Origin of the sequence: Winogradskyella undariae (assembly GCF_013285155.1) — a bacterium.
GTDB lineage: Bacteria > Bacteroidota > Bacteroidia > Flavobacteriales > Flavobacteriaceae > Winogradskyella > Winogradskyella undariae.
Map to the genome: position 1 here is coordinate 115,344 of NZ_JABTEL010000004.1, position 57,671 is coordinate 173,014.

Below are 57,671 nucleotides of genomic sequence, written 5' to 3' on the forward strand. Positions count from 1 at the left end.
TTAGCTATTTTAGACACCATGAATTTCTGGATGGATATCGCTTTAGATGATTTGCTTTCTGTGATTAAAAACGTGGATGTAATTACCATTAACGATGAAGAAGCCCGACAATTAACCGGGGAGTATTCTTTAGTGGTTGCGGCCAAAAAAATCCATGAAATGGGCCCTAAATTTGTAGTCATTAAAAAAGGAGAGCACGGCGCTTTATTATTTCATGATGATCAGGTATTCTATGCACCTGCACTTCCTTTAAAAGAAGTTTTTGACCCAACAGGAGCCGGAGATACATTTGCAGGAGGATTTGCTGGTTATTTAGCAAAAACTGATGACTTTTCTTTTGAAAACATGAAAACGGCCGTTATTTATGGCTCTACTTTAGCCTCCTTCTGTGTTGAGAAATTTGGAACGGAACGCATGCAAAACATTACAGACAAAGAAATTTACAAACGCTTAGAGCAGTTTAAAACTCTAACGCAGTTTGATATCGAATTATCATAAACTAACGCGCTCTAAAATGAGCGCGTTTTTATTTTCAAAATAATATATAACACTAATTGCGGACAAACAATTATGAGTGATGCTTTAAAACATGAGTGCGGTATTGCACTTATTAGACTTTTAAAACCATTAGAATACTATAAAGAAAAGTATGGTAGTGCTTTTTATGGTGTAAACAAAATGTATTTAATGATGGAAAAACAGCACAACCGTGGACAAGACGGTGCTGGTTTTGCAAGTATAAAATTAGATACTAAACCTGGTGAACGCTACATTAGTCGTGTAAGATCTATAGCCCAACAACCGATACAAGATATTTTTGCTCAAATCAACGAGCGTATTAACGATGACCTTAATAATAATCCGCAATATCAAGATAATGTAGATTTACAAAAAAAACACATTCCATATATCGGAGAAGTTTTATTAGGACATGTACGTTACGGAACTTATGGTAAAAACAGTGTAGAAAGTGTTCATCCGTTTTTAAGACAAAACAACTGGATGCACAGAAACCTTATTGTTGCTGGTAATTTTAACATGACTAATGTTAATGAGCTTTTTGATAACCTAATTGAAATAGGACAACACCCAAAAGAAAAAGCTGATACCGTTACTGTAATGGAAAAAATTGGCCATTTTTTAGATGATGCTGTTGCTAAAATTTACAAAGATTTAAAAAAAGAAGGTTATAATAAAAATGAGTGTTCTCCTTTAATTGCAGAACGTTTAAAAGTTGGAAAAATATTAAGACGTGCTGCTAAAAACTGGGATGGTGGTTATGCTATGGCTGGTTTATTAGGTCATGGAGATTCGTTTGTATTAAGAGATCCTTCTGGTATTAGACCTGCTTATTATTATAAAGATGATGAAGTGGTGGTGGTTGCATCAGAACGACCTGTAATTCAAACTGTTTTTAATGTTCCTTTTGAAGCTGTAAAAGAATTAGAACCAGGGCATGCTATTATTACTAAAAAGTCTGGAGTTACTCAGATTAAAAAAATATTAGAACCTTTAGAACGTAAAGCTTGTTCTTTTGAGCGTATTTACTTTTCTCGTGGAAGTGATGCTGAAATTTACCAAGAACGAAAAAAACTAGGTCGCTTATTAATGCCTAAAGTTTTAAAAGCTATTGATAACGACACTAAAAATAGTGTGTTTACTTATATACCAAACACAGCAGAAACTTCGTTTTTTGGTATGATAGAAGCTGTTGAAGATCACCTCAACGAGCAGAAAATAAAATCTATACTTGATGGTAATGGTAAACTATCTGCAGAAACGGTTACAGATATTTTATCTGAGCGTCCACGTATTGAAAAAATAGCTATTAAAGATGTAAAATTAAGAACTTTTATTACTGAAGATAGCAGTAGAGATGATCTTGTTGCACACGTTTACGATATCACATACGGTGTTATAAAGCCAACTGATAACTTAGTTATTATTGATGATAGTATTGTAAGAGGTACAACTCTTAAAAAGAGTATCATTAAAATGATGGACCGCTTAAACCCTAAGAAAATCGTAGTGGTTTCTTCTGCACCTCAAATACGCTTTATTGATTGTTATGGTATAGACATGGCTAATTTAGAAACGTTAATCGCTTTTAAAGCTGCTTTAGCATTATTAAAAGAAACCAATCAATACCATATCGTTAAAGATGTTTACGATAAATGTATTGAACAAGTTAATAGAAAGGACAAAGAGATTGTAAACTATGTAAAAGAGATATACGACAATTTTACAGATGAAGAGATTTCTGATAAAATCGCAGAGTTATTAATTGAAGAGGACACCAAAGCAGAAGTGAAAGTTATTTTTCAATCTGTTAAAAACCTACACGAGGCTTGTCCTGATAATTTAGGTGATTGGTACTTTACAGGAGATTACCCTACACCTGGCGGTAATAGAGTAGTCAACAGAGCTTTTATTAATTTCTTTGAAGGCAATAAAAGAAGAGCGTACTAAACACTCAGATATTTAATTTAAAAATCAAAAATCACTTTTAGTCGGATAAAAACGCACTTGGTCTGGTTTTTGATTTTTTTTATCAAAAAAAATATACATTGTCGTTACCATAACATAAGTAGGTTAAGTTCATGGTAGATTTGGGGCAAAAAGGATGAACAACTGTTCATCCTTTTTTTATATAAAGTGTATTATCTTATTCACACAAGCTCCCTATATGGAGCGAATTACACCGCACCCCTCTTTGTCTTCCACGCTTAGACTAATATATATGTCGTTTGTCCAAAAAATTAAAAATTAAGAAAATGTACACTTATATTTGATTTACCATAACATAAGTAGGTTAAGTTTATGGTAGATTTGGGGCAAAAAGGATGAACAACTGTTCATCCTTTTTCATTTTCTGTTGATTCCTAAATAACTTCTTTTTTGAAAAGTATTGAGCACAATACTTTCTTCTCAAAGTTTCGAATTACTTTATTCAGTAACCGTTATTCATATATAAATTTTAAAAAGCAGACCAACTGAAGTCAGTCCACTTTTCCCCTTTCTAAGGTTAAAATTATAGACCTGCAAGGTTTTAAAACCTGCTAGGTCTGTTTAATTATGAGACTTTGCAGGTTTTAAAAACCTAGCAAGTCTTTTTAATCATTTTCTATTTCGTTTTTTCTTTTCTTTACGAATTTTCCAAGGTGCATTCTTCTGAAAATCACCAGCCATAATACAGCCATAAGGCATCACCTCATCAATAACTTTACCGAGATTAAATTCATTCATTTGCTCTCTAACTGCTTTTGCGTTTTTATAAGCCGATGGTAACTCAGTAATATCAATTTCTTTTGAGAAAAACCGAACATCTAATCCACGTGTTTCTTCTTTAAAGATTTGCATCGTAGAACCCGTTTTACTTTTTCTATGTTGGGTTCTACTCACATTTCTACCTGCTCCATGTGGTGCAAAACCTAAATTAGTGGTTGTGGTATTACCTTCAACAATCAAAACAGGCTCAGACATATTTAACGGAATCAATCGTGGTCCTGTAATGTCTGGCATAAACTTAGGCTCTAAAGGTGTTGCGCCTTTAGCATGGTAAAATAAATCGCCATCTTTAAAGACAAAGTTGTGCTCGTTCCAGTAACGGTTTTCAATCTTAATTTCTAGAGTTTCAGCTACTGAATTATGCAATACTTCGTGATTGGTTTTTGTCCAATCTCTTATAATTTGAAGCGCCTCCCAATAAGCTTTACCTTCTTCAGTTTCAAATGGAATCCACGCATTTTGTTTCTTAGTATCTGGCGATAATTCTTTTCTAAAACGTTCAGCAATTTTCATCCCTTTTGTATATAATCTTGCTCCCGGACCTCTTGAACCATGATGTGTGACCATCATTGTATTTCCTGTTTTTTTAGAAGTTCCAACAAACAAGAAATGATTACCATCGCCTTGTGTTCCTAAATGTGATCTTGCGATTTGAAGCATGGCTCCATCATTTAAAAAGTAATTAGACTCAAAAGCGTCTAATAATTCTTTTGGAAAACGAAACTGTGAATCTCTATCACGTCCACCCGGTCCAAAATGTGTAATAGCATGTGCTGCATCTAAAACGTCTTTGAGTTCTGCTTTTCCGAAATCGGTTAGCATTACTGAACAGCAAATATCTGCACTATGCATCCCTGGATGAATGGCGTTTTTTGCAACAGCTACACCTCCAACCGGAATTGTTCCATCTGGACCCGTTGGACAAGCATCTGGCATAATAGCACCATTAACTAATGTTGGTGTTTTCATTAAGGTTTGCATTGAGTTAATGACTTTGTCAACGTTGTCTTTTTCCTCTTCGTTTTCGGCTTTAATATTTATTGAAAAGTTAACGGGTGTTTTATGTAATTCTATGGGATCTGGTGATTTAAATTGCTCTAAATAGGTTGTTATTGCTTCGTCTTCAAGGTTGTTTTTGTTGATGTGTGTAATGGCTTCTTTCATCCATTTTCCTTGTCTGTAACCTAATGCCTTTAAATCGTGACCTGTTATTTTTGTTTTCATATTCATTTCCCACGAAAGTGGGAATCTTTTTAATTAATAATTTACTCTGATGAGATTCTTCGCTGTGCTCTGAATGACATCTTAATTACACTACAAATATTATAGTGTGTTGCGTAGTGTTTTTGCGTACTTAATTTTTTTATCCTGTAGGGTGTTTTATGACCTTGTAGGTATTGTTTCTTGTTGTGTTCATTTTGCCTTTGCTTAAAGGCACTTTGCTTTGATTAAGCTTTTCGCTAGTTCTGCATTAGGGATTACTCATCCATTCTTATTTTATTAAATAGGAAATCGTGATTACTTCGTAGTTGGAACGGCATCCTTTTTTATTTTTCTTAAAAAAGATATAGTGAAACATTTATGTTCATGAATTCATTAATTTAAAATAGAAAAGCATGAATAAAAGCGCGACCCAAACCTTTTTCGGTTTGGGTAACACCATAACACTACTTATTCACAGAGAAAATATCCTTTAATTGTTCAATGACATTACCGTTACCAGCAACCGTGATTTCGCCAATTTTATCGGCAATTTTCTCAACATATTCCATCTCCTTTAATTTGAACAACATGCTGTTGTCTTCCATTAATTTCGCGGTATTTAACAAGCTTCGTGTAGAGGCTGTTTCTTCTCGTCTTGTCACCACATTAGCTTGCGCTTTTTTGTGAGCAATCAATACTTGATTCATAATCTCTTTCATATCACCTGGTAAAATAACGTCTCGCAAACCTGCATACAATACGCTCACACCTAACTTAGTGGCTTGTGTTTTTACATCTTCTAAAACGGCTTTGGCAATCGTTTCCTTTTGCTCTAACAATTCGTCTAAGGTGTAAGAACCAACAAAGGCACGCAACGCTAATTGCAAGGTGATGTACAATTGCTTTTCGTAATCTTTGCTTTGCATTAACGCGGTTTCTACATTAGTAACTTTGTATTGTGCATAGAAATTAATACGAACGCCTGCTTTGTCTTTGGTCAATAATTCTTGACCTGCAACTTCTAATTGCAACTGACGCATATCTGCTTTTAAGATTTTAATGGTTTGTTCATTTTTCCAAAAATGGTAGGTTCCATGTTCTAAGATTTTAACAAACTCGTCATTAACAATCATAATCGCTTTTTCGAAAGCCGCAACTTCGAAAGTTCTAATGTATTGACGCAATTGCATAGTGCTAAACAAGACTTTTTTAATGTCTTCTGTAATTTCGATTTTACTTAAATCTGCGGTTACAAATTTGTAATTTATTAAGCCTTTCCAGAACGTGTAACGACCAGCTGTTAATATGTGTTTAAAGTTGTTGTTTTCATAAACTAAAACAATTTCGCTATCCTTTACTTCTACAACGGTTAAGAGCTGAGCCAAAACATCATCTTTAAGTAAGATTTCTAATGCTTTTGGCGCAACGAATGCTTGAGACAAATCGTATATTAAGACTTGTTCTCTAAAGTTTAACCAATGTTTTCCTGCTGTAATAACGCGAGCGTAATTACCGTTTTTAAACACTAAACCTACTGTACCTGCATGAATTCTTTCTTTAAACATGATTTCTAATTTTTTGTTCTGATTTGTTTTTTTATATCAGAACGGTTAAATATTTATAATAGAATTCTCTTTTTGAGAATGGCTATTCAATTAAAAAAAAGCGAAAGAAAACCATCTTTCTAACTACGGAAATACAAGCGATTTAGAGGGGTATTAAATTCTGTTTCTTGGATGATTCATCAATTTTAAATCGACATTATCGACTTGTTAATTGAAAAATGAATCCTTAAAAGAAAACCTAAAGCGTCTTTTAATACATTAGTATTTCAAGGTGTTTTCTTGACTGCATTTTCAACAAGTTGCCTTTGCGAGTTTTAGTTCACTTTGTTTTGCCATTTATAGTGTGACGCACTTGGTGGTTAGTTTTGTGAGATAACCAAGCTCTGGGATATGGATTTTGAGTCCATTTCAATACAACATCTAAAGTGTTGCGCGTCTACCAATTTCGCCACAAACCCATTTGGGTTTGGCAGGACTCGAACCTACAAATTGATCTATTGCTTAACCGGACTTAGCTACTTCCCGTTAGAGAAGACAGGATTCGAACCTGTGTACATAGATGGAGGCTATTATTTTGGCAAATAACCGAAGCCTTCAAGTCAAGTTGAATATAAAAACCTCATACCAATTGGTAAGGATTTATACAATAGTGCTATACCGAAACACTTAACAAGACTTGCTTGATGTGGAAACAGTAGGACTCGAACCTACACGTTCATTACGAAACAAGATTTACAATCTCGCGAGCCAACCAATTGCTCAATGCTTCCGTTTTAATATTTTAAAGAACTTTTATTATGCTCTGCCAGTTTCTTTTATCTGGCAGAGCGGTACTTTTAAAGTCTGATATAAAAGACTTCTAATTAATTACAATGCAAATATTTCGTGCTATTACGCAATCTTTTTGCGTAGTTAAATTTATTTCATGATTTTTTATTTCTTTTCATTTTGTATTGATACAAACTGCGAAGCACATCACGAGTTCCATAAAATGAAAACCCACGAGTAAACGAACCAAAAAATCACGATCAAAATGTAGGAAATTGCTAAAGCATCATTCACTTTCAAGATTTCGTGCTTGAAGCTTCGCTTCGCATCTTCATCTCTTCGCTCATTATTTCTGAATTTTGATGTTTTCCGACTTTGTCGAAATTTGGGACTTGAGTTTTTACTTTATTAGGCCCAAAATCGATGGTTTCTGAATGCTTTCTTTTTACTTCTCTACGTTTTGTTAGTTAACCTGCAAAGTTGTTTGGACTTCGCAGGTTGGGTTAATTTTCTTATTTTTTCTTCTTCTTTTTTTTCTTGCACTTGGTTTTTTTAGTCTTTTTCGGTTTCTTTTTATCCTTAATTCTTTTAATTTCAGAATCGATGAAACTGATAAAACTGTTATTGTAAACGTGCTTTTTTGCGAGCTTTAAAGTCTTTAATGCCTTCTTGTATTTTTGAAGAATTTCAAAAAGTTGCCCTTGAAACAAGTAAACTTCCCCTTTGTTTAACCCTTTAACGGTTAGAGAAAAGTCAATAAGTTTTTGAGCTTCTTCGTAATCTTCGTTCCACATTAAAACCAGAATATATTTTGAATACACTTTGTGAAAATCTAGTTTGTTAGCCAAAGCCTCTGCGTAATAGTGTTTGGCTTTTTCATAATCACCAAACTGCTCTGCTTGTAAGCGTCCCATTAAGTACAAAGCATAAGCGTTGTCTGCTTCGTAGGATAAGGCGTAGTTTAGATTTTCTACTGTTTCTTCTAGTTCGTATGGATAAGCATCTATGGCTTTAAGCACGTAGTTGTTTAACAAATTCGTGTCCATTTTTTAATTTTTTAATTGATTGCGCAATTCATTTTTTAATGCGCAACGTTGTTTTTTAAAATCTTTTACAATTGTATTTCTCTTAAAATCTTTGCCTTTAAAAACTTTTATAGGATTGCCCCTTTCTATCGATAGATGATTTTTCCATTGGTTTTTAATTCCAGATTGTAAAGCTTCCAATTGTACTTCTGCAACTTTTTCTTGTAAGCGTGCTTTTGCTATTTTTTTGTTTTGATGTTGCGAGCGACTATCCATAACCAACACTTGCGTTTTTGTGGGCTGATGCGTCGCTCTAATAGCTGAGCTCACTTTGTTTACATGTTGCCCTCCTGGTCCAGAACTTCGAGTGGCTTGATACGTGATATCTTTTTCAAGAATTTGAAATTGTTCACTTTTCCGTATTTCATATAAACCAACAAACCAGTTTTTACGCTTGTGTTGTGGTCTAAAAGTTGAAGTGCCAATCCACTGAATTGTTCCTGTCCACTGACTTAAAAACCGACTTAGATTATTGCCTTTGAGTTGAACAGTTACAGAATGTAACGTCATGTTTTCAATACCTTTTTCTCTATCTAGGATTTTATATTCAATATCCTTGTCGTTAACAGATTCTAAGAAATGTTTTAGAATTTGAGCCACGACCCAACAACATTCTGCTGGTCCTCGTCCTGAGGTTATTTGTATTATTTTAGTATTTATTAATGGTTTTCCCATGATACTGTTTCGTTAATAACATCCTTAAGCGCGTATTTTTTTAGCCCTTTGAGATGTCTTTTTGTTTTTAATTTTTCTTGTTTGAAATAGGTTAAATTCCAGTCGTCTTTCCAAGGATTCATAGCTTCATAAATGTTGTAATAGCCTTTTTTATTAAATTGAGATGTGATATAATCTGCTTCTCTAATTAATTCTGGGTCAATACGTTTTCTATGGGTTATGTAAGCTCTTGCGTGTTTAATTCTATAGGCTCCTTTTGGGATTCTTATATAAAATCGAACGCTTAGTTTTTTGTTTTCGTTTCTAAACTGAAACGCAGTACACATACATTGTGCTTTAAAACTTAGTTTATTAAATTGCTTTTTGCTTATAGTCGGAAACCCTTTGTATATGAGATGTTTTGACGTTTGATTCAGCCATTTCTTTTCTGCCTCTTCTTTCGTTCTTCCCCAATAATACCTTTCGATTTTATTATAAAGTTCTAGAATTTCAGCCTTGTTTTTATAGCGTTCAATTCTTTCTGTTATAACAATTTCTTTATACCAACCGTGACGTATAGGTTCTTTTAATTTAATGTAACCTAACTCACGTTGAAGTTTCCAAATTTCCCATTGCCTATTTTGTAAACGACAGACTTCTTTTAACCGCTGTTCTTTTATGTTTATTGGTTTCATTAGACATGTTAAAAATTGTTTTTTGTCTGTTTTGGTGATTCCAATAATTACTTCGAATTAGGAATCGGTTTCTATGTGAATTGTGTGTGTTTCATTTTAAAATTGTTTTAATAATTCTTACGTAAAACTATACGAGACGTTTCGACTGCGCTCAACGTGACATATAGGATCAGTTTTAATTTTTTACTGTTTGTGGAAAGATGTTTAGCAGAATCGCTAATTGTGGAAAACAAAAAATCCGAAACAGTGTTTAACTGGCTTCGGATTTCTCATTTATAAATTTGAAAAGTTTATCTAACGATAATCACGAAGCATCACAAAAGGCAGAATTCCTTTTGGATTGTTTTGATATGTTATACATAAACTCATAGTTTCTAATTTTTAATTCTATTTCTATTTTGGTTGTGCTTAGCAAGCTTTTCTTGGGTACATTCTATGAAAATATATTTTCATTTCAGTAATGCTTAGCGACTAATTTGGAATATTATTCCGCTGCAAATATAAAGGGATATTTTTGAACTATCCAAATTATATTTAAACATATTTTATTGTTAATCAAGTATTTACGTCGAATTTAAAATAAGTTATCCCTGTCCGCAAATGGCAGATTATCTAACAAATTGAAGTGTAGTTATTTGCGTTTTAGGCATGCATAATTATCAACTTGAAAAAAATTAATAAAAAAAGCATCCTTTTTTAAGAGGATGCTTTTTTAAACTTGAATATTTTAGTTTTATCTATTTCTCTACACTACAGAAATAGCTTTTCAGCATCCTATATTTTGATTTATGTAGTATCATAGATTTATTGTTTTAGTTATTTATTAGTGCAAATATGGCAATTTTTTTTGAAATGAAAAGTTTCAGCAACTACGTAATCCTTTTGCGTATTGTTTTTTTCGTTTAAATTTATAGTTTTAGACTTGCTAGGTTTTTAAAACCTGCTAAGTCTTAGTATAAAATGATTTAGCAATATGGCAGTAAACAAAAACGCATTAATTAGATATAAAACCATTGATAAGTGTCTTCAAAATCAGTTTAAAAAATGGACGCTCAACGACCTAATTGAAGCGGTTTCAGATGCGCTTTACGAATATGAAGGCAAAGATGTTGATGTTAGCAAACGTACCGTTCAGTTAGATTTACAAATGATGCGAAGCGATAAGCTAGGTTACAATGCCCCAATTGTGGTTTACGATCGTAAGTTTTATAAGTATGAAGATGCGGACTATAGTATTATTAATATTCCTGTAACGGATAAAGATATCAAAGTAATGAATGAAGCCATTCAGTTACTGAGGCAGTTTAAAGATTTTTCGCTATTTAAAGAAATGGATGGTGTTTTACAGCGTTTAGAAGACTCTGTAAATTCATCGCAAAAAGATAAACGAGCGATCATTCATTTAGATAAAAACGAACAGCTAAAAGGTCTTGAATTTATTGATACTTTATACGAGGCTATTCAAACAAAAAAGGTGATTGAAATATCTTATCAATCTTTTAAAGCCCGTGAGGCTAGTGTGCAGAAAGCGCATCCACAATTACTAAAAGAATTCAATAATCGCTGGTTTTTATTAGCAAGTCAAAACGGAAAATTTATCACTTTCGCATTAGACCGAATGAACGAAATTGTAATACTTGAAAATGAGAATTATGAAGATTTTAAAATTGATGGTGACCACTATTACAAAGACGTTGTTGGTGTTACAGTTTCAAACTCTAGAGCAGAACGCATTCAGTTTAAAATAGACAACAAAAATGCACCTTATGTAATTACAAAGCCCTTCCATGCATCGCAACGCATCATTGAAAAAACAAATAATGGTGTGATTTTTAACATTTTTGTTCAGATTAATTTTGAATTAGAGCGTCTCATTTTAGGTTTTGGTGATAGTATTGAAGTTTTAAAACCTCTAAAATTGCGTAATAGAATGCTTAAAAAACTAAAAACTTCAGTAAAAAATTATAAAGAGATTGAAAATTGAATTTCCAATCCTTTTTCTAATTCAACACCATGCTCAATAAATAGTGATTCAGATTTGTAATCTACTTCAATTAACCAAGAATTCCCTTTAAAATAAGCTCTTCTAACAATCGCTTTAAAATTAGAGTCTTTTACAATTTTAATTTGATGTTCGTAAACAATCCCGTAAGGGTCAATAACATTAAACTCAGCAAAAAAGGAAGCAATTAAAGGAAGTTGTGGGTTTTTGTATAAATTTTGAGGCGTATCTTTAGCTATAATTTTAGACTCATCTAAGACTATAATTTCATCTGCAAATCCAAGAACATCATTTCTGTCGTGCGTAGCAACAATACAAGCAATACTATTCGCTTTTAGATAATTAAACACATTACGTCTAAGTCCTTGTTTCTGAAAATTATCGATATGACTAAAAGGCTCGTCTAACAATAAAATCTCAGGTTGCTTAGCTAATGCCCTAGCAATCGCTACACGTTGTTTTTGACCACCACTTAACATTCTAACTTTAGTATTAGCAAAAGCTTCAAGCTCTACAACCTCTATAAGTTCTTTGGTACGTCTCTGCTTTTCTTCGGGGTAAAAATTAGAAAGAAATTTTCCAATATTCTCTGCAACCGTCGTTACTGGCATTAAATCAAATTCTTGGCTAACTGACTTCATAAACTCATAACCAACAACCAAATTATATTTTGGACCTAAGATTTCTTCATCTTTCCAAAAAATCTGACCTTTATCTAAATCATACTCCCCATAAATAAGTTTTAGAAGCGTACTCTTTCCCGAGCCACTTTCACCTATAATAGCGAGATTTTCTCCAGCTTTAACATTAAAGTCAATTGCATTTAAAACCTTAGTTTTAGAATATCCGAAAGTGATGTTTTTTACTTTAAGCATTTTACAAAAATACTATATCATTAAAGAATCAGCATAAAAAAACCGCTTGATTTCTCAAACGGTTTTTAATATTATTATTAAAGGCAATTGTAATTTAAACTTGAGCCCTTGATAAATTTACAATCTAACTTTTAATTCATTTTTACTGGCAAAACTTTAAAACCCATGTTATAAAGTGTAAAACCATAAATATCAGCATACTGCTCTATTGTCTTACTAACAGGAGTACCAGCACCATGACCAGCATCGGTCTCAATTCTTATTAAAGTTGGATTATCTCCTGTCTGTTTACTCTGTAATTCAGCAGCAAATTTAAAGCTGTGTGCAGGTACCACTCTATCGTCATGATCACCAGTAGTAACAAGTGTTGCAGGATATTGTGCTCCTTCTTTTACATTATGAACTGGAGAATATCCTTTTAAATATTCAAACATTTCTTTATTATCTTCTGCAGTTCCGTAATCATAAGCCCAACCAGCACCAGCAGTAAATGTGTGGTAACGTAACATGTCTAAAACACCAACTGCAGGTAAAGCTACTTTCATTAATTCTGGTCGTTGCGTCATTGTTGCCCCAACCAATAAACCTCCGTTAGACCCCCCTCTAATCGCTAAGAAATCTGATGATGTATACTTTTCTGAAATAAGATATTCTGCAGCGGCAATAAAATCATCAAACACATTTTGTTTTTGAAGCTTTGTCCCTGCATTATGCCATGATTTTCCGTATTCTCCACCACCTCTTAAATTAGCAACAGCATAAACACCACCTTGTTCCATCCAAACAGCATTTGCAATACTAAAACTAGGCGTTAAGCTAATATTAAAACCACCATATCCATATAAAATAGTTGGGTTTTTGCCATTAAGCTCTAATCCTTTTTTACAAGTAATAATCATCGGAACTTTAGTCCCATCCTTAGATTCATAAAAAACTTGTTTGCTTTCGTAATCTTCTGGATTAAAATCAATACTTGGTTTTGTATATAACGCTGATGTTCCTTTTTCTATATCATAATTATAGATACTTCCAGGAGTAACATAATTAGTAAATGAATAGTAAAGCTCTTTTTCATCTTTCTTTGCTGTAAAACCTCCTACAGTTCCTATTCCTGGTAACCCAACTTCTCTTATTAACTTACCATCGTAATCATATTGTAATACTTTTGAAACAGCATCTACCATATAATTAGCAAAAAAGTAACCACCACCTGTTGAAGGCGTTAATACGTTTTCTGTTTCTGGAATAAAATCAATCCAATTTTCTGGACTAGGATCTGAAACATCAACGGTTACTATCTTTTGATTTGGAGCATCTAAATTTGTCATGATGTAGAGTTTAGACCCTACATTTTCTATGATATTAGAATCCGAATCCGTATGACCTAATATTTCTACTAAAGGCGCATTAGGAATGGTTAAATCTTTTATATAAAGTTTGTTTCCTGAAGTTGAAACACGAGGCGTAATTACTAAATAATGATCATCATCTGTAACCATACCATAAATGTAACGGTGTTTTTCTTCAGCCGTACCGCCATAAATTAATTGATCTTCCGATTGTTTTGTTCCTAATTTGTGGTAATAAACTTTATGTTGATCAGTTTTTGCAGATAATTCACTCCCCACGGGTTTATCATAACTAGAATAATAAAACCCTTCATTTTTATACCAAGACATGCCACTAAATTTGATATCAACCAAAGTATCTTCAATAATTTCTTTAGTTTCAGTATTCATGATTAGAATTTTTCTCCAATCACTTCCTCCTTCAGAAATCGCATAAGCTAAGGTTTTACCATCTTTTGAAAAACTTGTACCTCCTAAAGAAATAGTACCATCTTCCTTAAACGTATTTGGATCTAAAAATACCTCTGCGGTACTTGGATCATCACCTGTTTGATATCTATAAATGACATATTGGTTTTGTAAGCCGTCATTTTTTTGATAGTAGGTATAATCTCCTTCTACGAATGGAGACCCTATTTTTTCGTAATTCCAAAGTTTCGTTAATCGTTTTTTTAATTCTTCTCGATAAGGAATACTATCTAAATACTCAAATGTAGTTTCGTTTTGTGCCTTAACCCAAGCCTCAGTCTCTTCACTTCTATCATCTTCTAACCAACGGTAAGGATCTGCAACTGCTTCACCAAAATAAGTATCTACAGTGTCTGCTTTATGGGTTTGAGGGTAATCTATTGCTTTTGTTTTCACGGCTTTGTTTTCATTTTCACAAGACACAAGCATATTAAATGCTAAAATTGTAAAGATTATTTTTTTCATAATTTAGTTTTTTGAAATAAAATATCATCTCCTCAAATATAAGGTTTTAGTGATTTGATAATTATAAAAAACTAAAACTTGTTGTAAAAAAAATAGCAAAAAATTTAGACCAACTTTAAAATGAATAAAGTTGAAATATCTAAATTTCTTGCTATTAAAAGATGTACTATGACTCGCTACACTAAATCATTTTTAATAAGATATTCTGCTATTTGAACAGTGTTAGTTGCCGCTCCTTTTCTAAGATTATCACTTACAACCCAAAGATTTAAAGTGTTAGGTTGAGAAGCATCTCGTCTAATACGTCCCACAAAAACATCATCTTTACCATGTGCATACATTGGCATAGGATAAAGGTTTTCATCTAAATTATCTTGTAACGTAACACCATCTGTTTCACTAAGTAATGTTTTAACATCGTTAACATCAAAATCAGATTCAAACTCTACATTAATAGATTCACTGTGTCCACCAGCAGTTGGAATTCTAACTGCTGTTGCCGTTACAGCAATAGAGTCGTCACAAAGAATTTTGCGCGTTTCATTTACCAATTTCATTTCTTCTTTGGTATATCCATTTTCTTCAAAAACATCACATTGTGGAATTGCGTTTTTATGAATTGGGTAAGGATAAGCCATATCACCTTCTTTACCTGCTATTTCATTCTCCATTTGTTCTACCGCTTTTACACCTGTACCAGATACAGACTGATATGTAGAAATAACAAGACGTTTAATTTTATATTTTTTATGAAGTGGTGCTAATGCCATTACCATTTGAATGGTAGAGCAATTTGGGTTCGCTATAATTTTATCTGTTTTAGATAATTCACCTGCATTAATTTCCGGAACTATTAATTTTTTAGAACCATCCATTCTCCATGCCGAAGAATTATCGATAACCGTTGTCCCAACCTCAGCAAATTTTGGTGCCCATTCTAAAGATGTACCTCCTCCAGCAGAAAACAAAGCAATATCGGGACGTGCTTCAATAGCTGTAGGAATACTAATTACCTTAATATCCTTTCCTTTATATTTTAATATCTTACCTGCAGAACGCTCTGAAGCTACCAATAATAATTCATCTAAAGGGAAATTACGTTCCTCTAATACTTTAAGCATTACGTTGCCAACCATACCTGTTGCACCTACAATTGCTACTTTCATACGTTTCAATTTAATATTTCTTAAAAATCTAATGTTACATCTACCACTTATTTTTTATAAGTGACTAATTTTTAGCTCTAAATGCTTCACAAAACACAAAGCTAAGATATCAAAATTAGAATATTTCTTTTACTAATTAGAGTAATTTAGTCTTAAAAATCTGATAAAAATAAAGGGTACTATTTATCGGATATGCATTACAAAATATTACAACAAAGAAAACCCAGACTTTTACAGTCTGGGTTTGATTAAAATAATAGTGTAGCGATGAAGCTATACGTATTTTATTTTTTTAATGAATCTCTGATTTCTTTTAATAAATCAAGTTCAGTTGGTCCTGCAGGCGCAGCTGGTGCAGGCTCTTCTTTCTTCTTCATATTATTAACTCCTTTTACAACAAGGAACATAACAAATGCTACAATGATAAAGTCAATAACGTTAGTTAAGAATGTACCATATTCTAAGAAAACATCACCAACCATTTCGCCAGCGTCATTTAAAGTTCCCTCTTTTAATTGGTACCTCAACGCTTTAAAGTCTGAGTCGAAAATCATACCAATTAATGGAGATACAATACCTCCTGTAAATGCAGTAACTACTTCTTTAAAAGCAGCACCCATTACAAAACCAACAGCAATGTCTATAAGGTTGCCCTTCATTGCAAATTCTTTGAATTCTTTTAACATAATTTAGTTTTTAATTTTTAGTTAGGCTATTAATTAAGACACCAAGTTAATAAAAAAGTCACAAGAAGTTAACAAAAAGATTATTACGGTATAAAAACGCGTTTAATACGTTGCGATAATGCTGTTAGAATTTCATAAGAAATTGTACCTGCAGATTCCGCAAGATCATTAACTTTATGAGTGGCATCGAAGACAATTACCTCATCACCTTCTTTACAGTGAATGTCAGTAACATCTACCATAATCATGTCCATACACACATTACCAATGATATATGCTTTTTCTCCATTTATAAATACAAATCCTTTTTTGTTGCCATAAATACGACTGATACCATCAGCATGACCAATTGGGATTGTAGCAATTCTTTCGTTATTATTTGAAGTATAAGCCCTATTATAACCGACAGATTTCCCTTTTTCAACATCATGAATTTGAGAAACAACCGATTTCAAACTAGCAATAGGCTTAAAATTTTTATCTTCTTCTTCCGAATTCCCAAAACCATAGAGTCCAATTCCACTTCGCACCATATTGAAATGCGCTTCAGGATAATTAATAATTCCTGAAGTATTACATAAATGTAACCAAGGCTCCGTTCCTGATTTTGTTTTAAAATTTTCGGTTATAGATTTGAAGGTTTTTATTTGTTGCTCTGTAAAATCTTTTTCTTCAAGATCTTCACTCGCTGCCAAATGAGAAAATAATGATTTTGCTTGTACGGCTGTAGTCGCTTTTAATTGAGACACAATAGACTCGACATCCTTCTCGTCAAACCCTAAACGATTTAAACCTGTATTGAATTTAATATGAACAGGGTAATTTTTCTGACCACGTTGTTCTGCTACAGCTATAAAATCGTTTAATAGTCTAGCGCTATAAATACTAGGCTCTAAACATCTATCAATTAAAGTTTCTGCATTTAAAGACTGCGGATGCAAAACCAAAATAGGTGTTGTAACTCCTGCATCTCTTAAAGCAATACCTTCTTGGGTGTATGCAACAGCAAAATAATCGGCACCTAATTTTTGAAGATGCTTTGCCAATTCTACAGAATCACTTCCGTAGGCATAAGCTTTTACTACCGCTAAAAACTTAGTTTCTGGCTGTAATTTAGATTTTAAGTAGTTGTAATTTTGAGTTAATGCACTTAAATCAATTTCGAGAACTGTTTCCTGCGCTTTAGGCATTATCGTCTTCTTTAGAGTCCATTTCCTTTGCATCATTTACATTAAGCTGCCTTAATTTATCTCTTTGAATACTTTTATAATACGCTGCTCTACTTAAGGGTTCATATTCATCAACTTCACCAAGTAAAACTAACTCATCACTAAGCGTTTTTCTATGACTATATTGTGCTAAATTTCCTGTTTTTGTACAAACCGCATGCACCTTAGTAACGTATTCTGCTGTTGCCATAAGATTAGGCATAGGTCCAAAAGGGTTACCTTTAAAATCCATATCTAAACCCGCAACGATAACTCGGATTCCTTTGTTTGCTAAATCATTACAAACACGTACAATTTCATCATCAAAGAATTGCGCTTCATCAATACCAACCACATCACAACCGTCTGCTAATATTGGAATATTTGCAGCAGCAGGAACTGGTGTAGAGCGAATTTCATTAGCATCGTGAGAAACAACCATTTCTTCGTCGTAACGCACATCTACAGCGGGTTTGAAAATTTCAACTTTTTGTTTTGCAAATTGGGCACGTTTTAACCGACGAATTAATTCTTCCGTTTTACCGGAAAACATAGATCCGCAGATGACTTCAATCCACCCAAATTGTTCTTTCTGATTTACTGTATTTTCGAGAAACATTTTGTAATTTTAGCACTAAATCAAAGATCGATCTTCGATTTTATAAAGGTGAGACAAATTTATTAAAAAATAGAAAGCAAAACTTACGAAAAGAAAATAAAGAGACTATATTCCTCTTTTATTTGGTGTAAGAATTGATTTTCAAAACTAAAAAATGCTAAAGTGCTTCATTATAAAAATTTAGAACTATGAAAAAGAAATTAGAATCAGAATTAGTAAGTATTGCCCATAGGATTCTAAAATTAACAGGCAGAGAAGACATCAATAAACTTCACGAAGAAGTTGCTGTGCTCTATGAGAAACTGACGGTTTTAAAATTTGCAAAAGATAACTTTGAAGACAGACTTCCAACAATTGGTCATGATTCTTCTTTTTTCGACATGTTAGAAACCGCTTTCAACAATAAATATAGTGACAACATAGAAATTGAAGATAAGACTTATGTTCATTTAGATGAAACCGAAGATGAGGCAATAATGGAACCTGTGATGACTAAGATTAAAGACTTAGTATCTCATATGCCCGATGAAGAGGTTAAAGAAAAACCTGTAGTTGAAAAAATACCAACACCAGAAAAAGTCTTACCAGAAGAAACCGAAACACAACAATCTTCAATTGAGTTTGAAACCATTACTTCTGGTTTTGATAAAATACCAGAATTTGAACCTATTGAAGAAGCACAAAAGCGTGAAGTTGAAATAAACGAAGTAGAATCAACAAACAAATCATTAAACGATAAACTGAAAGGGCAAAACTTAAAAGTAGGACTTAACGACAAATTAGCTTTTATTAAACATTTATTTGAAGGAGAAAGTGAAGATTATGATCGTGTAATTTCTCAAATTAATACCACAGCAACTTTACCAGAAGCTAAATCTTTAATTATAGAAATGGTAAAACCAGACTATAATAATTGGAAAGGAAAAGAAGAATATGAAGAACGTTTTCTTCAACTAATTGAAGGAAAATTTAATTAATGAGAATCAAACAAATTATTTATTGGTTTTGTACAGTATTATTATGCTTAATTTTTCTGTATTCAGCACAGATGTATCTGTTAAACACAGAAATGACAAAAGGTTATTTTGAAAGTCTAAACTATCCTAGTTATTTTGTTATTCCACTCGCTATTTTAAAACTTCTTGGTATTGCAATGGTTTTATGGCGAAAAAGTAAGTGGCTTACAGAATGGGCTTATGCTGGCTTCTTCTTTGATTTAGTTTTAGCAACTGCAGCACACCATTATGCTGGTCATGGTATTTTTGGCTTTTCATTTTACGGATTAGTAGTCCTTTTTCCGTCCTACTTTTTAGGTAAATATTTAAGAGACTAGATAATAATTATAAAATATTCTCGATTTCGCGAGAAATAAATATGAGTAAACTTTACTTAGTACCGACACCAATTGGAAATTTAAAAGATATCACTTTTAGAGCTGTCGAGGTTTTAAAAGAAGTAGATTTAATTTTAGCCGAAGACACTAGAACTTCAGGTAAACTTTTAAAGCATTTTGAAATTACCACACATATGCAAAGTCACCATATGCATAACGAGCATAAAACGGTTGACCATTTAATAGAAAAACTTAAAGCAGGATTAACAATAGCTGTGATTAGTGATGCAGGAACACCTGCTATTTCCGACCCAGGGTTTCTACTAGTAAGAGCTTGTGTAGAACATCATATAGAAGTGGATTGCCTACCTGGCGCAACCGCATTTGTACCCGCTTTGGTTAATAGCGGATTACCAAACGATAAGTTTGTTTTTGAAGGTTTTCTTCCTGTTAAAAAAGGAAGACAAACAAGACTGTTACTTTTAGCAGAAGAAACAAGAACTATTATTTTTTACGAAAGTCCACACAAGTTAATTAAAACCCTAGGTCATTTTTGCGAATATTTTGGTGAAGACCGATTGGTTTCTGTTTCTAGAGAAATTACTAAACTTTACGAAGAAACCATAAGAGGAACCGCAAAAGAAGTCTTAGAACATTATACCAACAAACCACCAAAAGGCGAAATTGTAATTGTTGTAGACGGAAAACATAAATAGAAATATGACTTTAGAAGATTTTTTAGCCAAACTTAAATCGAGTCCAAAACAGATTGCGTTTTCTGAAACAATGGCCGTAATAGAAACCTATTACCAATTTACACCAACCGCTTTCACCAATGGAACTATAGAAAATGCTGTAGATCAAAATTCAGGATCTTGTAAATTGTTTGCCTTTGCTGTAGATCAGAATTTAACAAAAGAAGAAACCTTAGCTTGTTTTGGAACTTATTATTTTGAAGATGTTTTAATAAATCCAACAGGAGCAGGACATCAAAATATTAGAAATTTTATAACAACAGGTTTTACGGGTTTACATTTTGAAATCTTTCCTTTAAAAAAGAAATAACCCATTTTTCGTAATTGGGTTAATCTTTACCTCATCAGCATCAGTCTTTCCCGCTTAGTTTCCATAATTTTCTATTTCAAAATAAAACTATGGAAACTATACATTACGACGTATTTGTAATTGGAAGTGGTATTGCCGGACAAACCGCAGCAAAAGCTTGTATTGCAGCCGGAAAAACAGTTGCTATTTCAGATAAACGAGAATTTGGCGGTACTTGCGCCACAAGAGGTTGCGATCCTAAAAAAGTATTAATGCAATTTGCCGATTTAGAGCAAAAAGCTAAGCAACTTGAAAGTTTAGGGATTAAAAATGGACCCAAAATTAAATGGAAAGCCGTTCAGAAATTCAAATCTACTTTCACAAAACCTGTTCCTTTATCTACTGAAAATAACTTGGTAGATCTTGGGATTGACTTATACCATCAATCCCCAAAATTCATCAGTAAAAACGAAATTACTGTAGAAGGCAAAACTATTTCTGCTGATAAGTTTGTAATTGCAACAGGTTTTGTACCAAGAACTCTTGAGTTTAAAGGTGCTGAATTTCTACAAACAAGTGATGCTATTTTAAAGTTGAAAAAAATTCCTGAATCAGCCATATTCATTGGTTCGGGTTATGTTGGTATGGAATTTTGCTATATGCTTTCTACAATGGGGTGCAAAGTGACAATGATTGAAATTGGACAACAAGTATTATCACAATTCGATTCGTTTTTAGTCGAAAAACTAACGAAGGTTTTAGAAAAAAGAGGTGTTCAATTTATATACGATGTACAACCTGAAAACATTAAAAAAGGTAAGAAAAACCTAAAACTAACATTTCAAAAAGATGGTAAATCTAAAACTATAAAAGCCAGAAAAGTTTTTAATACTGCTGGACGTGTTCCTGCTATTGAAAAACTAGATTTAGACCAAGCCAATATAAAAGCAGATGAAACTGGTATTTTAGTAAACGACTTTATGCAAAGTACAAGTAATGAAAACGTATATGCTTGTGGCGATGTTTCTAGTAAATCTTTACCCTTAACACCTTTATCTGGGTTGCAAGGCTACATTGCTGGCCACAATATTATAAATGGTAATACTAAAGAATTTGAAAATCCGTTAGTCCCTTCTGTCGTTTTTACACATCCACAATTGGCTACGGTTGGTTATTCTGAAGAAGAAGCTAAAAGTCGTTATAAAAATGTAAAAATTTATAAAGGTGATGCCTCAGAATGGTATAATGCCAAAAAGGAAAACGCAGAAGCTTATGCCTATAAAATAATAGTTAACGAACGTACAGATAAAATTGTAGGTGCTCATTTATTAAGCTCACAAGCCAATGAAACTATTAATGTTTTGACCGTTGCTTTAAATGAAGGTTTAACTACAAATGAATTTAAAAAACAGATCTTTACATATCCATCTTACGCTAGTGATTTAAAAAGCATGCTGAAGGATGAAGAATAAACTATGAAAGACTTACTGCATAACATAAGCCAATGTACTGTTTGCAAAGCACATTTACCATTAGACCCAAGGCCTGTAGTAACAGCAAATAGCAATTCTAAAATTGTAATTATTGGGCAAGCGCCGGGAATTAAGGTTCATGAATCTGGAATTCCTTGGAACGACCAAAGCGGAAAAAGATTAAGAGAATGGCTTAATGTTACAGAAGCGCAATTTTACAATGTTAAAAACTTCGCCATTATACCTATGGGGTTTTGTTATCCAGGAAAAGCAAAAACAGGAGATTTACCTCCACGACCAGAGTGTGCACCAAAATGGCACGATGCATTATTAAATAAAATGCCAAATGTGGAATTGATTATTTTAATTGGTGCTTACGCACAGAAGTATTATTTAAAAGAGAAAGCAAAACGCACATTAACAGAAACCGTTGGGGACTATAAAGAATATTTACCCAAATATTTTCCTATTCCACACCCGTCGCCAACCAATAGATTTTGGAGAAGTAAAAATCCTTGGTTTGAGGAATTGGTTGTTCCTGAATTACGAAAGAAGGTAAAATCACTACTTTCTTAATACTATATATTTAAAATAACACAGAAAAACCTCACTATTTCTAGTAAAGTTTTTTTCTTATTTATTTAAAAAATAAAGTGTTTAAAATCTAATATTCCGATCCATCATGTTTACCAACTTCGTAACCATGTTTTCCTAAATATTTTTCACCACTTTCAACAGCACCTTCTTCAATAGAAGTTCCCATAGAATCATTCCAACGGTTTAAATAACCAAAAAGTGAAATTACCCCCAACATTTCTACAATTTCACCTTCATCCCAATGTTGGTATAAACGTTCTTTTATTTCAGCATTTACGGCATTTGGTACTTGGCTTGCTGCCAAACTAAAATCTAAAGCCGCACGTTCTGCATCGCTAAAAGCAGCGTGCGTCCTGTATTCCCAAATATTATCTAACTGCTCTTGTTCCGCACCATAACGTTCCGCAGCTCTAATGGCGTGCGCTTGGCAATAACGACAACCCGTTGCATTACTACTCACCCAAGCAATCATACGTTTTAAAGCTGAGGTTACTCGCCCTTCATTAGCCATAACGGCTTTATTCAAATTGATAAACGCTTTACTTATTACGGGTCTGCGTTGCATGGTTAAAACCGAATTAGGACAAAACCCAAGGGTTTCATTAAAGAATTCTGCTAACGCTTTGGTTTCTAAATCGTGCTCAGCAGACAAAGGTGTTACTAATGCCATAGTTATTTTTTTAGTAGTATTTTTGAGGTAACTAAGATAGTATTTTAAGATTTAACAAAAATACAGCCTTAAACACTTCAACTATATATAACTTTTAAAATCAGAAATTATGCAACATAAAATCACGACAAATTGGAAAGGTGGATTAACTTTTGAATCTGATAATCCAAGTGGAAAAACGGTCCTTATGGATACAAATATTGAAGGTACCGACCAAAGAAATGGCCTGTCTCCAAAAGCCATGATGCTATCTTCTTTAGCTGGCTGTTCTGGCTTGGATGTTATTTCTACTTTAGATAAAATGAAAGTTGAAATTAAAGATTTTAAAATGGATGTTTCAGGTGAATTAACAGACGAACATCCTAAGTATTACCATACCGTTACTGTGGATTATCATTTTTACGGAGCAGATTCAAACGAAAAAAAATGTGAACGCGCCGTTAATTTATCTGTTGAAAAATACTGTGGCGTTATGGAAATGTTTCGTCGTTTTGCAACTATTGAAACCAATATTCATTTTCATTAAAAAACAAGTCATTTTGAGCGCCGTCGAAGGATTTATGAACCTATTAACATTAGGTCTCTACTGCGCTCGACCAGACATTAAACATCAATTTATTTTAGCTACATATGCGTTGGACATTAAAACCAAAACCACAAGCTTCAAAAGTTGAAGAACTAAAAGCAGCACTTAAAGTAGATGATACCGTTGCAACCTTATTATTACAACGAGATATTGATACTTACGATGCAGCTAAAAAATTCTTTAGACCAAGTTTTGAAGACCTTCACGATCCTTACTTAATGAAAGATATGGATAAAGCTGTTGCACGTATTGAACGCGCCATAACAGCAGGTGAGAACGTGATGGTTTATGGCGATTATGATGTAGACGGAACAACATCTGTAGCCTTAATGTCTACCTATTTAAAAACACGAATAGATAGTATTGCAACTTATATTCCAGACCGCTATGACGAAGGTTACGGCGTATCGTATAAAGGAATTGACTTTGCAGACGATAATGGGTTTTCCTTAATTATAGCACTCGATTGTGGAATTAAAGCCATTGATAAAATAGTCTATGCGAATGAAAAAGGGATTGATTTTATAATTTGTGATCACCATAGACCAGGAGCTGAAATTCCGGATGCTGTTGCCGTTTTAGACCCAAAACGGGAAGATTGCGAATATCCATTTAAAGAATTATGTGGTTGTGGTGTGGGCTTTAAACTGATTACCGCTTTAGCTGCAAACCAAGGACAAACTGCTGAAGATTTAACCGAGTATCTCGATTTGGTCGCTACTGCTGTCGGAGCAGATATTGTACCTATTGTAGATGAAAATAGAGCTTTAGCCTATTTAGGATTACAGGTTATTAACACCAATCCTAGACCAGGAATGAAAGCTATTATCAACCTGGTTAAAAAAGATATTCTTACCATTACAGACGTTGTATTTACCATCGCACCACGTATTAATGCGGCAGGACGAATGAAACATGGTAATTATGCGGTTAGACTATTATCTGAAACCGATTTTAATCTTGCAGAAACTTATGCTTTGGAAATTGAAGATTATAATTCTGACCGAAGAGAAACTGATAAACGTATTACCGAAGAAGCTTTAATTCAAATTGAAGACAACAAAGAACAAGAAGGCTTTACAACCGTTGTTTATGATGAATCTTGGCACAAAGGTGTTATTGGGATTGTGGCTTCACGTTTAATAGAAACGTATTATAGACCCACTTTAGTCTTTACAAAAAGTGGTGATAAATTAGCCGCTTCGGCACGTTCTGTAAAAGGATTTGATGTGTATAATGCACTCGAAGCTTGTTCGGAACATATTGAACAATTTGGTGGTCATAAATATGCGGCAGGTTTAACCTTGCTACCAGAAAATTATGATGCTTTTAAAGCCAAGTTTGAAAGTGTGGTAAAAGAAACCATTGATCCTAAATTATTAATGGAAGAGTTAAAAATAGATTTAGATATTGAACTCGGGGAAATCGATGATAAATTAATGCGAATTCTAAAGCAATTCGCCCCTTTTGGCCCCGGAAATATGTCGCCAACTTTTATGTCGCAAAACTTAAAAGATACAGGTTGGGGGAAATGCGTAGGGGAAGATGATAAACATATTAGACTGACAGCAACGCAATCTTTAAACGCCTGTGCTGAGCAAAGTCGAAGTAATAAGATTGTGTGTATTGGTTTTGGTTTAGGTGATAAAATAGATATCATTAGAGATAAAAAACTATTTAGTGCTGCTTATGCTATTGATGAAAACCATTGGAATGGTACTGTAAGTTTACAATTAAAGTTGAAGGATATAAAAGCATAATGAATATTTTTAAAACCTTGTAGTTATAAAATATACCTCTTCATATTTTCGTTGATAAAACATGAAACAAATAACGCTATTCGCATTCATTTTTTGTAGTCTTATTTCAACAAGTCAAAACTTAGTTTTAAATCCGAGTTTTGAAGACTTCTTTGACTGCCCATTGGCAATAGGTTTTTTTGATAGAAATGTAAAAAATTGGACAATTCCTAGCACTGGAACAACGGACTACTTCAACAACTGCAGTGAAGCTATAGGATTTCAAAATTTTAATGGTTATCAAGAGGCGAGAACAGGAAAAGGTTATGCTGGAATCTATACTTATTTCAAAAAAGATTATAGAGAATACATTCAGGGCTCATTAACATCTAAATTAGAAAGAGGAAAGAAATATCAAGTTAAGTTTTATATCAGTTTAGCAGAGAATTCAAGATATGCACTAAAGGAATTTGGTATTATGTTTACTTCCACGAAAGCGAACTTTAAAGCCAACATAAATATTTATGCAAAACATATTGCTAAGCGTCATCCAAGATTAACGTTACGTTCTACCTTTAATAAAGAATTCTATGATAATGATAAAGAATGGGTAGAGGTTTCATTTACCTATACGGCTCAAGGCTTTGAAAACTATTTTGCTATTGGGAATTTTAATAATAATTCCGACACTAAAAAAAGTAAAGCAAGACAAACGGATTACGAATCGTTTTCTTATTACTACATCGATGATATTTCTATAGAGCCATTAGAAAAAGAAATACTAACGGAAACAACAGAAACTGTTGAACAACCAAACCTTAAAGTCAACGAAGTTTACACCTTTAAAAATGTGCTATTCGAATTTGATAAAGCTGAATTATTAACGGTTTCAAAAGAAGAATTAAATCAACTTTATAAACATTTAAAAGCTCATCCTAAATTAAAAGTTGAAATCTATGGTCATACCGATAATGTTGGATTAGAAACCAGAAACCAAGAATTATCCGAACAACGTGCAAAAGCTGCTGAAGGTTATTTAATTTTACAAGGTCTAAGTGTAACTAAAATTAAATCCTTTGGTTTTGGAAGTACCCAAGCTATTTCAAGCAATGAAACGGAAGAAGGTAGGCTACAAAACAGACGTGTTACTTTTAAGTTAATTCAAAGCTAAAAAAATATCAAAGCTTTATTCTACATTTGTATGACATAAATTTCAGATCTGATAGGTCTGGCAACTCTTAATTACATTGGCAAAAAACGATCCATACGCAGCATTAAGGATTAGAGAATTTAATACCTTTTTGCTCTTACGCTTTTTATTAATCTTTGGTTGGTCTATGCAATTTATTGTCATAGAATGGGAAGTTTATACTTTAACCAAAGACCCTCTCTATTTAGGATTAATAGGTTTAATGGAAATTATACCTGCATTTACAATGGCGCTATTTGCTGGCCATATTGTAGACCAAAGTGAGAAACGAAATTTGCTAGCCTTATGCATTGCAGCATTTTCTTTAATTAGCTTAGGTTTATTTCTATTAACTTGGGAGCAAGCGGTAGGACATTGGGAAACAACAACCGTTTTATATTGCATCTATGCCTTAGTCTTTTTTGGTGGGTTTTTACGTTCGTTTTTTGGACCGACCATATTTTCTTTAATTGCACTTATTGTACCTAAAAAAGTATATCCTAATGCAGCTACTTGGAGCAGTAGCACTTGGAAAGCTGCAAGTGTTTTAGGTGCTCTTTTTGCAGGATTTTCTATAGATTGGATTGGTGTTGACTATACGTTATGTATTGTTTTTGTAATGGTGACCTTGTCTTTAATTATTACATTTCAAATTAAGAAAAAGCCTATTTTAAATCCAAATATTGGCGAATCAGTAAAGGAAAGTTTAAAAGTAGGATTGCGATTTGTATATAGTGATAAATCTATTTTAGGTGCTTTATCTTTAGATATGGTTGCCGTTTTATTTGGTGGAACGGTTGCTTTACTTTCTGTATTTTCTCAAGATATTTTACATGTGGGCTCTAAAGGTTTTGGGGTTTTAAATGCCTCTATATCCATAGGAAGTATTCTTACCATGTTTATCACCACCTATTTACCTGTAACCAAAAATGCAGGTAAGAAACTGTTGATTTCTATTTTTGGGTTTGGACTTTGTATTATAGCCTTTGGTATGTCTAAAATTTTCTGGGTAAGTATTGTTGCTTTATTTTTATCTGGCGTTGCAGACGGTGTATCTATGGTGATTAGACAAACCATTTTACAACTAAAAACACCCGATCATATGCGAGGGCGTGTAGCTTCGGTAAATTCTATGTTTGTAGGATCTTCTAACGAACTTGGGGCGTTTGAAAGCGGATTGGCAGCTAAAATAATGGGACCAGTAGTTGCTGTTATATTTGGTGGCACCATGACTCTAATTACAGTAACCACCATTGGTATTAAAAATAAAACGTTACGAAATCTTGATTTAACTAAAGATATTGAAGCACATGAAAAAGAAGAAGAAATCGCTTAGTATTTCTTCAAATCAAAATTTTCACCATCAAAAACACCGTAAGTATAATATTGTATCCAATCGCCCAGGTTAACGTACTTAGACTTTTCATTCAAATCAATTTCTAAAGGCAAGTGTCTATGCCCAAATACAAAATAGTCTCTATGTTTATCTTCTAATTTACGTTTACAATAAACGGCTAACCATTCATTTTCTTCACCTAAAAAAGTAGCATCATCATCACCAGAAATCATTTTATTTTTCACCGATAGATATTGCCCAATACGCAATCCAATATCTGGGTGCATCCATTTAAATAACCATTTAAAAACAGGATTGGTAAACACTTTTTTCATGCGTTTGTAACCTTTATCATTTGGTCCTAAACCATCGCCATGACCAATAAAAACAGAAGTATCATTAAACATGAATTCTTTAGGTTTATGATATACAGGAATACCGAGTTCTTCTTCAAAATAACCATGCATCCACAAGTCGTGATTCCCCACAAAATAGTGAATCGGAATTCCGGAATCACTAATTTCGGCAAGCTTACCAAGCGTTCTTGTAAATCCTTTTGGGACAACGGTTTTATACTCGAACCAAAAATCGAATAAATCACCTAACAGAAAAATGGCTGCCGCATCGTGTTTAATTTCATCTAACCAAGCCACAAATTTTTTCTCACGTGGTTTGGAAGCGTCACTAGTTGGTGCGCCTAAATGATTGTCAGATGCGAAGTAAATTTTCTTTCCTTCAGCTAAAGTAATATGAGTGGATTTATTCATTATCTGATGCGTACCATTCTGCAAAAGACGATGTAGTTTCTGAAAGCCTTAATGAATGTAATTTTATAGTTTTGGGTAAACGTTGTTTTATTTTTTCAGCAAAATCAATCACCATCATTTCACTTGTTGGCTGATAATCTACCAACAACACGTTATGATCTCTAATTTGTAATTCTCTAGCTAACTCAACATGTGGTGTATTTTTATTAAAAACAGTAGCATGGTCAAAAACATCTACAATTTCTTCCTTTACAATTTTCTTTAAATCCCCAAAATCAATCACCATTCCGTATTTTACGTTTGTGGTATTAGAAATTGGCGTTCCTATTACGGTTACATAAAGTTGGTAACTATGGCCATGTACATTTTTACACTTCCCGTCGTAACCATATAATGCGTGACCTGCTTCAAAAGAAAACTGTTTTGTAATGCGTATTTTACTCATGCTATTTTTAATTAGGATGCAAAGATATTATAAATGTAAAAGGAATGGCTTTTTAGATTACATTTGCTCACTTTTTTTAATTTTATTAAGATAATATGAAAAGATTAAATTCTTACAAAAGTCACGTTGAGTAGTCTTTTTGAAGCTATTCCGTTTGTTGAAAACCCGCTTTATGAGCGTATTATTTCAGACATTTCATCACAAAAATATAGTATTGTTGATGATTTCTTTTCAGAAGATGAAGTTATTGCCTTAAGACACTCGTTGCTTTTAAAGTATGAAGAAGATGCGTTTAAAAAAGCAGCTATTGGAAATAAAACCCATAAATTCATAAAAAAAGCAGTCCGTGGTGATATTATTCTTTGGATAAATGAGAATATTATTAATACGGCAGAGAAATTATTCTTCAATAAAATTAACGATTTAAAAGATTACCTAAACCGTACTTGTTTTTTAGGAATAAATCAGAAGGAATTTCATTACGCTATTTACCCAAAAGACACCTACTACAAACGTCATTTAGATACGTTTCAGAATGATGATAGGCGTAAATTATCTTTCGTATGTTATTTAAATAGTGAAGACTGGAAACCTGAAAACGGTGGTGAATTGGTACTTTATTTAGATGGAGAGAATAAAGTAATCTACCCTTTTCCTGGTAAAGTTGTCATTTTTGAAAGTCAGGAATTAGAGCACGAAGTAAAACCCGTAAATACACAAAGATTGAGTATTACAGGTTGGTTAAAAACACGGTAAATTTGTATTAGCGTTTTTTGTATTTGTTGTAGAAATATATAATTACAAGTGCTAATCCTAATATAAGGAATAGGCCATTTCCACCTAAAAAACTAAGTACATCCATTTTATTCTTCTTTATATCTGTTTTTATTATATCTATAAATGATATAGGCAATAGCTACCAACACTAGAAAAGGCACCAAATTACCTATTAGAATACCGATACTATAATAATCATCGGGTGCTTCTTTTAGCTTTTCGTCTATGTTTAGATCTTGAAATAATGCAATTAATAGATTCATTTAAAGTGATTCATTTATAAATCAAATTTAAGCGTTTTCAGCAAGTGATTTAAATGTTTTACGGAATTTTATTATCAATGGTAAACCACGCGCTATCATCCAAAATGTAAAAGCAATAAAAATGCCGTAAAGTTTGTAATCTAAACTATCAGTCCAAAATATAATAGGTACAAAAACAACCAATGTAGAAAATAGTAAAACGTTTCTAAGATATTTCATTCTACCTAAGCCTTTAAAAACTCCATCGAAAATAAAAGCCAATGCACACAAGGGTTGCATCGCTAAAATGATCCAAAAAACATTATAAAACTGGTTGAGTACGTCTTCATCATTACTGAAAATACGCCCTATTGGGTAATAGAAAATCGCACCTATTACACTAATTATCAAACCGACTAGAATACCGTATTTAATAAGTTTATTACTCAACTCAATTAAATTCTTATAATCTTTAGCACCATACAATTTACCAGATAAAATATTACCTGCACTAGCATAACCATCGATAAGAAAGGCGCCTAAAAACCATAAATTAATCCCAATAGTGTAAGCTGCAATGTAGTTTTCTCCATATTTAGTAGCAAAACTCGTTGCTAGATATAAAGCTAAGTTTAGAGCTAATGTTCTAATAAATAAATGCGCTATCATTACAACAAAGCGCTTCATTTCAACATTAAAAGGCAGTTTTATTAATAAAGGAATATCTGTTTTTTTAAGGAGATAAAATGCAGAAAGTAATGCCATAATAACTTGAGCTAATACACTTGCATAAGCCGCACCTTTTATATGCATTGCAGGAATAAAGCCTTCAATACCATAAACAAAAGTAAAATCTAAAACAATGTTTGAAGCCGCTCCGACTATCGCAATAAGCATGGGATAATAGGTGTTTTGCAACCCTCTAAAAGTTCCAAAAACAGCGATAGTAAATAGCGTAAACGGAAAACCAAAAACACGGATTTGATAATACTCTACACTATAATTTAAGATCTCTCCAGAAGCATTGTAAAGTTTAAAAATCTGTGCAGCAAAAGGATAAGTAACACCAATAATAACCAAGCTTAACGCGGTAATTATAAAAATGGCTTGAGCCGGTAAATTCTTTACAGCATCTAAACGATCTGCACCAACATATTGAGACACTATAGAAGAAATAGCACTTCGGGTTTGACCTAAAACCCAAATAAGCATCGAAAAAAACGTCCCAACAATACCAACAGCTGCCAAGGATGTTGTGGCTTCATAATCCATATTACCTATAATAGCGGCATCGGTTAAAGACAGAATAGGCTCGGACACTCCAGATATTAATGCTGGAATAGCGAGTTTATTTATTTGTTTTAAAGTTATTTGTGTGCTCACAGAACTAATTCGTAACAATGAAAAGGAAATTTACTTTGCTTTGGAAAATAAATATCCTCTAATTTTTTATATCCGCGAAGTTCGTAAAACTTTTGGTTTCTTTTGTTTTGAGAGAAGGTATCTAACCGAATTGAAGTATAATTATTTTTTAGAGCAAATTGCTCTGCGAAATCCATTAGTTTTTGTGCATAACCTAATCCTTGATATTTTGGATGAATAGCTAGGCGATGAATATAAAGGCTGTTAACATTATTAGTTAACCATTTTACAGGAATGTATTCTACATCCATTTGCTTTGAAATTACAATACAACCAATAATATTATCTTTAATTTTTAAAACATAAAGCTCCTCTCTCTCAACATCTTTAGCAAAAGCAGTCGTATTTGGATAATGTTCATTCCATTGATAAATACCTTTAGATATCATTGTTTCAGCACAGGCTTTGGTAATAACCAAGAGTGATTGAACATCATCTATTATTGCTTTTTCAATTTTATAGCTCATTAATTTAACTTAGAATTTAGTTTTAAAAAGTGAACAAAAATAAGTATATATTTACAACTGTAATGGGGATGTAACTCAGTTGGCTAGAGTGCTTGACTGGCAGTCAAGAGGTCCTGGGTTCGAATCCCATCTTCTCCACTAAAGCATACTTATTACTATGCTTTTTTTCTTAATAAAAAAACTTTATTAACATTTTTTACGTAAGTTAGCAACCGTTTAATGCCCCTAACATGAAGCCTACCTTACTAATTATCTACTTTTTAGCATGCTCTTTGTATGCTCAAAAACCTGCTTTTAATCCAGAACAATCTTTTGGCAAATTATTCGAATACTCAGAATACACAAATACCGAAAACGCTAAATATTCTATTGAAGATATTATACAAAACTCTGATTTAAAATATTCTGATTTAGAATCAGAGAATCATGATCTTGGTTTTACAACCAATAACTACTGGGTTAGATTTCGATTAAAAAACACCCTAAACACCGATAAAACTTATTATTTAGTAACTGCCAGGCCTATAACAGATATTGTTGACTTATACAGTATTGAACCCGAAATTAAAGTTTATAAAAACGGAGATCAAATCTCCTTTAATCAAAAAGAGGTTAATCACAGAGAAAATGTTTTTAAAATAAAATTAAAAGCAAAAAGCGAACAACTCTTTTATATTAATCTATCTAGTGATGGTGAAACCTTAAATCTGCCACTTAATTTATACGATGAAGGCTCTTTTATAAATAAAAATTACACACAACAATTATTTTTAGGTCTGTTTTATGGCGTTTTATTATTAACGAGTTTAATCTATTTGTTTTTTTACACCAGCTTAAGTAATAAAACATTTCTATATTATTCCTTGTATGCTTTTTCGATTGCCTTAATGCAAATGTCTTTAGACGGCTTTATATATCAATACATTTTACCTAATGGGGGTTATTTAAATAGCCGAGTTGTTTTAATTACTGCACTATTTTCCAATCTGTTTTTACTAAAATATTGTGAGTATTATTTAAAAGTAAATACAAATTTAAAACACTTTAAAATTGGCTATAATATTATTTACGGTGTTATATGTACTTTGTTAATAATGTTATTTATCAATTCTAAAACATTAGAAATAGCTTACCCATTAAGCAATTTAAACGGCTTATTAAGTCTTATATTAATTGTAACTACTGTTTTTAAAATGCGATTTAAACGTGTTTATGTAGATCCTTTCTTTTCTTTAGGAATTTTATTTTTAGTTATTGGTTTAACAGGTTTTGTAATGAATAACTTAGGACTAATTCCTACAAATTTCTACACTCAAAACAGTTCTAAATTCGGGACAGGAATAGAAGTTGTTTTTCTTTCACTTTCTATGACAAACCTAATAAGAAAACTAAGATTAGAGAATGAACATTCGCAAGAACTAGCATTAAAAAAATCTGAAGAAATTAGTGAGATTAAGAGTTACTTTATGTCTAATATAAGTCATGAACTACGCACACCGATTAATGCCATAATGGGAATGGTAGATATAGAATTAGCAAATGCAGATAACGATTTAGAAAGTAGAAAAAAATATCAAATAATTAAAAATGCTTCCATAAGCTTATTAAGTAACGTGAATGATGTTTTAGATTTTGAAAAAATTGAAAAGAAAGAACTAAAACTAAGAAAGGAAGAGTTTAATCCTTCAATTGTATTAAATCAAATTAGTAATAATTGGAAAACAGAAGCGAATAAAAAAGGACTTAAATATACCTTTGAAATGGATTCTGAAATCCCAACAAAAGTTGTAGGCGACTCTGACAGATTCGTTCAAATTATAAATAATGTATTAGCCAATGCTGTTAAATTCACAAAAAGTGGTCAAGTAATTCTAAAACTAAAATGCTTACCACAGCCTAATGATATATCTAGTTTCTGCTTTCAAATATCAGATTCTGGAGTTGGCATGAGTGATATTAGCAAAGACAATGTATTTGTTAGTTTTAATCAAATGCAACTCAACCACAAAAGGCAATTTGGAGGTATGGGACTTGGCTTAACCATTGCTAAACATTTAATTGAACTCTATAATGGCTCCATTAAAATTGAAAGCAAAATTGATAAAGGAACAGATGTTTTTATTAAAATACCGCTTAAGAAATTAAAAAATGAAAGCGCACCGATTGATAATAAAAGTACTGTAATATTCGAAAAACCGTTACATATTTTAGTTGTTGAAGACAATAAACTAAATCAATTAGTGATGCGTAAACTACTAGGCAGCTTTACGAGTGTTAGTTTCTCTGTGGTAGAAAATGGTAGAGAAGCTTTAAAGGCACTAAAAAATGATGTCTATGACTTAATCTTAATGGATCTACAAATGCCTGTAATGGATGGCTACGAGGCCACTAGGTTTATTAGAAGTGGAGAACTAGGTTCTTCAATTGTAAACATTCCTATAATAGCCGTAACTGCCGATGCTATGGAAGAAACAAGACAACGTGTTTTAGATATCGGCATGAATGATTACATGACTAAACCTGTTAAAAGAGATTTACTTTTCGAAAAAATAAAATATTGTTTTGACAACAACTTAAGCGTCGCATAATTCTCCTCAATCTATTTTAGAAACTTACTTATAGTTTCAGAAACGTGATTTAGCTCTACCGAAAGAATATCTTTTTCCCATGGATGTTTTGTATTAAAGACATGGCCTGCATTTTCTACAATTTCTAATTGACTGTTTTTACTCCATTCGTAAATATTGTAAGCTTCATCAATGTTTACAGAGGTATCTTTATCTCCATGAATTATTAAAACAGGAAGCTCTAAACTTTTAGTTGCAGATTCTATATGAAGCCTTTCTTTATTGGCTTCAAAATCTTCTAAAAACTGAACATAGTGTGGCATTTCTTGTTTTGTTCTACCGTTTTTTACATACTTAACACCTTTTTCTTTCCAATTTTCAATTTCTGTTTCAGAACCAAATCTGTTTTCAAAATTACTTACGCTAGCTAAAGTTATAAGCTTGGTAATTCTAGAATCTTCTGATGCTTTTATTATTGCAATACCGCCACCACGACTGTGACCAATTAAACTTATTTCAGTTGTATTTATAGCTGAATTATTTTTGAAATGCTCTTGTGACCAATCAATCACATCGTTTAAATCTTCGAGTTCTTTAGTGTAATTATTATTTCCAAAGGCTTCCAAATCCGGGAAATCTATAGGGTCATTAACAGTACCTCCATTGTGTGAAAAATTGAATTTTATAAAACAAAATCCTTCATCTGCAATATGTTTTGCCATTAAATTCCAAGCGCCCCAATCTTTAAAACCTTTATAACCGTGACAGAAAATTACAATAGGCTGATTGATTTTTTCTTCAGAATAAAACGTATCAATAAGAATTGACTTTTTTCCTTCTCTTGTTAGAAGTATGTTTTTATCTATTTTCATTTCGTTAAGTCTTTTTCAATAAAATTGAGCTCTGGGCTACAGATTTCAGTTATTAATTTTTTAAGTTCAACTTCAAAATCATCTAAAGTTTCATTAGTAATTAATTGATCTTTTTTTCTTGAGCCCGAAGATTCTTTTTTACCGAATTTTAAGAACCCTCCGTTTAAGTTTTTAAATGAAATAATCCCGGCTTCAATAGGTAATTCTACACGTTTATTTTGACGCATCATATAAGCATAACACAAAATCTGAAAAGACTTACTATACTTCGTATAATCCGTAGTCAAATCTTCCCAATCAACAATCTCTAATTTATTCTGTTCTACCTTGCCCGATTTGTAATCTACAACCCTAATAACGCCATTAAACTGATCTACTCTATCTACTTTACCTTTTAAACGAATAGGAAAATCTAAGCCGTCTATTTCAATATTAATGGACTCATCAGATTCAATCGCAATTATTTTTATTTCATTACCCGCTTTTAAGCTATCGCGCTCAAGGTTTAAAAAATTAGAAATATAACGTTGCGCAATTTCAAAAATGATTAAATTTTTTCCTTTTGTAAAATCGCCGTCTTTATATAAATCTTTAAAATGCTTTGTAACGGTGATTTTAATTTGTTCTTTAAAAGTTTTAAGGTGCTCTAAAGTTAACAATTCACCTTCTAATGGTTTGTAAAAATCTTCAAGTGAATTGTGAATTACAGAACCTAAAGTATTGGCCGCAATGTTTTCTTCAACATCATCAAATTCTTTAATTCCTAAAACTTTTTCAAAATAAAAGTCCATTGGATTTCTAATATAATTAGATAGTGATGAAGGTGAAAATCCTTTAGCCGAAAATACTTTTAACTGTTCAATAACAGCATCAGACTTTACAATCTCTTGTAATTTTTGTTCAATTATAGGTACTTCGGGAGCAATAACACTATTCACTATTTCGTGCTGACCTTCAATCTCTAATTGCGTTAAAAATCTACTCTTCTCTCCTCCTTTTAAAGCATCAATTTCTGTATTATATAAAATATAGACATTTTTTGCACGTTGTAAAAGTCTATAAAAGTGATAGGTATAAACGGCGTCCTTTTCTTTGAAGGTTGGTAGGCCCCTTTCAATTTTTACATCGAACGGAATAAACGAATTATTTGTTTTTCCGGAAGGTAAAATACCTTCATTTACTGAACTTATTATTACGGTATCAAAATCTAAAACTCGCGATTCTAACATTCCCATAATCTGAAGTCCTTCTAACGGTTCGCCTTTAAAATCTAAGGTTTCAGAACTTAGTAATTCTTTATAAATCGTTTGCAATGCCGACACCGAATTAAGGTATTTATAGGCTGTATTTAATTCTGAAAGTTGATTAAATAACGTATTAAAACGATAGAGGTATTCTAATTCTAAACTGTGATTTTTTTTATCTCCATCTAAATTTGTTTTCATTCTAGAAATAAGTGTAGAACAGTTTTTGAGCGCTATTAACGGCTTGTCTTGCCAAGATTGAAATAAGAATTCTATAAGATCTATATGCTCTGTAACAAGCTTCTTAAGATCGCTCAAGCCCATATAAACCAAATTATTTTTAGTAATGTGAGCAACTAAATTCACAGATACATTACCAGATTCGGTTTCAAACAACGGGTAAATAGAAGGGTGAGACAATACACTAACAACATCTTTGTAATAAAACTCTTTTGGGTTGTTTTTATGAAGCACAAATAACTGCTCAAAAACAGATGCTAAAGGCACAAACTGTAATGGTAACCCCATTGTTACATTAAGCTTACTTATGGTACTTGGTATTGAGTTTAATACAGGAAGCAATAAATGCTCTTCACCCAAAACAACTGCTATACTTGATAACTTAGTTTCTTTTTGCGTTAAATCTGTTAATAATTGACCGATATATTTAGCCTGACCAACAAGTTTAGGAATACCAATAGCTTGAATATTTTTAGGTGTACTATAAGTTTCCGTAACCCAATTAAAGGGTTTTGTTTTAAAATAATCCCAGTGCGCTCTATGTTGTCTTGTAAACCAACCAGCATCGTGCACATTATCATCAATAAAGGCTTTATCAATATCCCAGTAAATGTGAGCTAAATCATTTTTTAATAAACCTTGAATAATTTTAGACTCAGCAGAGTTTAAAGCATTAAACCCTAAAAACACATGGTTTTTTCCACTACAATCCTCCATATAAGGTTCTAAATTATCTACAGCTTTTCTATAGATTAAACCTTGATAACCTTGCTTTGACGCTAAAAGGTTTTCGGTATATGAAGCATAGTAATTTTTAAGAGATTTCCAGAACTTTAAATAATTTGTAACCAAATCGGTACTATTACTTTCTAAAGACCAATGATCAAGCTCTTTTATAGCATTTAAATAATCGAATATATGATCTTGCGGAATAAGATAACGATCTATCTCATTAAAATCTTGTAATAAGATTTGTGCCCATTTTGAAAAAGATTCAAAAGGCTCTTGCTCCTCTTCCTTTGTTAAGGCTTTATAGGTTTCGTAGAATCGAAATAATAAATCGGTGTTAGGTAGATTTTGTAATCCGGATAACTCCTCTACAAACTCTTCGCTACTGATTATTTGAGGTGTAAAAATAGGTTGATCTAATAAAGAAGAAAGGTGATGCTTAAGAAACACACCCGCTCTTTTACTTGGAAGTACAAATGTTAACTCTTGAAAATTAACATTTTTATTTTGAAGATCAATGAGTACTGATTTTATAAAACTTATCATTCTATAAAAATAAAAAACGCCCCGGATTACGGAGCGTTTTTTTAATATATTTTAGATGTGATTAGCTTTTCAACTTCACCTCTACACGTCTGTTTTCTTTTTTACCAGCACTTGTACTGTTACTAGCGATAGGAGTAGTCTCTCCAAAACCAGCAGCAGTTAATCTATCAGCACTAATACCATTAGCAATTAAGTAATCTCTTACTGCATTTGCACGTCTTTCAGATAAAGCTTGGTTACTAGATTTAGAACCATCACTATCAGTATGACCTTCTAATGAGAAAGAAGCTTTTGGGTATTCTTTAAAGATCGCTACCATTGACTGTAATACTTGGTTAGTTTGCTTTTGGAAAGTAGCTCTACCTGAGTTAAACAAGATAGATCTTGAATATTCATTTAAAGTATCCATTACTTCTTCAGTTGGTGCAATTTCAGGACAACCATTGTTTGCCACAGTACCAGCTTCGTTTGGACATTTATCATCTTTATCTAAAACACCATCACCGTCAGTATCAGGCCAAGGACATCCGTTATTTGCAGCAGGACCTGCAGTATCTGGACATTTATCATCAGCATCAGCAACACCGTCACTATCAGCATCTGGACAACCAGCTAAAGTTTTAAGACCAGCAACTTCTGGACACTTATCATCTTTATCAACTACACCGTCACCATCAGTATCAGGACAACCATTAAATTCTGGTAAACCTGCAGTGTAAGGACAATCATCTTTAGAATCTTGGATACCATCGTTATCAGAATCTGGACAACCGTTGAAGATCTCTAAACCAGCTTCTTCTGGACAAGCATCATCTTGATCGTAAATACCATCACCATCAGTATCAGTACCACCAAATTTAAATATAACACCAACTGAATGTTGGAAATGTGAAGGTAAATAATCTTCAAAAGAATGCTTATATGCAGATTGAATATCTACACCTAATTTTTCTGAGAACCAAAATTTAAAACCTAAAGTTCCGTTTAAAGTACCAGCTCCGATTTCATCAACCCAAGTGTAACCACCACCAACTCCTAAATAAGGCTCAATAGTTTTTGAGTTAAGAAGATCCATAAAGCTATAAGATACATTACCGTCTAAACCGTAATATGTTAAATCATCTACAGAGCTATCTCCAAATTTATCAATTGTGTTTATAGATCCTTTTGCTGTAACTGTAAAGCCATCACTAAGGTATCTAGATACAGAAAGTGTTGAGATAGAAGGAATAATGTTCCAGTGATCACCTACTTGAAAGTATTGATCAAAATAGTCTCCTTGTGGTGCTTCTTCTCCTACTGGATAAAAGTCAACTGCATTGGCTCCAAAAGCAACAGCCCATGGATTGTTCTTGTCTTGTGCATTTGATGTGCTAAAGCTCGCTATAAGCACTGCGACAAAAAATAATCTGCTAAGATTTTTCATATTTTAATTAATTTTAATTTTAAGTGTTAATTAATGCAAAAATAAGATGTTAAAATTTATTAACAAAGACAAAGATATAAAATTTATGCCATTAAACGCGATTTCAAAGCGTTTGAGCTAAGATTTTAATCATTCTAGATAACTTTTAATTCTTTGCCAACTTTTATGAATGCATTTATTGTTTTATCTAGTTGCTCTTTATCATGAGCAGCAGATAGTTGCACTCTAATTCTTGCTTTATCTCTAGGCACAACAGGGTAAAAGAAACCGATAACATAAACACCTTCTTCTAAAAGCATATTTGCCATATTTTGAGACAATTTAGCATCGTATAACATTACTGGGACAATTGCAGAATCTCCATCTACAATATCAAAACCAGCCTCTTTCATTCCTTTTTTAAAGTATTTAGCATTCCAATCTACTTTATCTCTAAGTGTCGTGTCATTTTTAAGCATATCAAACACCTTAATAGATGCACCAACAATTGCAGGTGCTAAAGAGTTTGAAAATAAATAAGGTCTAGAACGTTGACGAAGAAGTTCTACAATTTCTTTTTTTGCAGTCGTATAACCTCCCATAGCACCACCTAATGCCTTACCTAAAGTTCCTGTAATAATATCAATTCTACCAAGTACTCCTTTTTCTTCTAAAGTACCAATTCCTGTTTCACCTATAAAACCTGTTGCATGGCATTCGTCAATCATAACCATGGCATCGTACTTATCTGCTAAATCACAAATTTTATCTAAAGGCGCAACTAAACCATCCATAGAAAACACACCATCCGTTACTATAATTTTATAACGAGCTCCGTTTGCATTTGCTTCTATTAATTGTGTTTCTAAATCAGCCATATCACTATTTTGATAACGATATCTGGCCGCTTTACACAATCTTACTCCATCAATAATTGAGGCGTGATTTAGAGAATCTGATATAATAGCATCTTCCTTTGTTAATAAAGGCTCAAAAACACCACCATTGGCATCAAAAGCCGCTGCATATAATATGGTATCTTCTGTACCATAAAAATCAGCTATTTTTTGTTCTAGTTCTTTATGAATATCTTGAGTTCCACAAATAAAACGTACTGAAGACATCCCAAAACCATGTGTATCCATAGCGTCTTTTGCTGCTTGTATAACATCGGGATGAGAAGATAAACCTAAGTAATTATTAGCACAAAAGTTTAAAACTTTTTGTCCTGTATTTAAGGTTATTTCGGCACCTTGTGGTGAGGTAATAATACGCTCTTCCTTAAAAAGACCAGCTTCCTTTATAGATTCTATTTCTTGTTGTAAATGATTCTTTATATCTCCGTACATGTTTTAATTTTTTGTTTAACGCGATCAAAGATACTATGAAAATTTAGACTTCAATAACTTCAATAGTATCATTTAAATAAACCAATATTTTATGTGTTACTTTTAAATTCATCTCATTTAAAACCGACTCGTAATCATTAAGCTGTGCTGCATGAAAGGATTTTTGCTCTCCGGTTTTATAATCAATAATAGTCACTTCATTATTAGAATTAATATTTAAACGATCGGGTCTTAAAATCTTACCCGATAATGGAATAATATCGCGTTCGTTATAGATCTGAAAATCATTCTGAAAATATTTACTTAACTCAACATGTTCCATAACACTTAAGACTAACGTTCTTAATTCATCTGTGTTTTTAGTCGTAATATCTCCAGAAATCAATAACTCATTAAAGGCTGAATCAATATCTTCTATTGTTTTAATTTTTGATAAAATAAGGTGAACTAAATTACCACGTTCTATAGCAGCTTCTTGCTCGGTATCCCATAATAATCCCGATTTAGTAACAATATTTAAATTGTGAACTTCTTTAGGAACTGAAATCATTTTAAATTGCTCTACAGGAGTTTCAACCTCAACCACTTTTTGATTCGGAACCATAGTCCCAAAACTATAATTAAGCTGGCTGTCTGTCCATTTATTTTCTTTAATCAGGAAATTAACAAACATACCCGCATACGTATCCTTATTAACGACACCTTTTGCATTAATATCTTTCTTAGTGATAATATACAACTGCTCAACGGCTCTTGTTAAAACTACATACATTAGGTTAATACTATCTAATTCTAATTGCGCATTGTGTGTTTTGTAAATGAGCTCTCCGGTTTCACCATAATTCTCTACTTCTTTAGTGTAATTAAGTAGAAGCGTATTAAATCCATTATAGTCTTCAGCTTTTACAGGAAACCAAACTTTAGGTTCTATTTCTCTATAAATATTAAGATCTGCATAAGGGAATATTACTATCGGAAACTCTAAACCTTTAGATTTATGAATAGTCATAATCTGTACGGCATTCCTGTTTTCAGGTGTTACAACACTGAGCTTTTCTTCATTTGTTTCAAAATAATTGACAAAATCAGTAACATCAGAATTTCGTTTTTGAGTAAACTCTAACACAATATCTAAATAAAACTGAAGGTATGCATCTGATGCTTCATTTAGATTGAATGCTCTTATACAATGCTCTACAAGATCGTATAAAGGCAACTGAAGACATTGATTTTTATCTATATATATATTCAATTCGGCTAATCCCAATAACATCTCATCTAAATTATCTTTTAGATAATTAACAAAAAACTGATGTTTATCTTCAATTTGATCACGATCTGCTAAAAATGAAAGCACCTTAATTTTAAGACCATCATTATTGGGTTGAATTAATAATTTTAAAAACGAATTAATAAAATTAACCTTATCCGAGTTTTTTATAAGTAACGTTTCAGATGACGTAATATTAATGCCATTTTCGTTTAAATAATTAGCAATAGCAACACCTTCTTTTCTTTTACGGACCAAAACACAAATATCACGAAGTGGATACCCCTTTTCTTGACAGTTCTTTATCGTTTCTAAAACTTCTGCGGCATACATTTGGTGTATATCATCATCTTTTTCAGGATCTAAAAAATTAAGATTCACAAAACCTTCTGATGTATTATGTGTGTTTTGTTTTGCCTTTTTATACAGATCAGCATACGCAGCTTCACTAAAAGTATGTTCACTTAAAAACTCAAAAAATGTGTTATTAAATTCAATAACAGCCTTGGCACTTCTGTAATTGGTTTCTAAAGCTAAGACTTCCGCTTCGAGCTGAAACGGATTATCAATCTTATTATATAGTTTTATAAACTGTTCTGCTTCACCACCACGCCATCTGTAAATAGCCTGTTTGGCATCACCAACTAACATGGATGTTCCTTTAGCTCCAGAAAGTGCATTTTCTAACAACGGAACTAAATTTTCCCATTGCATATTAGACGTATCCTGAAACTCATCAATAAAATAATGTTTGAATTTTTCTCCTAAACGCTCATAAATAAAAGGTGTTGGCTGATTTTTAATTTCATTACTAATAATGGTATTAAATTCTGAAATCAACATTTTATTCTGATCCGCTTTTAATGCATCTAATTCATTCTTTATGGCATTTAAAACTGATAGTGGCGTGATATTTCTATAAAACCCTTTTTTCAGTTTTACATTAAAAATAGATGCTTTTATATCTAAAAAAGCTTCGGCTAATTGAGGTTGAATACTATCTATAACAGATGCTATATCGTCTTTAACACGCTTAGGATACAAAACATTACCTTCAACCAAAGTATTCTGCCAAGCAGCTTCAAATGTAACAGCAAACTGTTTTGAGCTTATTTTTTTAAAATATTTAGGAAGATAACTTCCACTAAAATCATTGTATTGTAAACCACTCTCGTCAATTAAAGTTAAAGCTTTATCTGCTGTAGCAATTAAACTTTCTTCAAGTTGAATGACCTCTTTAGACAATTCTTGTTTTAAGGTCTTAAAATCATCAAGTGTTTTTTCTTTCAGCGTCTGTATTCCAAAAAGGTCATTCTCATTAACTAATAATTTTGAAATATTATTAAAGTCATAACTGATATCCCAACTCTTATCATCGTCTGCTTTTTCAATGGCAAAATCGACCAATATTTTAGTCAATCCTTTATCACTTCCCGCTTTAGCGATAAGACTATCTACTGCCTCATTTAAAAGTCGACCTTGATCTAGTTCAACTTCAAAATTCATAGGTAACTTTAAATCGTGCGCAAAAGTTCTAATAACACGATGTGTAAAACCATCAATGGTAGAAATATCGAACGCACCATAATTATGAATAATATGTTTTAGAACATTCTTTGATTTAGTTTGAAGGGCTTCGGGTTGAATTTTTAATTCCTCACAAATAGCCTGAAACATTGGGTTAGGATCCGTTAAACTTTCTTCTTTAGAAAAAACTTTAAGCATGTCTACAATCCTTTCCTTCATCTCACCAACCGCTTTATTAGTAAAAGTGATTGCTAAAATAGACTTGAATTGATCATAGCTATTAGACTGAATTAGTATTTTTAAATAGGCTTTAGCGAGTGTAAATGTCTTACCACTACCGGCAGAAGCGTTATATATTTTAAAGGCTGAATTTTGCAAAAGAGATAATTTTTATACCAAAATAGGGAATCTTAATAGTTTATTAAGAGAAAATTAAGGACAATATTGTAAATTTGACCATAAAGATTATTTATTAACCAATAAAAGAAAAACATTATGGCTTTCGAATTACCGAAATTAAAATATGCTTACGATGCTTTAGAACCAAATATTGATGCTCGCACAATGGAGATTCATCATACTAAACATCATCAAGGCTACACAAATAAATTAAACGCAGCAATTGAAGGAACTGATTTAGAAGGAAAAACTATAGAGAATATCCTTATTAATTTAGATACAGAAAACAAAGCGGTTAGAAACAATGGTGGTGGATTTTACAATCACTCATTATTTTGGGACGTAATGAATCCTGAAGGAAAAGGACGTTTATCTGGAGACTTAAAAGATGCTATTGAAGCAGAATTTGGTTCTTTTGAAGCGTTTAAAGATGCATTTTCTAGCGCAGCAGCAACACGTTTTGGTTCTGGTTGGGCCTGGTTATGTGTACATGAAGGTGGAAAAGTTGAAGTTTGCTCTACAGGAAACCAAGACAATCCATTAATGCCAGGAATTGGTTGTGAAGGAACTCCAATTTTAGGTTTAGATGTATGGGAACATGCTTACTACTTAAACTACCAAAACAGAAGACCAGATTATATTGAAGCTTTCTTTAATGTAATTAACTGGAATGAAGTTGAGCGTCGTTACGCTGAAGCAAAATAATTTGAGTTTAATTTATTTAGGCTTATATATAGAAAATCCGAACATTTAAATGTTCGGATTTTTTATTTGCTTTTTTTTAAATTATCAGCTTGAAATGATTTTCATGAAATATCATAAAACAGTTTCTATAACATATTTCTGATCTCTAAACACAACCTCATCACCAACACTCTTAGATAATAACAACTGTGCTATTGGTGTTACTGCAGAAATTGCATAATATGATGTATTGTCTATCTTAATTTCACCAGCGCTTATTGCTATAAAATAATTAGATTTCGTTGTTTGTACAACACTACCAAAAGCCACTTTATTGTGTTTTGAGTCTGTATTTATTTTATGAAGAATTTGTTTCTGATTTTCAATTTCAGATAATTGATTACCTGCTTTTTCACGCTCTAACTGCAGCATTGCTCTTCCTGTTTCGTGCTTATCACCTGCGCTACTTTTAGTTTCAGACTCTAATGAGTATTGAATGTCTGAAATTGCTTTATTCACCGTTAACAATCGGTTATCAATAAACCTTAGACATTCCTTATATAGTTCTTCTTTTATATTCATTCTTTTGGCTTTAGATTTAATGTTCCGTAAAATCGCATCTGTTTTACAATCCATTGTTTTCGTTTTTGAATATAAGCTGATGCCGGATTTGCTTTATAACTTCTAGGATTGGGTAACACCGCAACTATTGCAGCAGCTTCATAAGAGCTTAAATTAGCAGCCGATTTACGAAACCAATGTTGTGCCGCAGCTTCTACACCGTAAACACCTTTACCCATTTCAATACTATTTAAATACACTTCTAAAATACGCTCTTTACTCCAGATCGTTTCAATTAAAAAAGTAAAATAAGCTTCTAAACCTTTACGCAACCAACTCCGTTCTGGCCACAAAAACACATTCTTTGCCGTTTGCTGACTAATGGTACTTCCGCCTTTAATACGTTTTCCTTTTTTATTATATTCATATGCTTTTTCAATCGCTTCTAAATCAAAACCATTGTGGTTTACAAATTTCTGATCTTCACTACAAATCACAGCCAATTGCATGTTTTTTGAAATATCTTCTATCGGAACCCAGTCGTGATTCCAAAGATCAGTTTCTTCAGTATTTTCAAAATATCGAATAACCATAAGTGGTGTTACAGGGACGGGAACGTATTTAAATAATACGACCAAACCTACGGAAAACAACACACTCCATATAAATAGTTTCGCTATAAATCGAAAAAATCTCTTCATCGTTTCATCAAATAAATCTCTAATTGTTTTTAAACACAATAAATTATTAACACAAAAAAAAGCTCCTAAATATAGGAGCTTTTAAAGTTATAAATTAAGTTATTAATCTACTATAATTTTCTTAGTCACTTTTTTAGTTCCGTCAATTATAGTTAATAAATATACACCTGACTGTGCATTATTAAGCTTAATTGCCTCGTTAAAAGTACCAACATTATCAAAATTTTGAGAATAAATTGAACGTCCTCTTATATCGTAAACATTAATTGCTACAGCTTCTCCTGATGTTGAGTTAAACTGAACATTAAATTCACCGTTGTTTGGATTAGGATAAATACTTAAAGCTTCTAACTCATTGTCTTGTACTGACAACACAGCTTCAGACGAACTTTGACAAACCTCAATAGTTATTGAATTGATTGAACTAATTGTATTATCTATTGTACTATCTAAAATAAAAAATGACCAATCCCCTTGAGAATCTGTTCCGTCTACTTCAGATAAGGCGTTTTCTGGTATAACGGCATCTCCATTACTTATCGTTCCGCAATTAATAACTGAACCTTCATCATCAAAAACAAAATTAGGGTTAGCACTTCCTGAGCATTCTTGAGATGCTAACTCGATAATAAAAGTTCCTGAATATTCTGGGTGTCTAAATCCATAATATAAATCACCACTATCAGGGTGTGTAATATCTACCGAAATATTTGCATCTGTCATAATTAAAGACACAGGAACATTAAGACTGTAACCACTATAATTAGTTGTACTTTCTGGTACTGTTAAACCACCAAAATCAAATGTATAACTCTCACAAACATCAACACTTTCATAAACATAGTTACCAACAGCAAAGAAAGCAGTATTAACATTGTAAAAGATATTGCCTGCTCCTTCAACCATTACACGACACTTAGCACCACTAACATTAGGAACAGTAATATCATGAGAACCATCGTTCGACACATTAGAAGCCAAAATAGTAGTATATGTTAAACCTTCATCAGTAGATAATAAAATATTCACATTTGAGGCATTAACCCCATTACTTGTTGTACCTGCTACATTCCACGTTATAGTTTCTGTATCACCAGGTGTCCATACAATCTGATCTGTACTTTGTGAAGTTACTGTAAACGGTCCCGCTGCAGTAACATTAGTGATAGTCATTTCATCAGAGTCGGTTTGCCCTCCTCTAGCATCATTATCTCTAACTGTTAGCATAAAGTCTATACTTCTGTTTACACTAGATAATTTTTCCCATGTTGTAGAAGTACCTCCATTAGTTAATACTTCTGAAAGTTGTGGAACATATCTTACAGGGCTTTCAGTACCTTCAAAAGATCTAACTAAAGGTCCTGTTGTAGTTGTTTCAGTTGGTAAGCCTGCTGAACCTAAATCGTATTGCTCCCAAGTGTAAGTTAAAGTTTCTGTACCATCTACATCAGTAGAGTTACTTCCATCTAATTTATAAGGTGTTCCTTGAGGTATTGTATAATTAACTCCTGCATTCGCTACTGGCTCTGTATTACCTGTAGATGTTCTACTTACAGGACAAGAACCTGTACTTGTAACGTGTGCCCAAATACGGTTTATACTAGCTTGATGAAAATAAGCATCACTATTATTCTGTATATTATCAGATCCACAAATACCAGCATATGCCATAATAGTTGAACCACTACCTGGTTCATAAGCATTTGCTCCAGATCTTGAATTAGTAGTACAGTTACCATTTGTTCCGTTAAACGTATGTGGACCTCCAAATTGATGTCCTAGCTCATGTGCTACAAAATCTATATCATAAGCATCACCTACTGGCTGAGAAGAACCAGTTATACCACTAGCCTTACTGTTTGTATTACAAGTAACACCTAAACCAGCTAATCCGCCACCTCCTGTGCTAAATGTATGACCTACATCAAAATTAGCAGAGCCTATTGTACTTGTAATAACACTTTGACTTTGGCCTATTAAAATACTTTGGTTACTATTAGTAAAAGGGTCATCATCTCCGTCTGTATATATTATAGCTTCATTATTGGCAACTAAAGTCATGGTTATAGATAAATCTCTTTCGTAAATACCATTAACTCTTGTTAATGTTACGGCTATTGCAGCCATAGCATCTGCAACTGTACCACCATGAAATTGTGTATACTCACCAGTACAAGCAATTGCAATACGATAATTTCTTAAGGTACCATCATTTGCATTTCTTTCTGCAGGCTCTTCAAAAGTAGCTCTATTTGAAAGCGAATCATCATCTATAACTCCACATTCAAATTCAAAATTTCTTTCTAATAAATCTTTTTTAGAATATACAGTATAAATATTTCCATCTTTAGAAAAAGGATCTATAAATTGAGTTCCTCTTTCTGTTCCTAAAAACATAGCATGAAGTCCTTTTGAAGTTATACTAAACCTAACAATTTCTGTAGGGTTATCTATACCCTGACCAGCATAACTTCTGGTGTTCGGATATTTTTCTTGAAGTTCTGGCTCCATAATAGAAGCTTCAAATACTTTAAATTCACTTAATACGCCTTCTGAATTTGGAAAAGAAATAATTGTATTTCCTATATTGTTTCTATCTCCAACATTTTCTAAAGTATGCTTTAAAGCTTCGAGATTCAGTTGAAAAAACTTTTCAGACTTGAGCTCTACTCTTCTTATAACTTGTTCTGTTTGTTCTGCCTTTTGCTCACTAATACTTGTCCATAATTTACTTGTATTTTGTGCCGTAGCAGATAATGAAAAAATCACAGTTAAGACAAATGTGATTTTAATAAAATAATTTTTTAACATATATTTTTCTTTTTTGATAGCGCATAAAGTTAAGCTATTTATTTTAAAATAGTCAGAAGCCTAAAAAAGCCCCTGTATTAACAGGGGCTTATAACGCATAAAAGCAAAAAACCCAAACTTTTACGTTTGGGTTTTAATTTATTCTTCAATCTCTTTTTCTAATACAAAGTCTTCCATAAATTTCGTGGTATAATTACCAGCTAAATAATCTGGATGATCCATCAATTGCCTATGGAAAGGTATTGTTGTTTTAATACCTTCGATTACAAATTCATCTAAAGCACGTTTCATTTTATTAATAGCTTCTTCTCTAGTTTGAGCTGTTGTAATCAACTTTGCTATCATAGAATCGTAATTTGGAGGAATACTATAACCTGCATAAACATGCGTATCTAATCTTACTCCATGACCTCCCGGTGCGTGTAGCGTTGTGATTTTTCCTGGTGAAGGTCTAAAATCGTTAAATGGATCTTCAGCATTTATTCTACATTCTATTGAATGCAGATTTGGCGTATAGTTTTTACCAGAAATTGGAACTCCTGCTGCGACTAATATTTGTTCACGGATTAAATCGAAATCAATAACTTGTTCCGTTATTGGATGCTCTACCTGAATACGTGTATTCATCTCCATAAAATAGAAATTTCTATGTTTATCTACTAGAAATTCTACAGTACCAGCACCTTCATACTTAATGTACTCAGCGGCTTTTACAGCAGCTTTACCCATTTTAGTTCTCAATTTATCTGTCATAAACGGAGAAGGCACTTCTTCTGTTAATTTTTGGTGACGTCTTTGTATAGAACAATCACGTTCTGATAAATGACAAGCTTTTCCACGAGAATCACCTACAATTTGTATTTCGATATGGCGAGGCTCTTCTATAAGCTTCTCCATATACATATCATCATTTCCAAAAGCTGCTTTAGATTCAGATCTTGCTGATTCCCATGCATTCTGTAGATCTTCTGGTTTCCAAACGGCACGCATGCCTTTTCCACCACCACCGGCTGAAGCTTTAAGCATAACAGGATAACCTGTTTCTTTAGCTACTTTTATACATTCTTCAAAAGTTTCAATGACTCCTTCACTACCAGGTACACAAGGCACACCTGCAGCCTTCATTGTAGCTTTAGCATTGGCTTTATCACCCATACGGTTTATCATATCTTCTGACGCACCAATGAATTTTACGCCATGCTCTTCACAAATTTTAGAAAATTTAGCATTTTCAGATAAAAAACCATATCCAGGATGTATAGCGTCTGCATTTGTAATTTCTGCAGCAGCAATAATGTTAGACATTTTAAGATAAGACTCACTACTTGAAGGTGGGCCAATACATACTGCTTCGTCTGCAAACTTAACGTGAAGACTCTCTGCATCTGCAGTAGAGTAAACCGCTACCGTTTTAATGCCCATTTCTTTACAGGTTCTAATAACTCTAAGAGCTATTTCACCTCTATTGGCAATTAATATTTTTTTAAACATAACTTTTTAATATTTAAAATCTCAAATTCCAAATTCCGATGTAATAGGAATTATGTTTTGGAATTTTAAATTTGGTTATGATGGATCAACTAAAAATAAGGGTTGATCAAATTCAACAGGTGTTGAATCGTCAACAAGTACTTTTACGATTTTTCCTGAAATTTCTGACTCAATCTCGTTGAACAATTTCATTGCTTCAATAACACAAAGTACATCTCCTTCTTTTATATCTGTACCCACTTCAACAAAGACCGGTTTGTCTGGAGATGGTTTACGATAAAATGTACCAATAATTGGTGATTTTATAGTAATATATTTTGAATCCTCAGTAGCCGGGGTTGCTGGAACAACTTCTGCCGCAGGTACAACTGATTGTTGTGGCATTTGTTGTTGAGGCATAGCTGATTGCATCGGGATTTGCTGAACAATTGTAGTCTCATTCTCAGAACCTGTTCTGATCGTAATTTTAATATCGTCCATTTCTAACTTAACTTCACTTGCACCAGATTTAGCCACAAATTTTATTAAGTTTTGAATTTCTTTTATATCCATAATATAAGATATTTTGTTAGTTAGTTTTTTTTTAGGAGTTATAGGCCCATTTAAAATAAATTGAACCCCAAGTAAATCCACCACCAAAGGCAGCAAATATTATTTTATCACCTTTTTTAAGTTTTGATTCGAAATCAAATAATAATAAAGGTAGTGTTGCAGAAGTTGTATTACCATACTTCTCTATATTCATTAAGACTTTATCTTCTTCTAAATTGATTCTATTAGCTGTAGCATCAATAATACGCTTATTAGCTTGGTGTGCTGCTAGCCATGAAATATCATCATTGGTAAGATCATTTCTCTTCATAATCTTTTCGGCCACATCTGCCATGTTAAAAACCGCATTTTTAAATACCGTTTTCCCATCTTGGAATACATAGTGTTTACCTTCGTCGAAAGTTTCTTTAGTAATAGGGTAAGAAGAACCACCATAGGTAGCTTGTAGAAAATCTCTTCCTTCACCATTACTTCTTAACAATTCATCTTGTAAACCTAAACCTTCTTCATTGGGTTCAAAAAGCACAGCACCTGCTCCATCTCCAAAAATAATACATGTAGCTCTGTCTTTATAATCTATAAATGAAGAATTTTTATCTGCGCCTATTAAAAGAATTTTTTTGTATCGACCGGATTCGATGTAGGCTGTTGCAGTAGACATCCCGAATAAGAAACTAGAACACGCTGCTTCTAAATCGAAAGAGAATGCATTTACAGCTCCAATTTCTGTCGCTGTATACGCAGCTGTTGAAGCTGCTTTCATATCTGGTGATGCAGTACAAACAATCACCAAATCAATTTCTTTTGGGTCTAAGCCTTTTTTCTGAATAAGATTTTCAGCTGCTTTTATAGCGAGGTACGATGTACCTTTACCTTCTTCTTTAAGAATTCGTCGCTCCTTAATACCTGTTCTAGAAGTGATCCATTCATCATTTGTCTCAACCATTGTTTCAAGAATCTTGTTAGTTAAAACAAAATCAGGTACATAGCCTCCGACAGCTGTAATTGCCGCTGTGATTTTACTCATTATTAGCTTTTAGATTAATTAAAAATATGAAAAATTGATATACTATATTCAATTCTCCTTGATTTTAGCAAAAAATAGAAACGCAAAGTAAGTGGTTTTTGCGGTATTGAAAAAATAATAACAAAAAAAACGCTCACAAAGGAGCGTTTTCTTGTATGCATGCATAGTACTTATGCTACATTTTCTTCTTCAACAGAGTTGTCAATTAAGACTTGACCTCTGTAGTATAATTTACCATCATGCCAATGAGCTCTATGGTATAAATGTGGCTCACCAGTTGTAGGGCAAGTTGCTATTTGAGGTACAGAAGCTTTATAATGTGTTCTTCTTTTATCTCTTCTTGTTTTCGAAATTTTACGCTTTGGATGTGCCATTTTAAATGTTATTTATCCGTTAATAGTTTTTTTAAATTATCCCAACGAGGATCATTATCCTCTGGTGATTTTGTTTTTTGATCCTCACTTGGACTCAATTCTTCTAGTTTTGAAAGTATATCGGACTGTAATGTACCGTCTTCTATACCTGGATGAACTCTTTTTATAGGAACTGCTAAAATAATTAACTCATATATATATTGAGCTATATTAATTTCATACTCGCCATGCGCTACAATTAAGATATCTTCATTCTCGTCATTGTACTCATCACCAAACTTTACTACCAATTTAAAATTGTCGTCAATAGCTTGGTCATATGGCTCATTCGTTATATCACAATTAACATTTACAGACCCTTTCGCTGAAAAAAACAACTCAAAAAAGGTTGATTTTTTATCGAATTTCAGGTCAATTTTCACGTCAACTGCGTTAAATTCATCGTATTCAAAATGTTCAAAGAACGCGTTACCAATTTGATAATCAAAATGATGCTCTCCTATTTTTAATCCTACAAAAGGGATAGTATAAGATTTTAATGCCTTCATTATCACATTCATTTTGAGCGTGCAAATATATAAATTTTTATTTACTTCAAGCCTAGATATCAACAAATTTTGTTTATAACTATCTAGACAACCTTTTTAACGGGTTTTTACTATAAATATTGTACTCTTCTCTTTTTCTAAAGATCTCTATTGCAGTTACAATAGCTTGTTTCATAGAGCTTTCATCAGCAATACCTTTTCCTGCTATTTCATAAGCCGTACCGTGATCAGGTGACGTTCTAACTTTATCTAAACCTGCTGTATAGTTAACACCTTTACCAAAAGCTATCGTTTTAAAAGGTATTAAACCCTGATCGTGATAGGATGCTATAATCGCATCAAAATTACGGTAAGTATTGGACCCAAAAAAACTATCGGCAGAATAAGGACCGTAAACAAGACTGCCATCTTTCTTAATTTTTTCTAAAGCTGGTTTTAAAACAACATCATCTTCATTACCAATAACTCCATTATCTCCCGCATGAGGATTAATGGCTAACACAGCAATCTTTGGTTTTCTAATTCCAAAATCTTGCTTTAAGGATTTTGTTACGGTTGCAATTTTTTCCTTTATAAGATCTTCTGTTATGGTTTCACTCGCATCTTTTAAGGGAACATGATCGGTTAAAAGTCCGACTCTTAATTCATCTGAAACCATAAACATTAAACTTTTTCCATTTAAAGCTTTTGCTAAATAGTCTGTATGACCAGGAAAATTAAAGGTTTCTGATTGAATATTATGTTTATTAATCGGTGCCGTTACCAATACATCTATTGTTGCTTCCTTTAAAGCATTGGTTGCTGCCTCTAGAGATTTTATAGCATATTCACCTATTTTTTTATCTTCTGTTCCAAATTCAATTTTCACAGGCTCCTTCCAAACATTGACCACATTCACTTTACCGTGAACGGCTTTTTCTGGCGATTCTATACCATAAAAATTAATTTTACTATTAAAATGATTTTTAAAAAACTGCATAGTTTTAGCTGAAGCGAAAATAACAGGAGTATTTAATTCTAAAGACCTTGGATCTTCGTATGTCTTAATGACTATTTCTGCACCAATACCATTGAGATCACCAATTGAAATCCCTACAATTATCTTTTCGTCTTTTTTCATTTTTTGTATTTAACTTTGTAATTGCAAATTTAACTAAATAAAGCACAAATTATGTTCACAGGTATTATAGAAGATCTAGGAAAAATTGAGAAATTAAAAAAAGAAGATGGTAATCTTCATATTACGGTTCATAGTTCTATAACAAATGAATTAAAAATTGACCAAAGCGTTGCTCATAACGGCGTATGCTTAACTGTTGTAAATATAGCCGGAGATACTTACACTGTAACTGCTATCCAAGAAACTTTAGATAAAACTAACTTAGGGCTACTAAAGGAAAATGATACTATAAATATAGAACGCGCTATGAAACTAGGCGACCGACTTGACGGACATATTGTACAAGGCCACGTAGATCAAACGGCTAAATGTATTAGTATATTAGAAAAAGAAGGAAGTTGGTTTTTTACTTTTGATTATGATAAAAACCTAAATAACATAACTATAGAAAAAGGTTCTATTACTGTAAATGGGGTAAGCTTAACTGTTGTTAATTCTAAACTTAATAGTTTCTCTGTAGCTATTATACCTTATACTTATAACCACACTACATTTAAACACATAAAAGACGGAGATACTATAAATTTAGAATTTGATGTTATTGGAAAATATGTAGCACGATTAAACGACTTACGTAATTAAACTGTTCGCTTAGATAATTTATAAGATTTATAAATACCATAAGTTAACGCTAGTACAAATAGAACTATGATACCACCATCTATAGGCATACCCGGAGGCCCAGGTGCTTCTAACGTCTGAGGCTGAGGCAAATTATCCACTTGAGCTAAAGCAACAAAACCCGTTAAAAAAACCAAGATTAAGGCAAATATATTTTTCTTTTGCATTCTATTTAAATATGGCGTAAAAGTATAAAAAAAATCGAACTAACAAAATCAAATTAATCAAAAACATCTATAAAAAGCATATTTCACCGTTAAAACGTAAAAATATGGGTTATAATAGAGAAAACACCTAATTTTCAACCTATCATTTAACGCAAATATAATATTGAAGCTATTTAAAACAATATAACAAAACGCTCAAAACCTAAAAAACGCATCTAATTTCTATGCTTTTATAAAAATAAATACGCAAAACTGCATTTGTTGTAATTCCTAATGAATATCTAGAAAACTTCTGCGCATTACCAGCTAAATTAATTCTATAATAGTTATTTATATTGGATAAATTCCAAGTATATACACCAATTCCGGAACGAAACCTTTTTATTAATTTACACCAAAATAAAATATAAAACTATCCTATACTTTTAAATCTTGGTAAATAGATTTTATAACGTCTTCACCATATTTTCGTTCTAAGCGTCTCACCCTAAAATGAGCCGTTGCCATTCTCTGAAAATGATCTACAAAAACATAATTTAATCCACCTCCTCCAATTGCACCAACAACAGGAACAGCTTGTGCTAAAAACTTCTCACTAATTAAAAGACTTAATCTAGTGGCTATTTTAGATAAGAAATTACCAACCACATTAGAACCTAAAACACCAACACCTTTAACCAAATTATCTAAGCTCATTTTTATACTTGCTGTCGATACATTTTTTAAAGCCGAATTTAATGCCATACGTGTGGTATAATAACTAGTTTCCATTCCATCATCATCTTTAGCATCTCCTCCAAGAGCAAAAACTTGCAAACATGCCATTTGCCCTTCAAGCGTGTAAATATCTTCACCCTCACTACGCGCTATATCCATAATAGTTCGCATTAAAAATTTTGTAGTCAGCGTCACTTCCGATGCAAAAATAGCTGTACCTAAACCTGTAGAAGATCCAAAGAAGCCACTTAGTGCCCCTGTACTTGTTACAATACTTTTGTACGTATTTATTGAAGGCTTCTTAAACGTTTGATTCTTTTTTATCGTTAATAAATTAGCCTTAACAACTTTCAGTAATACCTTTTCTGTAATTTTCTGCACCTTAACTAATGCCTTTTCTGGCACATAGTTAATTCCAGTTTCAACCGTATTACCAATTTTATTAACGTTGCGTATAGCCCAACCTAAATTCTGCATGCTAGACTTTGCTTGCAATAAGATTTCTTTATCTTCTGTTGTAATGGAGTTTGTTGTGAGGCTCAAAAGTTATTATTTATAAGATTTGTCGATAAATCTGAATAATTGTTACAAAATCTAAACACACTAAAATCAAAAGACCTCAACGGCATTATTATTTTCAGATACAAATTCATCCCTTCCATTATATTTTACATTTTCTTTCATAAGAATATCTATAGGTAGGTAAGTTTTATACTCAGGAGTTTTATTCTGTATTAAAAAATCTGCCAAAAGCCTGACAGATTTATAGCCTTGATCAAATGGCTTTTGAGATATTAAGAAAGCAACCGAATCGTTAATTAAGCATTCTGTATTTTGTGGTGTATTATCAAAACCTATGAGTTGTAAGTTTTTTAAATGATGTTCCTCCAAACAATTAACCACCATATAAATTCTACTAGACGGCACAAAAACCCCTTTAATTTCAGGGTGATTTTTTAAGAAAGAATTGATTACTTCTTGATTTTCAAGAGTATCATTTAAATTTTCAAGTTTTAAGCCTCTAGGGTTAGATTTAATTTCATTTTTAAAAAAATAATCTTTAAAACCCTCAATCCTATCTGATATAGAATTGTTTTTAGTGATATTCTGAAGCGTTTGAATAATTAAAAATTCAGAAGATTCTGGATTATTTAAATGCATCAATTTTCCTGCTACATAACCTGCAGTATAAGAATCTTGCCCAACATAAGCAATGTTATTAAATCCTTTGATATCAATATTTAGAAATAAATAAGGAATATTTAAAACCTCTAGTTCTTTAATAATTTGTTTGGTTTCATCAGAAAAATTAGGAACCATAATAACTTCCGTTGGTTTTGTTTCTAATAAATCTTCAAAAGCATTTAAATATGAAACCGGATCAGATTGATTAAATCTAAAGACACTAACGTAAACTCCGAAATTTTTAACATCCTCAGCTGCTTTTAACACTCCTAAATATGGTGATTTCCAAAATAAATCAGAATCATTATACTCAGGAATTAATACGGAAATTTGATGCTTTTTTTTCATTGCTAGTGCACTTGCAACGGGGTTGACTTTAAAACTATGACGTTCAAGAATTTTTCGAACTTTAGCTTCTGTCTTTTTAGAAACTCCACTTCTACTATGTATAACGCGATCTACAGTTCCTTCCGAAACATTCGCCTCTTTCGCTATATCCTTTATTGTTATCATATTAAAAATTAATAAACCTCATCGTCGCTAAATAAAAACTAAGAAATGTATAACGACACCTAGCTCAATCCTAGACAATTTTGTCAAAAATATACAATTTTGTGTGCGTACACAAAATTGTATCATTATATTTGTGTACGTACACGAAAATACAAATCAAAAAGAAACCTAAATGAATAAAGTAATCGTATTAACAGGAGCAGGCGGTG

52 protein-coding genes and 2 tRNA genes (2 of these 54 cut by a window edge) are annotated in these 57,671 nt (G+C 32.5%); 19 read left to right on the forward strand and 35 right to left on the reverse strand.

The window, feature by feature from the left end; translation table 11 throughout:
* Together HSX10_RS07005 and HSX10_RS07010 are read left to right on the forward strand one after the other, a co-directional pair.
* On the forward strand, positions 1-498 hold the 3' portion of the coding sequence (locus HSX10_RS07005) for a PfkB family carbohydrate kinase (RefSeq protein ID WP_173587501.1). 429 nt of this gene lie to the left of the window's left edge; 498 of the gene's 927 nt are visible here — the last part of the coding sequence; its start codon lies beyond the left edge, outside the window; the stop codon is at positions 496-498.
* A gap of 72 nt (positions 499-570) precedes the next feature.
* Complete coding sequence (locus tag HSX10_RS07010; protein ID WP_173587502.1) at positions 571-2,469, forward strand: amidophosphoribosyltransferase; 1,899 nt, start codon at positions 571-573, stop codon at positions 2,467-2,469.
* Positions 2,470-3,117: 648 nt separating this feature from the next.
* Here HSX10_RS07010 and HSX10_RS07015 read toward each other — a convergent pair.
* The 6 genes from HSX10_RS07015 to HSX10_RS07040 form a co-directional block, all read right to left on the reverse strand.
* The gene (locus HSX10_RS07015; protein WP_173587503.1) at positions 3,118-4,518 is read right to left on the reverse strand and encodes an RtcB family protein; all 1,401 of its coding nucleotides are present in this window, start codon (positions 4,516-4,518) and stop codon (positions 3,118-3,120) included.
* Positions 4,519-4,955: 437 nt separating this feature from the next.
* On the reverse strand, positions 4,956-6,056 hold the full coding sequence (locus HSX10_RS07020; RefSeq protein WP_173587504.1) for a slipin family protein: 1,101 nt from the start codon (positions 6,054-6,056) through the stop codon (positions 4,956-4,958).
* 686 nt (positions 6,057-6,742) lie between these two features.
* Positions 6,743-6,826: transfer RNA gene (locus tag HSX10_RS07025), tRNA-Tyr, on the reverse strand.
* Between the two features lie 510 nt (positions 6,827-7,336).
* A complete protein-coding gene (locus HSX10_RS07030; RefSeq protein ID WP_173587505.1) occupies positions 7,337-7,870 on the reverse strand; it encodes a tetratricopeptide repeat protein in 534 nt (177 codons plus the stop codon).
* A 3-nt stretch (positions 7,871-7,873) separates the two neighbouring features.
* Positions 7,874-8,584: a peptide chain release factor H gene (prfH, locus tag HSX10_RS07035; RefSeq protein ID WP_173587506.1), complete on the reverse strand. Its 711-nt coding sequence runs from the start codon at positions 8,582-8,584 to the stop codon at positions 7,874-7,876.
* Entirely contained in the window at positions 8,569-9,258 is a 690-nt protein-coding gene (locus HSX10_RS07040; protein WP_173587507.1) for a hypothetical protein, read from the reverse strand. The genes prfH and HSX10_RS07040 overlap by 16 nt, the downstream gene beginning before the upstream one ends.
* A gap of 973 nt (positions 9,259-10,231) precedes the next feature.
* Between HSX10_RS07040 and HSX10_RS07045 the strand changes: the two genes are divergently transcribed.
* On the forward strand, positions 10,232-11,242 hold the full coding sequence (locus tag HSX10_RS07045; protein WP_173587508.1) for a helix-turn-helix transcriptional regulator: 1,011 nt from the start codon (positions 10,232-10,234) through the stop codon (positions 11,240-11,242).
* On the opposite strand, the gene HSX10_RS07050 is transcribed toward HSX10_RS07045, so the two are convergent.
* The 6 genes from HSX10_RS07050 to HSX10_RS07075 all read right to left on the reverse strand — a co-directional run bounded on the left by HSX10_RS07050 (position 11,221) and on the right by HSX10_RS07075 (position 18,096).
* The gene (locus HSX10_RS07050; protein WP_173587509.1) at positions 11,221-12,135 is read right to left on the reverse strand and encodes an ABC transporter ATP-binding protein; all 915 of its coding nucleotides are present in this window, start codon (positions 12,133-12,135) and stop codon (positions 11,221-11,223) included. The two genes, HSX10_RS07045 and HSX10_RS07050, sit on opposite strands and share 22 nt — an antisense overlap.
* 131 nt (positions 12,136-12,266) lie before the next feature.
* Positions 12,267-14,417, reverse strand: coding sequence for a prolyl oligopeptidase family serine peptidase (locus HSX10_RS07055; protein WP_173587510.1), 2,151 nt, complete (start codon positions 14,415-14,417; stop codon positions 12,267-12,269).
* A 176-nt stretch (positions 14,418-14,593) separates the two neighbouring features.
* Positions 14,594-15,583 (reverse strand): aspartate-semialdehyde dehydrogenase, encoded by a 990-nt coding sequence (locus tag HSX10_RS07060; RefSeq protein WP_173587511.1) that lies wholly within the window; start codon positions 15,581-15,583, stop codon positions 14,594-14,596.
* 284 nt (positions 15,584-15,867) lie between these two features.
* Positions 15,868-16,269 carry a large conductance mechanosensitive channel protein MscL gene (gene mscL, locus HSX10_RS07065; RefSeq protein WP_173587512.1) on the reverse strand — a complete coding sequence of 134 codons (402 nt, stop codon included), beginning with the start codon at positions 16,267-16,269 and terminating at the stop codon, positions 15,868-15,870.
* 83 nt (positions 16,270-16,352) lie between these two features.
* The gene (gene alr / locus HSX10_RS07070; RefSeq protein WP_173587513.1) at positions 16,353-17,459 is read right to left on the reverse strand and encodes an alanine racemase; all 1,107 of its coding nucleotides are present in this window, start codon (positions 17,457-17,459) and stop codon (positions 16,353-16,355) included.
* Positions 17,452-18,096, reverse strand: a complete 645-nt coding sequence (locus tag HSX10_RS07075; RefSeq protein ID WP_173587514.1) for a thymidine kinase — start codon at positions 18,094-18,096, stop codon at positions 17,452-17,454. The genes alr and HSX10_RS07075 overlap by 8 nt, the downstream gene beginning before the upstream one ends.
* Positions 18,097-18,284: 188 nt before the next feature.
* Between HSX10_RS07075 and HSX10_RS07080 the strand changes: the two genes are divergently transcribed.
* The 6 genes from HSX10_RS07080 (at position 18,285) to HSX10_RS07105 (ending at position 22,521) form a co-directional block, all read left to right on the forward strand.
* Entirely contained in the window at positions 18,285-19,073 is a 789-nt protein-coding gene (locus HSX10_RS07080) for a DUF8457 domain-containing protein (RefSeq protein ID WP_173587515.1), read from the forward strand.
* Positions 19,073-19,429 carry a DoxX family protein gene (locus HSX10_RS07085; protein ID WP_173587516.1) on the forward strand — a complete coding sequence of 119 codons (357 nt, stop codon included), beginning with the start codon at positions 19,073-19,075 and terminating at the stop codon, positions 19,427-19,429. Before HSX10_RS07080 ends, HSX10_RS07085 begins: the two co-directional genes overlap by 1 nt.
* A 41-nt stretch (positions 19,430-19,470) precedes the next feature.
* Positions 19,471-20,145 carry a 16S rRNA (cytidine(1402)-2'-O)-methyltransferase gene (rsmI, locus tag HSX10_RS07090; RefSeq protein WP_173587517.1) on the forward strand — a complete coding sequence of 225 codons (675 nt, stop codon included), beginning with the start codon at positions 19,471-19,473 and terminating at the stop codon, positions 20,143-20,145.
* Between the two features lie 4 nt (positions 20,146-20,149).
* Positions 20,150-20,494: a HopJ type III effector protein gene (locus HSX10_RS07095; RefSeq protein ID WP_173587518.1), complete on the forward strand. Its 345-nt coding sequence runs from the start codon at positions 20,150-20,152 to the stop codon at positions 20,492-20,494.
* An 89-nt stretch (positions 20,495-20,583) separates the two neighbouring features.
* The gene (locus tag HSX10_RS07100; RefSeq protein WP_173587519.1) at positions 20,584-21,945 is read left to right on the forward strand and encodes a dihydrolipoyl dehydrogenase family protein; all 1,362 of its coding nucleotides are present in this window, start codon (positions 20,584-20,586) and stop codon (positions 21,943-21,945) included.
* Positions 21,946-21,948: 3 nt separating this feature from the next.
* On the forward strand, positions 21,949-22,521 hold the full coding sequence (locus tag HSX10_RS07105; RefSeq protein WP_173587520.1) for a uracil-DNA glycosylase family protein: 573 nt from the start codon (positions 21,949-21,951) through the stop codon (positions 22,519-22,521).
* A gap of 88 nt (positions 22,522-22,609) precedes the next feature.
* On the opposite strand, the gene HSX10_RS07110 is transcribed toward HSX10_RS07105, so the two are convergent.
* Positions 22,610-23,212, reverse strand: coding sequence for a carboxymuconolactone decarboxylase family protein (locus HSX10_RS07110; protein WP_173587521.1), 603 nt, complete (start codon positions 23,210-23,212; stop codon positions 22,610-22,612).
* A 109-nt stretch (positions 23,213-23,321) separates the two neighbouring features.
* Between HSX10_RS07110 and HSX10_RS07115 the strand changes: the two genes are divergently transcribed.
* From HSX10_RS07115 to HSX10_RS07130, 4 genes are all read left to right on the forward strand, one after another.
* Positions 23,322-23,738 (forward strand): OsmC family protein, encoded by a 417-nt coding sequence (locus HSX10_RS07115; protein ID WP_173587522.1) that lies wholly within the window; start codon positions 23,322-23,324, stop codon positions 23,736-23,738.
* A 104-nt stretch (positions 23,739-23,842) separates the two neighbouring features.
* A complete protein-coding gene (gene recJ / locus HSX10_RS07120; protein WP_173587523.1) occupies positions 23,843-25,558 on the forward strand; it encodes a single-stranded-DNA-specific exonuclease RecJ in 1,716 nt (571 codons plus the stop codon).
* Between the two features lie 61 nt (positions 25,559-25,619).
* Entirely contained in the window at positions 25,620-26,708 is a 1,089-nt protein-coding gene (locus HSX10_RS07125; RefSeq protein ID WP_173587524.1) for an OmpA family protein, read from the forward strand.
* 76 nt (positions 26,709-26,784) lie between these two features.
* A complete protein-coding gene (locus HSX10_RS07130) occupies positions 26,785-28,062 on the forward strand; it encodes an MFS transporter (protein ID WP_173587525.1) in 1,278 nt (425 codons plus the stop codon).
* Here HSX10_RS07130 and HSX10_RS07135 read toward each other — a convergent pair.
* Together HSX10_RS07135 and HSX10_RS07140 are read right to left on the reverse strand one after the other, a co-directional pair.
* Entirely contained in the window at positions 28,059-28,829 is a 771-nt protein-coding gene (locus tag HSX10_RS07135) for a UDP-2,3-diacylglucosamine diphosphatase (protein ID WP_217363245.1), read from the reverse strand. The two genes, HSX10_RS07130 and HSX10_RS07135, sit on opposite strands and share 4 nt — an antisense overlap.
* The gene (locus tag HSX10_RS07140) at positions 28,822-29,274 is read right to left on the reverse strand and encodes a 6-pyruvoyl trahydropterin synthase family protein (RefSeq protein ID WP_173587526.1); all 453 of its coding nucleotides are present in this window, start codon (positions 29,272-29,274) and stop codon (positions 28,822-28,824) included. Before HSX10_RS07140 ends, HSX10_RS07135 begins: the two co-directional genes overlap by 8 nt.
* A 126-nt stretch (positions 29,275-29,400) precedes the next feature.
* On the opposite strand from HSX10_RS07140, the gene HSX10_RS07145 reads away from it, so the two are divergent.
* On the forward strand, positions 29,401-30,030 hold the full coding sequence (locus HSX10_RS07145) for a 2OG-Fe(II) oxygenase (protein WP_173587527.1): 630 nt from the start codon (positions 29,401-29,403) through the stop codon (positions 30,028-30,030).
* Positions 30,031-30,137: 107 nt separating this feature from the next.
* On the opposite strand, the gene HSX10_RS07150 is transcribed toward HSX10_RS07145, so the two are convergent.
* The 3 genes from HSX10_RS07150 to HSX10_RS07160 are packed head-to-tail and all read right to left on the reverse strand — an operon-like array spanning position 30,138 to position 32,182.
* Entirely contained in the window at positions 30,138-30,314 is a 177-nt protein-coding gene (locus tag HSX10_RS07150; RefSeq protein WP_173587528.1) for a hypothetical protein, read from the reverse strand.
* Positions 30,315-30,341: 27 nt separating this feature from the next.
* Entirely contained in the window at positions 30,342-31,676 is a 1,335-nt protein-coding gene (locus tag HSX10_RS07155) for an MATE family efflux transporter (protein ID WP_173587529.1), read from the reverse strand.
* Complete coding sequence (locus tag HSX10_RS07160; protein WP_173587530.1) at positions 31,673-32,182, reverse strand: GNAT family N-acetyltransferase; 510 nt, start codon at positions 32,180-32,182, stop codon at positions 31,673-31,675. The genes HSX10_RS07155 and HSX10_RS07160 overlap by 4 nt, the downstream gene beginning before the upstream one ends.
* 64 nt (positions 32,183-32,246) lie before the next feature.
* Between HSX10_RS07160 and HSX10_RS07165 the strand changes: the two genes are divergently transcribed.
* Positions 32,247-32,320, forward strand: a tRNA-Ala gene (locus HSX10_RS07165).
* A gap of 92 nt (positions 32,321-32,412) precedes the next feature.
* Entirely contained in the window at positions 32,413-34,770 is a 2,358-nt protein-coding gene (locus HSX10_RS07170) for a hybrid sensor histidine kinase/response regulator (protein ID WP_173587531.1), read from the forward strand.
* A gap of 11 nt (positions 34,771-34,781) precedes the next feature.
* Here HSX10_RS07170 and HSX10_RS07175 read toward each other — a convergent pair whose 3' ends face one another.
* The 5 genes from HSX10_RS07175 to HSX10_RS07195 all read right to left on the reverse strand — a co-directional run bounded on the left by HSX10_RS07175 (position 34,782) and on the right by HSX10_RS07195 (position 44,309).
* The gene (locus HSX10_RS07175; RefSeq protein WP_173587532.1) at positions 34,782-35,621 is read right to left on the reverse strand and encodes an alpha/beta hydrolase family protein; all 840 of its coding nucleotides are present in this window, start codon (positions 35,619-35,621) and stop codon (positions 34,782-34,784) included.
* Complete coding sequence (locus HSX10_RS07180) at positions 35,618-38,380, reverse strand: PD-(D/E)XK nuclease family protein (protein WP_173587533.1); 2,763 nt, start codon at positions 38,378-38,380, stop codon at positions 35,618-35,620. The genes HSX10_RS07175 and HSX10_RS07180 overlap by 4 nt, the downstream gene beginning before the upstream one ends.
* 61 nt (positions 38,381-38,441) lie before the next feature.
* The gene (locus HSX10_RS07185) at positions 38,442-39,806 is read right to left on the reverse strand and encodes an OmpA family protein (RefSeq protein WP_173587534.1); all 1,365 of its coding nucleotides are present in this window, start codon (positions 39,804-39,806) and stop codon (positions 38,442-38,444) included.
* 134 nt (positions 39,807-39,940) lie between these two features.
* Entirely contained in the window at positions 39,941-41,134 is a 1,194-nt protein-coding gene (kbl, locus tag HSX10_RS07190) for a glycine C-acetyltransferase (protein ID WP_173587535.1), read from the reverse strand.
* Between the two features lie 43 nt (positions 41,135-41,177).
* Positions 41,178-44,309 (reverse strand): UvrD-helicase domain-containing protein, encoded by a 3,132-nt coding sequence (locus tag HSX10_RS07195; RefSeq protein ID WP_173587536.1) that lies wholly within the window; start codon positions 44,307-44,309, stop codon positions 41,178-41,180.
* 117 nt (positions 44,310-44,426) lie between these two features.
* Between HSX10_RS07195 and HSX10_RS07200 the strand changes: the two genes are divergently transcribed.
* On the forward strand, positions 44,427-45,035 hold the full coding sequence (locus HSX10_RS07200; protein ID WP_217363247.1) for a superoxide dismutase: 609 nt from the start codon (positions 44,427-44,429) through the stop codon (positions 45,033-45,035).
* Positions 45,036-45,146: 111 nt separating this feature from the next.
* On the opposite strand, the gene HSX10_RS07205 is transcribed toward HSX10_RS07200, so the two are convergent.
* The 9 genes from HSX10_RS07205 to pdxA form a co-directional block, all read right to left on the reverse strand.
* Positions 45,147-45,596, reverse strand: a complete 450-nt coding sequence (locus HSX10_RS07205; protein ID WP_173587537.1) for a 3-oxoacyl-ACP synthase — start codon at positions 45,594-45,596, stop codon at positions 45,147-45,149.
* A complete protein-coding gene (gene mtgA, locus HSX10_RS07210; RefSeq protein WP_173587538.1) occupies positions 45,593-46,276 on the reverse strand; it encodes a monofunctional biosynthetic peptidoglycan transglycosylase in 684 nt (227 codons plus the stop codon). Before mtgA ends, HSX10_RS07205 begins: the two co-directional genes overlap by 4 nt.
* A gap of 102 nt (positions 46,277-46,378) precedes the next feature.
* Positions 46,379-49,087 (reverse strand): zinc-dependent metalloprotease, encoded by a 2,709-nt coding sequence (locus HSX10_RS07215; protein ID WP_173587539.1) that lies wholly within the window; start codon positions 49,085-49,087, stop codon positions 46,379-46,381.
* 138 nt (positions 49,088-49,225) lie between these two features.
* Positions 49,226-50,578 (reverse strand): acetyl-CoA carboxylase biotin carboxylase subunit, encoded by a 1,353-nt coding sequence (accC, locus tag HSX10_RS07220; protein WP_173587540.1) that lies wholly within the window; start codon positions 50,576-50,578, stop codon positions 49,226-49,228.
* A 75-nt stretch (positions 50,579-50,653) separates the two neighbouring features.
* A complete protein-coding gene (gene accB / locus HSX10_RS07225) occupies positions 50,654-51,130 on the reverse strand; it encodes an acetyl-CoA carboxylase biotin carboxyl carrier protein (protein ID WP_173587541.1) in 477 nt (158 codons plus the stop codon).
* Between the two features lie 31 nt (positions 51,131-51,161).
* Positions 51,162-52,157 carry a beta-ketoacyl-ACP synthase III gene (locus tag HSX10_RS07230; RefSeq protein ID WP_173587542.1) on the reverse strand — a complete coding sequence of 332 codons (996 nt, stop codon included), beginning with the start codon at positions 52,155-52,157 and terminating at the stop codon, positions 51,162-51,164.
* Positions 52,158-52,327: 170 nt separating this feature from the next.
* Positions 52,328-52,531: a 50S ribosomal protein L32 gene (gene rpmF / locus HSX10_RS07235; RefSeq protein WP_114308164.1), complete on the reverse strand. Its 204-nt coding sequence runs from the start codon at positions 52,529-52,531 to the stop codon at positions 52,328-52,330.
* 8 nt (positions 52,532-52,539) lie between these two features.
* A complete protein-coding gene (locus tag HSX10_RS07240; protein ID WP_173587543.1) occupies positions 52,540-53,079 on the reverse strand; it encodes a YceD family protein in 540 nt (179 codons plus the stop codon).
* A 79-nt stretch (positions 53,080-53,158) separates the two neighbouring features.
* Positions 53,159-54,199, reverse strand: coding sequence for a 4-hydroxythreonine-4-phosphate dehydrogenase PdxA (gene pdxA, locus HSX10_RS07245; protein WP_173587544.1), 1,041 nt, complete (start codon positions 54,197-54,199; stop codon positions 53,159-53,161).
* 51 nt (positions 54,200-54,250) lie between these two features.
* On the opposite strand from pdxA, the gene HSX10_RS07250 reads away from it, so the two are divergent.
* On the forward strand, positions 54,251-54,841 hold the full coding sequence (locus HSX10_RS07250) for a riboflavin synthase (RefSeq protein ID WP_173587545.1): 591 nt from the start codon (positions 54,251-54,253) through the stop codon (positions 54,839-54,841).
* On the opposite strand, the gene HSX10_RS07255 is transcribed toward HSX10_RS07250, so the two are convergent.
* The 3 genes from HSX10_RS07255 to HSX10_RS07265 all read right to left on the reverse strand — a co-directional run bounded on the left by HSX10_RS07255 (position 54,838) and on the right by HSX10_RS07265 (position 57,462).
* Positions 54,838-55,047 (reverse strand): PID-CTERM protein-sorting domain-containing protein, encoded by a 210-nt coding sequence (locus tag HSX10_RS07255; RefSeq protein ID WP_217363248.1) that lies wholly within the window; start codon positions 55,045-55,047, stop codon positions 54,838-54,840. The two genes, HSX10_RS07250 and HSX10_RS07255, sit on opposite strands and share 4 nt — an antisense overlap.
* 417 nt (positions 55,048-55,464) lie before the next feature.
* Complete coding sequence (locus HSX10_RS07260; RefSeq protein WP_173587546.1) at positions 55,465-56,307, reverse strand: EcsC family protein; 843 nt, start codon at positions 56,305-56,307, stop codon at positions 55,465-55,467.
* Between the two features lie 66 nt (positions 56,308-56,373).
* Positions 56,374-57,462, reverse strand: a complete 1,089-nt coding sequence (locus HSX10_RS07265; RefSeq protein ID WP_173587547.1) for a substrate-binding domain-containing protein — start codon at positions 57,460-57,462, stop codon at positions 56,374-56,376.
* Positions 57,463-57,634: 172 nt separating this feature from the next.
* Between HSX10_RS07265 and HSX10_RS07270 the strand changes: the two genes are divergently transcribed.
* Positions 57,635-57,671 carry the beginning of an SDR family oxidoreductase gene (locus HSX10_RS07270; RefSeq protein WP_173587548.1) on the forward strand. The gene runs 791 nt beyond the window's last position, so only the first 37 of its 828 coding nucleotides appear in the window; it begins with the start codon at positions 57,635-57,637; its stop codon lies beyond the right edge, outside the window.

Excerpts from the sequence above, each read along its gene's own strand:
- accB (WP_173587541.1), bottom strand. The coding sequence starts at position 51,130 with ATGGATATAAAAGAAATTCAAAACTTAATAAAATTTGTGGCTAAATCT.
- HSX10_RS07160 (WP_173587530.1), bottom strand. The coding sequence starts at position 32,182 with ATGAGCTATAAAATTGAAAAAGCAATAATAGATGATGTTCAATCACTC.
- HSX10_RS07240 (WP_173587543.1), bottom strand. The coding sequence starts at position 53,079 with ATGAAGGCATTAAAATCTTATACTATCCCTTTTGTAGGATTAAAAATA.
- HSX10_RS07135 (WP_217363245.1), bottom strand. The coding sequence starts at position 28,829 with ATGAATAAATCCACTCATATTACTTTAGCTGAAGGAAAGAAAATTTAC.
- HSX10_RS07125 (WP_173587524.1), top strand. The coding sequence starts at position 25,620 with ATGAAACAAATAACGCTATTCGCATTCATTTTTTGTAGTCTTATTTCA.
- rpmF (WP_114308164.1), bottom strand. The coding sequence starts at position 52,531 with ATGGCACATCCAAAGCGTAAAATTTCGAAAACAAGAAGAGATAAAAGA.
- HSX10_RS07230 (WP_173587542.1), bottom strand. The coding sequence starts at position 52,157 with ATGAGTAAAATCACAGCGGCAATTACAGCTGTCGGAGGCTATGTACCT.
- HSX10_RS07040 (WP_173587507.1), bottom strand. The coding sequence starts at position 9,258 with ATGAAACCAATAAACATAAAAGAACAGCGGTTAAAAGAAGTCTGTCGT.
- HSX10_RS07265 (WP_173587547.1), bottom strand. The coding sequence starts at position 57,462 with ATGATAACAATAAAGGATATAGCGAAAGAGGCGAATGTTTCGGAAGGA.
- HSX10_RS07045 (WP_173587508.1), top strand. The coding sequence starts at position 10,232 with ATGGCAGTAAACAAAAACGCATTAATTAGATATAAAACCATTGATAAG.
- HSX10_RS07020 (WP_173587504.1), bottom strand. The coding sequence starts at position 6,056 with ATGTTTAAAGAAAGAATTCATGCAGGTACAGTAGGTTTAGTGTTTAAA.
- HSX10_RS07170 (WP_173587531.1), top strand. The coding sequence starts at position 32,413 with ATGAAGCCTACCTTACTAATTATCTACTTTTTAGCATGCTCTTTGTAT.
- HSX10_RS07100 (WP_173587519.1), top strand. The coding sequence starts at position 20,584 with ATGGAAACTATACATTACGACGTATTTGTAATTGGAAGTGGTATTGCC.
- HSX10_RS07060 (WP_173587511.1), bottom strand. The coding sequence starts at position 15,583 with ATGAAAGTAGCAATTGTAGGTGCAACAGGTATGGTTGGCAACGTAATG.
- HSX10_RS07255 (WP_217363248.1), bottom strand. The coding sequence starts at position 55,047 with ATGCAAAAGAAAAATATATTTGCCTTAATCTTGGTTTTTTTAACGGGT.
- HSX10_RS07250 (WP_173587545.1), top strand. The coding sequence starts at position 54,251 with ATGTTCACAGGTATTATAGAAGATCTAGGAAAAATTGAGAAATTAAAA.
- HSX10_RS07010 (WP_173587502.1), top strand. The coding sequence starts at position 571 with ATGAGTGATGCTTTAAAACATGAGTGCGGTATTGCACTTATTAGACTT.
- HSX10_RS07095 (WP_173587518.1), top strand. The coding sequence starts at position 20,150 with ATGACTTTAGAAGATTTTTTAGCCAAACTTAAATCGAGTCCAAAACAG.
- HSX10_RS07030 (WP_173587505.1), bottom strand. The coding sequence starts at position 7,870 with ATGGACACGAATTTGTTAAACAACTACGTGCTTAAAGCCATAGATGCT.
- rsmI (WP_173587517.1), top strand. The coding sequence starts at position 19,471 with ATGAGTAAACTTTACTTAGTACCGACACCAATTGGAAATTTAAAAGAT.
- HSX10_RS07175 (WP_173587532.1), bottom strand. The coding sequence starts at position 35,621 with ATGAAAATAGATAAAAACATACTTCTAACAAGAGAAGGAAAAAAGTCA.
- kbl (WP_173587535.1), bottom strand. The coding sequence starts at position 41,134 with ATGTACGGAGATATAAAGAATCATTTACAACAAGAAATAGAATCTATA.
- HSX10_RS07140 (WP_173587526.1), bottom strand. The coding sequence starts at position 29,274 with ATGAGTAAAATACGCATTACAAAACAGTTTTCTTTTGAAGCAGGTCAC.
- HSX10_RS07055 (WP_173587510.1), bottom strand. The coding sequence starts at position 14,417 with ATGAAAAAAATAATCTTTACAATTTTAGCATTTAATATGCTTGTGTCT.
- HSX10_RS07215 (WP_173587539.1), bottom strand. The coding sequence starts at position 49,087 with ATGTTAAAAAATTATTTTATTAAAATCACATTTGTCTTAACTGTGATT.
- alr (WP_173587513.1), bottom strand. The coding sequence starts at position 17,459 with ATGCCTAAAGCGCAGGAAACAGTTCTCGAAATTGATTTAAGTGCATTA.
- mtgA (WP_173587538.1), bottom strand. The coding sequence starts at position 46,276 with ATGAAGAGATTTTTTCGATTTATAGCGAAACTATTTATATGGAGTGTG.
- HSX10_RS07085 (WP_173587516.1), top strand. The coding sequence starts at position 19,073 with ATGAGAATCAAACAAATTATTTATTGGTTTTGTACAGTATTATTATGC.
- pdxA (WP_173587544.1), bottom strand. The coding sequence starts at position 54,199 with ATGAAAAAAGACGAAAAGATAATTGTAGGGATTTCAATTGGTGATCTC.
- HSX10_RS07200 (WP_217363247.1), top strand. The coding sequence starts at position 44,427 with ATGGCTTTCGAATTACCGAAATTAAAATATGCTTACGATGCTTTAGAA.
- HSX10_RS07105 (WP_173587520.1), top strand. The coding sequence starts at position 21,949 with ATGAAAGACTTACTGCATAACATAAGCCAATGTACTGTTTGCAAAGCA.
- HSX10_RS07050 (WP_173587509.1), bottom strand. The coding sequence starts at position 12,135 with ATGCTTAAAGTAAAAAACATCACTTTCGGATATTCTAAAACTAAGGTT.
- mscL (WP_173587512.1), bottom strand. The coding sequence starts at position 16,269 with ATGTTAAAAGAATTCAAAGAATTTGCAATGAAGGGCAACCTTATAGAC.
- HSX10_RS07080 (WP_173587515.1), top strand. The coding sequence starts at position 18,285 with ATGAAAAAGAAATTAGAATCAGAATTAGTAAGTATTGCCCATAGGATT.
- recJ (WP_173587523.1), top strand. The coding sequence starts at position 23,843 with ATGCGTTGGACATTAAAACCAAAACCACAAGCTTCAAAAGTTGAAGAA.
- accC (WP_173587540.1), bottom strand. The coding sequence starts at position 50,578 with ATGTTTAAAAAAATATTAATTGCCAATAGAGGTGAAATAGCTCTTAGA.
- prfH (WP_173587506.1), bottom strand. The coding sequence starts at position 8,584 with ATGGGAAAACCATTAATAAATACTAAAATAATACAAATAACCTCAGGA.
- HSX10_RS07205 (WP_173587537.1), bottom strand. The coding sequence starts at position 45,596 with ATGAATATAAAAGAAGAACTATATAAGGAATGTCTAAGGTTTATTGAT.
- HSX10_RS07115 (WP_173587522.1), top strand. The coding sequence starts at position 23,322 with ATGCAACATAAAATCACGACAAATTGGAAAGGTGGATTAACTTTTGAA.
- HSX10_RS07075 (WP_173587514.1), bottom strand. The coding sequence starts at position 18,096 with ATGTTTCTCGAAAATACAGTAAATCAGAAAGAACAATTTGGGTGGATT.
- HSX10_RS07110 (WP_173587521.1), bottom strand. The coding sequence starts at position 23,212 with ATGGCATTAGTAACACCTTTGTCTGCTGAGCACGATTTAGAAACCAAA.
- HSX10_RS07015 (WP_173587503.1), bottom strand. The coding sequence starts at position 4,518 with ATGAATATGAAAACAAAAATAACAGGTCACGATTTAAAGGCATTAGGT.
- HSX10_RS07185 (WP_173587534.1), bottom strand. The coding sequence starts at position 39,806 with ATGAAAAATCTTAGCAGATTATTTTTTGTCGCAGTGCTTATAGCGAGC.
- HSX10_RS07150 (WP_173587528.1), bottom strand. The coding sequence starts at position 30,314 with ATGAATCTATTAATTGCATTATTTCAAGATCTAAACATAGACGAAAAG.
- HSX10_RS07180 (WP_173587533.1), bottom strand. The coding sequence starts at position 38,380 with ATGATAAGTTTTATAAAATCAGTACTCATTGATCTTCAAAATAAAAAT.